The sequence below is a fragment of the Streptomyces prunicolor NBRC 13075 genome (assembly GCF_000367365.1).
GTDB lineage: Bacteria > Actinomycetota > Actinomycetes > Streptomycetales > Streptomycetaceae > Streptomyces > Streptomyces prunicolor.
The window spans coordinates 114,030-158,618 of sequence record NZ_BARF01000029.1 but is presented as its reverse complement, the minus strand read 5'-3'; the positions used below and the strand labels follow the sequence as shown (position 1 = coordinate 158,618).

The window sequence follows — 44,589 nt, the reverse complement described above, 5'->3', positions numbered from 1 at the left end:
TAGGTCGGCTGCCGGGTGCGGGTGCGCTGCGGCTGGTCGCGCAGTTCCCCACGCCCCTAAGGGCAATCGTGCTGGCCGTGTTGGTCAGTGGGCCCGGCCCTCGCACTGCGGTGACGGCTCACCGTGCCGATTCGAAGATTCCCGCCCCCTCGTGCGCCGGGCCCCGGCCTGAGTCGGCCGGGGCCCGACGGACCCGTCGGTCAGTGCGAGTCGTTGCCGGGGTGGCAGGGGTGGCAGGGGCCGCATTCGGCGGCGTCCGTCCACAACGGCAGGTCTACGTCCCAGCCGTCCGACGCGATGACGGTCGCCGTCCTCATCGCCGAGCCGTCGTTCTTCGTCTCGGCCTTGGGCACGTGGGGCAGGGAGTGTCCGCCGTTGAAGCGGGCGCAGAGGTCGGCGTACGCCACGGTGTCGCGGATGATCGTGTGGACGCCGATGTCGACGAGTTCGCTCGGGGCGAGCCCCAGGGACTCGCCCCGGTGCCTCATCGCGGTGAGCAGATAGGCGTACCCCTGCCCGAGGATCCGGCCGGCCATGGTCGAGTCGTACGGGTAGTCCCGCACGAGGAGTCCGACCTGCTTCTCCCACAGATCGACCGGCACGACCTCCCGTACGGAACGGGCCGGGCCGGTTATCGGGTGCACAAGAGCGGCTGTCATGGTGCCTCCGTCGGACGGTGCCCCGCGTTTGGGGGCGCTGAGCCCAGCACACCGCGCCGAACGGGCCGGGTGCGATCAACTCGCCTTCCGCGCAAGGGTTTTGCACGTTGTGCAAGCGGCCTCGACGGCCCCGCTCCGCGCCCGTAGCGTGAAAGGCCCCGGTCGTGCGGTGTGGGAGGGGCCCGTGCCCGTTGACCCGCTCTGGAACAGCACGCGAGTACGCGAGTTGGCCGCGCAACGGCGCCCCGGCGCGCTCATTCGGCTCGGCCGGGAACACCGCGCCTGGACCCTCGCCGCCCTCGGCGACCGGCTCGGCTGCTCACCGGCCACGGTCTCCCGGCTGGAACGCAGCACCAGGGTCGTCGACCTGACCCTGGTGCACCGCGCCGCCCTCGAAGTCGGCGTTCCGCGACACGTCCTGGTGAGTTCTCTCGCGCCACCCACCCCGACGGTATCGACGGCCACTAGAGTGACGGCCAGTCCGCACGCCGAGGAGGACCCGATGCGCCGCCGTACGCTGCTCACCGCAACGGCAGCCGCCGGACCGGCCGCCCTGCTGCTCGGGGTGGACGAGGCCCTGGCCGACACCCCCGCACCGACCGGCACCGGACCGCTGGACGCCCGGCTGGCCGCCGCCCGCGACCTGTACGACAAGGGCACGCACGCGCCGCTGCTCGCCGCCCTGCCCGGCCTCATCGCGGACGGGCACGCCGCCGCCTCCTCCCGCCGGGAACTCGATCAGGCCCGGCTCTCCTCCGTCTACAGCCTCGCCGCCGCCGTACTGAGCAAGCTCGGCTCCTACGAGCAGGCCCGCCTCACCGCGGACCGCGCCCGCACCTGGGCCGAGGTCTCCGGCTCCCCGCTCGCATCAGCCGCCGCGGTCCGGGAGTTGGCGATCGTGCTACGCCACCAGGACCGCGGCGAGGAGGCCCAGCGCCTCATGTCGACGGCGGCTTCCGGGGTACAGGCGACGGGACTGAGGACCGACGCGTCGGCGTCCGCGTACGCGCAGATGCTCTGCACACTCGCCTACACCGCAGCCCGGGGCGGCCACCGCGCCGAGGCCCTGGCGATGACCGAGGAAGCCCGCCGCGCCGCCAGCCGGCTGCCTCAGACCGCCCCTCCAGGACGCCTGTTCCCCATCAGCCCGGCCGCCGTCGACCTGTACGCGGTCGGAGTCCACTGGGCGCTCGGCGATGCGGGCGCGGCCCTGGAGGCGGGGAAGAACCTGCGCCCCGCCCAGTTCCCGACCGCCGAGCGCAAGGCCCGCCTGGGCACCGACATGGCGCGGGCCTGGTGGGCATGGAAACGCCCCGAACAGACCACCCAGGCACTGCTCTCCGCGTACCGCGCCAGCCCTGCCGAGGTCCGGGACCGCCCCGCGATCCGCAGCATCGTCCACGAACTGGCGGAACGGCACCCGCGTACCACCGGCGTCCGCGAGTTGCGGGCGGCTGTACGTCAGCGGTCGAGCTGACACACGGCGAGCCCTGGCCTCCGGCCGCGTTCCTGGCCCTAGGCCACGCCCAGTTCGCACCATACGTACTTGCCGCGCCGCCCGTTCCTCGACAGCGGCTGCCAGCCCCAGACGTCGGCGCAGGCCCGCACCAGGGCGAGGCCTCTCCCCGCCTCGGCGTCCAACAGATCCGCCAACTGGCCTGGCGGCTCCGGGGGTTCGGGGTCCGCGTCCCACGCACCGACCCGCAGCACCCCCGCCGACCACCGCACCCGGAGCATCACCGGCCCCTCGGTGTGCAGTACGGCGTTGGCCACCAGCTCCGTCGCGAGGAGTTCGGCGGTGTCCACGACCCGGATGAGGCCGTGCGCGGTGAGGACCAGGCGGAGAGTGCGGCGACAGACGGTGACGGCACGGCGGTCGTGCGGGACGGAGAGGGAATACTCCCAGGGTTCGGGCTCGGTTTCGGGCATGCGTGAACTCCGTTGGTGGTGTGGGGAGTTGATGCGGTTCACGGGCGGTGGCCTGTCACGCCGTCATGGCAGGACGGGGTGGTGCGCTTCCGGGGTCCCGGGGTTCCGCACGGTGTGCGTCGCATCACTGACGGTACGGGTAAAATTTGGAACAGTGCAAGTCGTTGTCGTAATCTGCCCCCGAACGAGTCACCACCCCACGGCAGTTGGGGCGAGAGAGGAAGCCATGCCACGCAGACGGCAAGTCACCGCGCGCCAGGAACGCCTGGGCATTGAACTGCGGAAGCTGCGTGAGACAGCAGGGCTCAAAGCACGGGAAGCCGCCACGTTGGTCGGGTCCGACTCCGCCCAGATGAGTCAGATGGAGTCCGGAACCGCAGGAGTGAGCGAGGAACGCCTACGCAGCCTCGCCGCTCATTACTCCTGCGCGGACGGGGAGTTGATCGATGCGCTGATCGCAATGGCCACCGATCGGACACGCGGTTGGTGGGAGGAGTACCGGGGGCTGCTGCCCACGCCGTTCCTGGACCTGTCCGAGCTGGAGCACCACGCCACCTACCGCTTGGACGTGGATTTCCTCCATGTCCCCGGCCTGCTCCAGACAAAGGACTACGCTCGCGCAGTCTTCTCGCACAGAGTGCCCGCGCTTCCCCCGAGAGACCTCGAACTGCGGGCCGAACACCGGATGAAGCGACACCGCATCATCGAGGGTGCCCAACCGACTCCGTACGAAGCCGTAGTGCACGAGGGGGCCCTGCGCATCCGGGTCGGCGGCCGTCCCGCGGCACGAACTCAGCTCACCCGCATCCTGGAACTCTCGGAAGCGGACCACGTGACCGTACGTGTCATCCCGTTCGACCTGGATGGATTCATCGATGCCGGAAGCGCCATGATGTATGTGGGTGGCACCATGCCCAAGCTGGACACGGTCGTGCGGGACGCACCCCATGGTTCTGCCTTCGTCGACTCCGAGGCGCAACTCGGGAGCTTTCGAACGCTTTTCCGTAGAGTGGAGGGCGTGTCACTCGACCCCGAACGCTCGCGTGACTTCATCCACAGGCTGACGAAGGAACTGTGAGGCGCACCATGACACCCCCGGCCAACTGGCAGAAGTCGTCCTTCTCCGGCGGCGGCGACGGAAACAACTGCATCGAACTCACCACCACCCCCACCGCCTTCCACCTCCGCGAAAGCGAAACCCCCGCCACCCTCCTCACCACCACCCCCACGGCCCTCGCCGCCCTCCTCGACGGCATACGGTCCGGCACCCCGGTCGCCGGCCGCCCCCACTGCTGATCCGACACCGGAACTCGCCTACAGGTCCGGCCCCGTCGAGTTGTGCACCGGCCCCGCCCTGTCGAGCAGCCCCGTCCGCGCCGCCAGCGCCGCCGCCTCCAGCCGCGACCCCACCCCCAGCTTCATCAGGACTCGCTGCACATGCGTGCGGGCCGTCGACGGAGCGATGCCCATGCCGGCCGCGATCAGGCGGGTGTCCTCGCCGTCCGCCACCCGGACCAGGACTTCCACCTCCCTCGGCGTCAGCATCTGGAGCAACCGCTGACCCTCGTCGTCGGGTTGGGCCGCTGGGTTCAACAGCTCGCTGAAGGCGCCCTGGAGCAACTGCGGTGCTACGGCCGCCTCGCCCGCCCTCGCCTTCATGATCGCCCGCTCCACGCCCTCGATGCGCTCGTCGTGCCGGACATAGCCGGACGCGCCCGCGGCGAAGGCCGCCGCTATGCCTCGGGGGCTCGGGACCGGGCCCAGGACCAGGACCGCGACCTGTGGACGCTCACGTTTGATCTTCACCACCGGGTCGAAGATGCCCGGTTCGGCCGGTGTGGCCGTGCCGATCAGGCACACCTCGGGGGCGCGCGTGATCACCAGCTCCGCCGCGCCCGCCGCCGGTGCCGCCGCTGCCAGCACCCGGTGTCCCCGCAGCTTCAGTGCCGAGGCCAGCGCCTCGGCAAGCAAACGGTGGTCGTCGACCACCATCAGCCGCACTCCCATCGAGCAACCCCCCAGTCCCCCCAATGGATGCCCACTATGGATGCCCACCGGTCCCCAAGAACAGAGGGCCCCCCAGCACCCCCGCTCTTCATGCCCCCGGAAGCTACACGCTTGTTCGACGTTGCGCTGCCCCTACTGGAGAGAAGTGCCCCAGATCGACGGACTTTTTCGCATTCCTGGCATTCGGGAGTGATGGGGGTGATGGGGATGAGGTCAACTGGTTGTGCCGAAGGCGATCGCCAAGTCCTTGTCTGCTGTTGACGACGACGTTGCCTTGTCCGCGTAGACCGCCGACATGTAGAGGTGGCCCTCCCCGTAGAGGATCTCCGCGTAGTCCGGGAGGAAGGTCGTCTCCGCGCTCCGTACCGTCTCCGTGCTCGGGTTCTCCAGCAGCTTGGTCTCCTTGAAGGAGGTGCCGTCGATGCTGACCACCTGGCCGCCCTTGTTGTACGGCGGGGACTTGTAGGCGAGGAGGTTGCTGCCGTCCATGCGGAGCGGGGTGATCGTGTAGCCGTCGCCCGCGTCGGCGCGCTGGCCGGTCTGCTTGCCGGTGGCGAGGTCGAAGGCGACGATCTCGTTGGTCTGGCTGTAGGAGTCGCCGGAACCGTCGTGCTCTTCGGTCGGCACGTACAACCGGTCGTTCCCTACGGCCAGTTCGGCGCAGTACTCGACACGCGTGATGCCGTCGCAGCGGGCCGCGTACTGCTTGCCCGGCGCCGGGATGTGCGAGCGCAGGGCGCCCGTCTTGTTGTCGATCGAGAAGAAGTCCGAGACGCCGCTGCCGTCGCCCGCGCTGTCGCCGACGTCGGCCGCGACCACCAGCGGGTCGGTCGACACGATGCTCGCGTACTCGATGCCCTGGGCCATCTTGTAGTCCGAGAGCACCTTCCCGGAGACCGGGTCGATGGTCTGGATGTGCAGGGTGGGCGAGTCGTACGTGCCGCACCTGCGCACCGCCACCAGCTTGGCGCCGCCGCCGTAACCGGCGTCGTAGCAGTCGGTGGCCTTCGGGCTCCACAGGACCTTGCCGGTGGCGATGTCGAAGGCGGCGCCGCCGTCGCTGCTGCCCACGGCGACCGTGTTCGCGCTGACGGTGACGTTCTCGAAACTGATCGGCTGGTCACCGGAGTTGGCGGTCTTCGTCCACAGCTTGGTGCCCGCGTTGAGGTCGATCGCGGCGATCTGGCTGCAGCCGTGCGAGGGCTTGTCCTCGGTCGGCATGGCGGGCTCGTAGAGGATCGCCGTCTTGCCGTCGGTCGTGGTGTGCTTCGTCGCCTGGCAGACCGGGCCGGGGAGTTTGATCGTCCACTGCTTGGCGCCGGTGTCGCGGTTGTAGCCGACCACCTCGGCGCTGCCGCTCTTGGCGTACACCTTGTCGGTGAGCCAGGAGCCGGCGGTCACCATGGTGTCGCTGACTTTGGGCATCGGGACCTCGAAGAGGACCTTGGACGCGGCGCTGGCGGGGACCTTCTCCTTGCCGCCGGACGTCGTACCACCCTTGTCGTTCGTGCCGCCCGTGGTGCCGCCGGCGGTCGCGGTCTTCTTCGTGTCGTCGTCCTTTCCGGAGGAGGACGAGTACCAGATCCCGCCGCCGACGATCAGCGCGATCGCGACCACGGCAGCCGTGATGATCACCGCGGACGCCCCGAACTTCCGCCCGCCGCCGCCCGGTTGGCCCGGCTGCGGGTGCAGCGGCATGGTCGGCTGCTGGCCCGGATATCCGTAACCCGGCTGCTGGCCATAGGAGTTGGGCTGCTGCGGCTGGGCGTACGGGTTCGGCTGCTGGCCCGGGTAGCCGTAGCCGGGCGGCGGGGCGGCCTGCGGAGGTCCCTGGGGCGGCTGGGGCTGCTGGGGTGCCTGGGGGTAGCCGTAGACCGGCTGTTGGGGCGGAGGGGCCTGTGGGTAGCCGTAGCCGGGTGGCGGCGGAGGCTGCTGTGGGGGCTGGTCCTGGGGTGGGCCGAAGCCGCCCTGCTGCGGGGGCTGGTTCGGCGGGGGCGGGGGCGGCTGGGTCATGACGAGTACCTCGGGGAGGACGGCGGGGTGGGGAGAAGTCGGGGTCTCACTTGCCGTACGCGAGCATCAACTTCTCCTTCGTGTCGTCATTGCCGTTCAGCCGGGTCGACGAGATGTAGAAGCGGCCGTCCACGTAGTCGATGTCCCGGGAGAAGAAGCTCGACTCGATCTGCGCGGTGCCGGACGGCATCTGGAGCAGCTTCGTCGTGGTGTGCGCGGAGCCTGTCGTCGGGATGGACACGACCTGGCCGCCCGCGCTGTAGGACGCCTCGACGTAGGCGAGGAGCTTGCCGCCCTGGACCTTGATCGGGACCGTCGACACGGACGCGGGTGACTTGACGCGCCACTTCTCCTTGCCGGTGGCGAGGTCGATCGCCACGATCTGGTTGGCGCCGGTCGTCGCGTCCGTCGGGAGGTAGAGGGTGCTCGCGTCGACCGCCAGGCCTTGGCAGTTCTGGAGGTCGTTGTCGATGAACGACGAACCGCAGGAGGGCGCGAAGGTGGCCTTGGAGTCCACCTGCGAGCGGACCGAACCGTCGGCCTTCAGCGTCGAGATGTTCCAGTGCTTGTCGTCCTCGTCGGTCATGTAGAGGACGACCGGGTTCACGGAGTAGACATGGCCGACCGTCCAGCCCTTGGGGATCGCCTTGGTCCACTTGACCTTGCCGGTCGCCGGGTCCAGTTCCTGCACCTCGTCGTGCTCGGTGGAGGAGCCCGCCCCGCAGGACGCGACCGAGATCAGCTTGGCGCCGCCCGCGAACCCGCCCGGGAAGCAGGCCGCGCCGTACTTCTTCTTCTCGTAGAGCTTCTTGCCGGTGTCGAGGTTGTAGGCGATACCGGACTGCGAGCGGCCCACCATCAGCGTCTTGCCGGTGATGGACAGCCCGATGCTGAGCGCGCTGTCGAAGAGGGCGCCGTCCGGGACGACCGCCGTCCAGCCCTTCGCCCCGGTGTTCAGGTCGAGTTGCTGGAGCTGGTTGCACTTGGCGTTGTCGCTGACACCGCTCTCGTACGCCACGACGATCTTGCCGTCGGCCGACTGCTGCGAGGTGACGGCGCAGATCTTCTGCGGGAAGGTGATCGTGGGCCAGGTCGGGTTGCCGTTGCCGACGTTGTAGGCGACGAGTTCCTTGTACGCCGCCTTCACTGCGGTCTTGCCGGTGATCCACATGCCGGGGGCGTCGGCGCCGGAACCGGGCGCGTCCGGCGCCTCCTTGTACCAGAGCACCTTCGCCTCGCCGGACTTGCGGCCCTCGTTGAGGTTCTGCGGGTCCTTGCCGCCGTCGCCGCTGCCGTCGCCGGGGTTGGCGGGGTCGTCGTCGACAGTGCTGCTGCCGGAGGGCGCGGGGCTGTCGCTCTGCTCCGCCACCGGCTTCTTGTCGTCACCGCCACTGGTGACCGCCCACACCGTGCCGCCGACGACCAGGAGTCCGGCGACCGCTGCCGCGATCACGAGCGCGGGCTTGCCCTTGAAGGGGCCGCGGCCGGAGGGGGGCGAGGACGGGGGCGGGGTGAACTGCGGTGGGGGCGGCGGGTATCCGTAGCCGGGTTGCTGACCGTACGGCCCCGGCTGCTGCGGCTGGCCGTAAGGGCCGGGTTGCGGCTGCGGCTGGCCGTACGGACCCGGCTGTTGCGGATAGCCGTAGGGGCCGGGCTGTTGGGGTTGCTGTTGCGGATAGCCGTAGCCGGGTTGGGGCTGCGGCGGAACGGGAGCGCCGAAGCCGCCCGATGGTGGCTGTGGCGGTTGGTTCGGCGGCGCTCCGTAACCGCCGGACGGCGGCTGTTCGGGCGGCTGAGTCATCAGCGGCTCCCCCTCGTTCACTGATTTTTAGCCACGCCCCGAGATCCGCGAAGGATCCGGAGGCGCGTTCAAGCAGGTCTCAGACAGTTCTCAGACGGCTCTTTCTATCACCCGGCTGTCCATGAAGAACGGGCCGGTTCACCCCTGTTCCCAAGGGAGGACCGGCCCGTGATGCCGCCGTTATGCGTGGGAGGTCCGGGGCGCGTCCCCCCGGAAAGCACAGCACGCAACCTTCACGCGTCCTCCGCGAGTTCCAGCCACCGCATCTCCAGCTCGTCGCGCTCGCCGCCCAAGTCCCGGAGTTTCGCGTCCAGTTCGGCCACCTTCGCGAAGTCCGTGGCGTTGTCGGCGATCTGGGCGTGCAGCTTGGCCTCCTTCTCGGAGACCTTGTCCAACTGCCGCTCGATCTTCTGGAGTTCCTTCTTCGCGGCCCGCTGGTCGGCGGCGCTCACGGCGGGTGCGGCCTTCTCCACCACGGGGGCGGCAGCCGCGGCCACTTCCTCCATACGGTGGCGTCGCTCCAGGTACTCGTCGATCCCGCGCGGCAGCATCCGCAGGGTCGCGTCGCCGAGGAGGGCGTACACCTTGTCGGTGGTGCGCTCGACGAAGAACCGGTCGTGGGAGATCACGATCATCGAACCGGGCCAGCCGTCGAGGACGTCCTCCAGCTGGGTCAGCGTCTCGATGTCGAGGTCGTTCGTGGGCTCGTCGAGGAAGAGGACGTTGGGCTCGTCCATGAGGAGACGGAGGAGCTGGAGCCTGCGGCGCTCACCGCCGGACAGGTCCCCGACCGGCGTCCACTGCTTCTCCTTGTTGAAGCCGAACGTCTCGCACAGCTGCCCGGCGGTCATCTCCCGCCCCTTGCCGAGATCGACGCGCTCGCGCACCTGCTGCACGGCCTCCAACACCCGCAGCGTGGGCTTGAGTTCGGCCACCTCCTGGGAGAGGTAGGCGAGCTTCACCGTCTTTCCTACGACGACCTTGCCGGCCGCGGGCTGGGTCTCGCCGTCGCTGCGGGCGGCCTCGGCCAGGGCGCGCAGCAGGGAGGTCTTTCCGGCGCCGTTGACGCCGACCAGGCCGATGCGGTCGCCGGGGCCGAGGTGCCAGGTGATGTGCTTGAGGAGGACCTTCGGTCCGGCCTGGACGGTCACGTCCTCCAGGTCGAAGACCGTACGGCCCAGCCGCGTCGACGCGAACTTCATCAGCTCGCTGGTGTCGCGCGGCGGCGGTACGTCCGCGATCAGTTCGTTGGCGGCCTCTACGCGGAAGCGCGGCTTGGACGTACGGGCGGGGGCGCCGCGGCGCAGCCAGGCCAGCTCCTTGCGGACCAGGTTCTGCCGCTTGGTCTCCTCGGTGGCGGCGATGCGCTCGCGCTCGGCGCGGGCGAAGACGTAGTCGGTGTAGCCGCCCTCGTACTCGAAGACGTCGCCCTTCTGCACGTCCCACATCTGCGTGCAGACCTGGTCCAGGAACCACCGGTCGTGGGTCACGCAGACGAGCGCGGAGCGCCGCTCGCGCAGGTGCTGGGCGAGCCAGGCGATGCCCTCGACGTCGAGGTGGTTCGTCGGCTCGTCGAGGACGACCAGGTCCTGGTCCTCGATGAGCAGCTTGGCGAGGGCGATACGGCGGCGCTCACCGCCGGAGAGCGGGCCGATGACGGTGTCGAGTCCCTGCGGGAAGCCCGGCATGTCCAGGCCGCCGAAGAGTCCGGTGAGTACGTCGCGGATCTTGGCGTTGCCCGCCCACTCGTGGTCGGCCATGTCCCGGATGACCTCGTGGCGGACGGTCGCCTCCGGGTCGAGGGAGTCGTGCTGGGTGAGGACACCGAGGCGGAGTCCTCCGGAGTGGGTGACGCGGCCGGTGTCGGACTCCTCCAGCTTGGCGAGCATCCGGATCAGGGTGGTCTTGCCGTCTCCGTTGCGGCCCACGACCCCGATCCGGTCCCCTTCGGAGACACCGAGCGAGACGCCGTCGAGCAGGGCACGGGTGCCGTACACCTTGCTGACGTTCTCGACATTGACCAGGTTGACGGCCATTTCTCTCCTGACAGGGGGGACGGTCAGCCTCCCAGAGTAATGCGCGGGGGGAGGCTGACGATCCGGGCAGGTCAGGAGGGTGCCGTTGTTTGTCTGCGGCGCCGTGGGGGCTGGGCGCGCCCGCGCGGCAAATGACGCCGAAGGGGGATGACGAAGATCCGTAGGCGGTGGTCAGGCTGTGCGCAGGTCGTCGAACGCGGCCCCCACGCGGGAAGGTCCGTATGCGGCGAGTGCCCAGAGGGCTGTGATCCTCGCGGCTCCGGTCCACAGGTTCTCGGCGGCCGTGGGCGGGCGGAAGGCGTGGACGTTGAGCTGTCGCTCCGCGAAGGGGCGGTGGTCGAGGTAGCGCAGGCCGCCGGTGCCACAGAGATAGGTGTCGGCGCCGACGGCGGTGGTGAGGTCGGCCAGACGTACCGAGCGGTCCGAGGAAGCGGCGAGGTCGCTGCTGCGCACGATGGTGCCGCGCCAGTCCAGGAGGTTCAGCAGGGCGCGGGTGGTGGCCTCGGCGACGGCCGCTGTGCCGACGCCCTCGGTGAGGGAACGGACAACGGGTTCGAGTGAGGCATGCAGCAACTGCCAGTGGGGGCTGGCGTGGTAGTGCTGCGCGGGCAGCTGGCCGAGACGGCGGGCACTGCGCTGCGGGTCGGCGAGTCGGGCATCGCGGATCAACGTTGCGCGGCCGTGTGGGAGATGGGTTTCGACAGACAGCCACTGCTGCCGTTGTGGGTCGTCGAGTGCGGCGAGGCGAGCGCGGTGTTGGTAGTCGCGGCGGACGAACTGGACGTCGTCGAGGACCACCCAGACATCGGCCGTGTAGAGCTTCGCCAGAGTGGAAAGACGGGGCAGGAGGTTGGGCTGATGGATCGCGCACGAGCCCACCGGCCGCGTACTCGGGCGCGCGGCACTGTCAGGCAGGCAGGAGCCAGCTGTCGTAGCCTCGGACGCGGAGACGGTCGAAGGCATCGCGGACCCTTTCCGGAACGTGCTGCTCGATGGCGAAACCACGCTTGGGGTACTCCATCACCCTCTCCATGTCGCCCATGAGCATGTCGATGAACTGCTTCTCGTCGGCGTGGGTCGTGACGTACTCGTCGAACGACAGCGACTGGGAGACGCAGACAGGCTCAACCTCGGGCCACAGCTTGCGGCATGTCGCGTAGGCGCGGCGCTGCATGTAGGGCATGGAGATCAGCAGCACGGTGGTCACCGCGATACCCGCGTTCTCCAGCACCTCGCGGGAGAAGCCGATGTTCTGGCCGGTGTTGGTGGCCTTCGGCTCCAGAAGGATCGCCTCGTCCGGCACACCGAGGCAGAGCGCGTGCTCGCGGTAGTGGACGGCCTCGCCGCGGGGAAACCGCTCCCTGGTGGCGCCGCTGGTGTCACCGGTGAAGGCCACGACCGGGAACATACCGGCGTGGTACAGGTCGGCGGCGGTACCGGCCACACCGAGATCGAGGCTGCCGAGGGCGATCGCGGCGGAGCAGGGCCGCAGCTCGTGACCCATCTGGTGGAAATCCCAGAGCGCGCGGGCGTCTGCCCGGTCCGCGTCACTGATCGTGGCCTCCTGACGGTCGGTCACGTGTACTCCTCGCTGGTGCGAACGGTGTTGATGCTGCGCAGTTGGTGTTTCAGTCCGTATCGGGTGGCGATGTCCGAGGCCCGGTCGAGCACGGCGTGCCCCCCGCTGCGGGTGACCGGGTCGGTGAGCAGGATGTGGGCGTGCGCGGTTTCGATCTGGACGCGCTGGAGCGGGGTCTCGAAGCGGCCGTTGCTGCGGGCGGCATCGATGTAGGTCAGGGCCCGGGTGAGATCGCCGGCACCGCGGTGTGCCAGTGCGAGCTTCTGCTGCGCGGTTGCCCAGTCCTCCGGTTCGTCCAGTTCCTCGAACCACTTGACCGCCTGGCGCATGATGTGGATGGCGAACTCGTTACGGCCGTCCTTGGACAGGGCTGTGCCGATCCACAGCATGGCTCGGGCGCGGTCGGCCGGGACGAGCCTCTCGTCATCGGCGGGTTGCTGGTAACGGGTGGCCGCGGCGGTGAGGCGTCCGGCCATTTCGGTGACCACGGCGAGGGAGAGTTCGACCTGCGCGGCTCGACGGGGGATGCCGAGTTCGGTGAACACGTCGTGTGCGTCCAAGTAGAGCCGTTTGGCGGTCATCAGGTCCTGAAAGGTGCCCTGAAGGCGCCGCAGGTCGCCGGACAGGACCAACGAGCGCCCGTACAGGTACAGGCCCCGATCGTCGAGATCGCTGGGCTGGGCCCGACCGAGTCGGCGTTCCAGCAGGGTGGCGGCGAAGGCGAAGTCCTGACGATCGAGGCACACCACGATCCGCTCCAGATCCTCCGTCCAGGTCTCGTGGTCCGGGTTCGTGGGGGACGGTGTTCCGCTCGGCCGTCGGCCCAGCGGGCTCGGGGCGAGAAGTTGCTCGAAGCGGACCCGGGCGGCGGCATCGGCGCGGGTGAGGGCTGTGTCGAGGATGGCCTGTGTGTCGGGCCAGGGACAGGTAGCCGTGCCGAACTTCTCCCACTTGGAGACGGTGCGGATGCCGACGCCGAGGTGCGCCGCATAGGTACGCACGCTCATGCGCAGCGCCTGCCGCAGCAAGCCGGCCTCGCGGCCGGTCCATCGACTCACGCTCACCTTGGGGCGCCTCCCTCCTGCCGCCATGGAAGCACGGACGGCGGGCGAGGGGCCACGGAAGTGCCACAAGGGTGCAACGGCCGTTCATTCCCGGCGGACTGGGGGTGCGTCAGGCTCGGATGGTTCCGTCCGCGCACCCCTTTGTGGAGGCATGTCCGCGTGGTCCCCCTCACCGAGAGCCACTACAGCTTCCTGCAGCTGACCCGCACCAACGAAAAGGAATGGGGCATGCCCCCTCGCACCTTCATGATTCGGCTCCGCCGCGCCCCAGGGTTCGGCGGAAGGCAGAGGCGGCGATGACCATGACTGCGGCACCAGTAGGGCCGCAGCGTTACCACAAGCGCTATCCGGCAAAGGAAGAGTCCATTCCCCGCGCGCGCCATGACGTCGCCCTCGCTCTGGAGACGTGGGGCCTGTCCCGTCTGGTGGATATGGCCGGACTGGTCGTCAGCGAGTTGGTCACCAACGCCGTGGAGCACACCGACGTCACCACGGTCGGCGCCTCGGTCACCAGGACCGGCCCGCACTCGGTGCGGATCACCGTCACCGACACCTCCCGCGTACGGCCCACTGCCGAGACGCCGAACGGCGACGAGGAGCGCGGGCGCGGCCTGCAACTGGTCGAAGCTATCGCCGACGATTGGGGAGCCGAGGTGGTGCACGGCGGGAAACGCGTGTGGGCCCACCTGACCGCAGAGGCATCCCCGTGACCGGCTATCAGTCAACGGCCGCCGCCCCGCCCGGCAGTCTGCCCACTCTGCTCGACGTGACCAGCCTCCGGCCCCGTCAGCAGATGGCCATGGACTGCGTCCTGTGCAACACCCGCTTGGGGATCACCGGCCGCGTCCTGGGCGACGTACGCCACCGCGGGAGGCCCTTCCGACTGTGTGCCTGCAACCCGGCCTGTGGGGGCCTGCGTTGAACGGCCGTCAGGGCCCCTGGCCCGTGCACCGTGGCGGGTCGCCCCGGGTTGAGGCCGTCGCCCTGGTGCTCGTCGTGCTCGTCCTCGGCGGCGTGCTGCTCACCGTGGCCCTGTAGTTCCCGGCGGTTCGCGGCCTGCACCCGCCGCCACGCCGGGCGGCCAGCCACCGAACCACAAGTGCACGCTTCGGAAGGAGTACCAGGTCATGACCGTTCCACTCCCGATTGCCGACTTGGACTGGACGGCGCTGCGGAACTTCGCCGCACTGCGCGGACAGCTCAGAGTCTCGCTGACACCCATCTGCAACGTGAAGTGCTGGTTCTGCCACAACGAGGGCGATGTCCCGCCGCCCTTCACGCACCTGCACCGGGACGCCAAGCCCCGCGCCCGTGAACTGACCGCCGACGACTATGTGAACGTCCTACGCGAGCTGATCGGCGCCGGATTGAAGCGGGTGTACTTCACCGGCGGCGAACCGCTGGCATCGAAGCTGGCGCAACCGGTTCTCACCCAGCTTCCCGTTCGCGGTCCGGACGTGTCCTACACGCTGATCACGAACGGGCTGCTGGTGCGCACGCATCAGGACTGGCTCGCCACGACCGGACTGGACAAGGTGAAGGTCTCCCTGCACTACTTCTCCGACGAGTCGTTCCGGGCCATCGCCCAGACCCGCTACGGCGTCGCGGCCGTCCTGGACGGCATCGAGGCCGCCCGCGAGATGTTCGAGCGGGTGGAGCTGAACACGCTCATCCAGCGCGAGAACGAACACGAGCTGCGCGACATCCTCGCCTTCGCCCTCGACCGCAGGCTGCCGGTGCAGTTCATCGAGCTGGTCGACACCGACTTCAACACTGGCCGGAAGTCCTCGGCCATCGGGGCCCAGGGCCTCATCGACCACCTGCGCACACTGACCAGCGAGGAGGAGGTAGAGGTCTCCGGCGTCGGCCAGGGGCGGCGGATCTTCCGCATCGACGGCATCGAGATCGACGTCCTCCACCGCGAGTTGGGCCGCCACCACGTCGGCCAGTGCGGCACCTGCCCGGTGAGGGCCAAGTGCGTGGAGGGCTTCTGGGCCCTGCGCATGGACCACGCCGGCGGAGTCCAGCCCTGCCTTCTGCGCGACGACCTGCGCATGGACATCCGATCGCTGCTGGACCAGCCGGAGCAAGTCCCCGCGGCCGTGGCCCGGCACGTCTCCGCCTTCACCGAGGGCACTCTGTGAACCCCCTGCGCGCCCCATACACACCTGGGGCAGACCGAGGACGCCAGGGGCCGTTCGTGGTCCTGGAAGGAGTCTCCGGAGTCGGCAAGTCGACGCTGAGCCGCCTGCTGGCCAAGCGACTCGGCGCCGCGGCGATCCACACCCTCACCAATCCGCACACCTGCTGGTCCGACCTGGTCAACCGGGAGATCCGGCCACTGCCGCAGTTCGCCTTCTACCTCTCCGGTCTCCTGCACGCCTCCGATGCCATACGGCAGCACCTCGGCACTGGGCCGGTGGTCGCGGACCGGTACGCCTCCTCGGTCACGGCCTGCCACGCCGCCGTCAACGGCGTCGGCCTGGACCAGGTGAAGGAGCTGATAGCCCCGTTCCGGCCGTACCTCGTGGCGCCGGACGCCACCTTCTACCTCATCGGCTCCGATCATTCGCTGAAAGAGCGGATGGGGACCAAGACGGACGTGAAGCAGGACGACACCGACCTGTTCGGCGTCCCCGGCCGCCTTGCCCGGCTCCGGGAGAACTTCCAGGCCGCGGCCGACGAGGACCCCAGCGCCATCACGCTCCCCACCGACGGCCACAGCCCGGACGACCTCGCCGACCTGATCATCAAGTACCTGGAGGACAGGCGTGCTTAACCCCATCGACGCCGACACCGTCATCCGCGACGGCCGCGTCTCCGGCGCATTCCCGGACGAGATCCACGAGGGCGTGGCCTGGTGGGTCGCCGCCTGCTTCGTTGTGGTGAGTCAGGCCCGGCAGATGGCCGTGGCACACGACGGGCACCCCACCACGGCCGAGTTCCACCAGCGGTTCTGCCGCGGAGCCATCAACGCCCAGCACTTCGGCTGCCAGGTCGCCAGCCTCGGCACGGCCGGCGAAGCCCAACTCCTGCACGCGATGAAGGCACTCGGCTCCGTCCCCGGCGCGAGGCTGTCCACGACCGACGACGGCGGTCGGCAGACCGTCACCATCCGTCTCTACGACGCGGACGGCCGACCGGTCACCGAAGGCACCGGTATGGCCAAACTGCGGAAGATGATCGCCTCCGACCGGGTTCCCATCCCGGTCAACGACCAAGCCAGGGGCAGCATCACCGAGCGCCGCGACTTGGTGGAGGCGCTGTGATCGACGCGGCAGAGGTCATCCGGAGCGAGACCAGCATCCTGTTCGTCACCCTCGATTCCCTGCGCTACGACGTCGCCCGCGCCGCCCTGCACGCCGGTCAGACACCGCGACTGGCGAAGATCCTGCCGGGCGGCCAGTGGGAGGAACGCCGCACCCCCGGCACCTTCACCCTCCCCGCGCACATCGCGTTCTTCTCCGGCTTCCTGCCCAAACTGCCCCAGCCCGTACAACCGCCCAGGCTGTGGGAGTGCCGTCCGCCCGCCTTCAAGGACATCGATACGAGCACGTTCGTCTTCGACGCGCCGAACCTTCTCACCGGGCTCGCCCGGCACGGCTATCGCACCGTGTGCATCGGCGGCGTGACGTACTTCTCGCGGGAGACACCGCTCGGATCGGTGCTGCCCGACATGTTCCACGAGGACCACTGGCGGCCGGAGTTCTGCTCTCCGGAGCCCGACTCCACACGCCACCAGGTCGACCAAGCCCTGACCGTCGCCGAGCAGCACGCCAGCCGTCCGCTGTTCCTGTTCGTCAACGTCTCCGCCACCCACGTCCCCCACGGCCACTACACCGGCGACAGCGGCGACTCCTGGCACTCCCAGGCCGCCGCGCTCGCGTACGCGGACGAACACCTGGGCCGCCTGGTCGAGGGGCTCACCAGCGAGAAGAGGTGGCTGATCATCATGTGCGCCGACCACGGCGACGCCTTCGGTGAGGACGGCTACCACGGTCGTGGCATCGCTCACCCCACCGTGCTGAACGCGCCGTTCGCCGCCACGCTCGCGCCGTAGAAGCTACGCTCCCGGGCCATGAGCGACTCATCCCAGCGGGGGGCGATGCGCGACGCCTCCGTCATCGTGGCCCGAGACGCGGACGGCATGGTCGCCGTCCTGACCGCAGAATTCCCCCAGCACGGCGGCGAGTACGTGTTCCTGCCCGGGGGACGCCGGGAAGGTAACGAGACACCGCAAGAGTGCGCGGCGCGCGAGCTGCGCGAGGAAGCTGGCGTCACGGCCGAAACCTGGCGCCCCCTCGGCTCGTACGCCATCACCCTGAACTCCACCGCCCGCATCCACCTCTTCCTGGCCGAAGGCCTCACCTTGGGACCGCAGCAACTCATGCCGAGCGAAGCGGACTTCAAGCTGATGTGGTGGCCGATGGACGATGCGATCCAGGCTGCCGCCCAGGGCCGTTTCCTGCTCCAGGGCGGACCCCTGGCGCTGCTGCTCGCCCAGCAGGTCACCGCGGTCTGAGGAGACCCCGGGGTGCAACAGCAGCCTTCCCGCGCAGGTCAGCGTGCGGCCGCTGCCCGTATCTCGGCCAGCAAGTCGTACATCGTCTGGCCGGGGCAGTCCGTCTGGAGCCAGTCCCTGTGGCCGCTGATCGTCTCGTTGTCCTTCTTCACGCCGTTCACCGGGTTGGTGTAGGTGATCTTCGCCTGGGGATCCAGGCCCTTGAAGCGGGTGATCACCTTGATCAGGCGGATCACGGAGGCCTTGGCCGCAGCCGTCGGGGGCTGGGCCACGAGGTTGCCGATGAGGGCGATGCCGAGGTTGCCGGAGTTGAAGCCCGCCGTGTGGAAGGCGGTGACCAGGTTGCCGTCCTTGTCGAAGGCCGGGATCAGGTCGTCGCCGGAGTAGCGGCCCTCGTAGACCACGCCTGCCTCGTCGATCAGGAAGTGGTAGCCGATGTCTCCCCAGTCGAGGGTGATCGCGTGGTACTCGTAGATCCCGCGGACGGTCGAGGCCGGGTCCGGGTCGGCGTTCGGGGTGTCCGTGTGGTGGACCGTGATCGACTGCAACGGGTAGTACGCCTCAGGCGTGTTGACCTTGCCGTCCTTGTACCGCTTCGACTCGTCGGCGCCCCAGGCCGGGCGCGAGAGGTAGCGGACACCGCGGACTCGGGTCGCCTCGGACGGCACGTGGAAGGTGCGGTCGGGGCCTCGGGTGCAGTCGATCGCGATGGAGCGTACGTCCGTCGCGCCTGCCGGTGTCCGCACCTCGTAGCTGGTGGCCTCGTCGGCCGCGATCAGGGCCGTACCGCCGCCGTCGATCGTCGCGCAACCGGTGCCCGTCTGCTGCCAGTTGCCGTCCGCTAGGCGGATGCCGGCGCCGTCCTGGTCGCCGGTCCAGCGCAGGCCGACGTAGGACGCGGCGAAGGTCGTGGTGGCCGGGGCGGTGCCGGTGGCGGTCGCCGTGCGGGTGGCCGGGAAGGTCTCCGGCTTGGTGCCCGAGGGGGCCGCGTCGGTGTCGGACGTGGAGCCGGACGTGGAGCCCGAGTCGGTGGCCGCGAAGACCACCGGGGTCAGGGCGGCCCCGGCGGCTACGGCTCCGGCGGCCCCTATCGCGCCGCGACGCGAGAGGGACCGCTTCCTGCGGTGGGACGGTGTGGGGGACGACGGCGTGGGGGTTTCGGACACGGAACTGACCCTTCCGGCAGTGCACTTGGAGTATCAAACAAACCTATCCGTCCCATCCGCCCCACCTGTACCTCGATTGCGGTACATCTGTGTGGAGATGGTGCGAAGAGTGCGGTCTCAGGCGCCCGCCCCGCGCAGTCGCTGCCGCGGGACCAGCGCCGACGCGGGTGCCAACCCCCGCCCGCCGGGCGCCTGTTGCTGCTCCCCCACCGGCATGTCGTCGCGCATCAGGCCCTCGGGGATGAGCACCGCGGCCGTGACCCCGCCGCTCTGCGAGTGCCGTATCTCCACGCGCAGGCCCTGCCTCTCGCGCAGCCGGTTGACCACGAAGAGGCCGATCTGCTTGGCGTCGAGGAGGTCGACCTTCTCGGACTGGATCTTGCGGTTGGCGTCGGCCAGCGCGTCGTCCTTCATGCCGAAGCCGCTGTCCTCGATCTCAATGAGGACGCCCTCGCGCATCCGGGCCGCGCGCAGCTGCACTTGAGTGCTGGGCGGTGAGAACGCCGTCGCGTTCTCGACGAGTTCGGCGAGCAGATGGATCACGTCGGCGACCGAACCGCCGGTCAGCGACACCTTCGGTACGGCCCAGATCTGCACCCGGGCCGAGTTCTCGATCTCGGCGACGGCCGCGCGCAGGATGTCGGACAGCGGGATCGGGTCCCGCCAGCCCCGGCCGGGCGCGATGCCGGAGAGGATCAGCAGGCTCTCGGAGTGGCGGCGCATGCGCGTGGCCAGGTAGTCGACGCGGTACAGCTCGTGCAGCTCGGCCGGGTCGCGCTGTCTGCGCACCATCGCGTCGAGGAGGTCGAGTTGGCGGTGCAGCAGCACCTGGCTGCGGCGGGCGAGGCTGACGTAGACGCCGGAGATGCCGCTGAGGAGTTCGGCGCGTTCGGAGGCGGCCTTGAGGGCGGCGCGCTGGACGGCGGTCAACGCCGTGCTGACCTGGGCGAGTTCGTCACCGGCGAGGCGGCGCAGGGGGGCTTCGGCGTCGATGTCGACGCCCTGGCCGGCGTGCAGTCGGCGCATGGCCTGCGGGAGGCGGCGGCCGGCCACTTCCAGGGCGGAGTTGCGCAGGTCGAGGAGTTCGACGATGAGGCCGCGGCCGACGAGCACGGAGACGAGGAGTGACAGCAGCACGCCGACCAGGCCGAGCACGACGGCGATCCCGGAGGCACCGAGCGTGTCCCAGCCGAACGGGTCGGCGGCGGCCGTGGCTCCCGTACCGGCCTTCGTCTCGGCCGCGTCGAGTCCGGTGAGGACTCCGCTCGCGGTGGAGTCCCAGTCGCCGAGGAAGCGGGCGGACGCGGCGGAGGTGCCGGGGCCCGCGCTGCGGACCCGGTTCTCGACCGCCTGGAGCTGGGTGTAGCCGCTGCTGTCGAGGAGCGTGCGGTACGCCGCCCGGTGCTCGGGCCTGAGGTCGGCGACCGCGGGTGCGAGCAGCGCGCGCTGGGTGGCGACGGCGCCGACGAACAGCGCGTACTGCTCCTTCGTCAACTCGCCCCCGGTACGGGCCGCGCCGAGCACTGCCTGTTCCTGGGCGACGGCCTCGCGGGCCCGGGACAGTTCGAGCACCACGCGCGCCTCGGAGGCGTCGGCGGCGGTCTTGTCGCCGGTGAGCGCACCGGTGACGGCGAAGCCGTGCTCGACGATCGCCGAGTAACTGGCGTACGTGGCCGTCGACTTGGCGCCCTTGGTGGTGGCTTCGGCGCGCAGTGCCGCCAGGCCCTTGGCATCCGTCTCCAGCTTGTCGATACGGCCCGGCAGCGTGGAGTCGATGAGCGCCGCGTCCGAACTGGAGTCGTTGACACCGTCGCGCAGGGCGACGGCTGCCTTGTCGGTGACCGCGGTGGCGGTCTTGAAGGCGCCCGGGGCGTCCGCCCGGCGCAGGGCGGCGGTCCGCTCACCCTGCACCGCCGTCACGAACTCGGCTACGGGGGTGAGGAGTTCGGAGTTGACGTCCTTGGCGGTCTCGGTGTCGGCGATGCTCGACGCGGTCGTCACCGCGGCGAAGCCCCACAGGGCCATCAGGGACACGATGGGCAGCATCAGCAGGGCGACGATCTTCGCGCGGACCGATCTGGGGCGCAGTCGGGCCGACGCGCGGAGGACACGCATGAGGGACCTCGTTCGGAGGATGGGGAAAGTGCGGGGTGGCTCGTGCGGCGGCCGCGACCTGGACGGCCGAAGTCCGTTCAGACCGTGGCGAGTTCGACCTCGCGGAGCAGCTCCGCGGCGATGGCCGACTCGTGGTGCTTGCCGGTCGGGGAGAGGGCTACGTAGGCGGAGGCCAGGAAGAGGAAGGAGCCGAGGACGACGGCGAGCGGGAAGATGAACTCCGTGGCGGTGGCGCCGGAGAGGGTCGCACTGCTGGGGGCGAGGGTGACGCTCACGGCGTACATGCCGGTGTAGTGCATGGTGCTGACCGCGAGGCCCATGACGAGGGCGGCGAGCGTGGCGAGGACCGGGCCGCGGACGACGAGGGTGAGGGTGAGCGCGGCGGTCGCGGCGACGACGGCGATCACGACGGAGGCGATGACGAGCCCGGGGTCGTAGTCGATCTCGCCGTGCAGGTCGAGGGCGGCCATGCCGGTGTAGTGCATGGCGGCGACGCCGAGGCCGGTGCCGATGCCGCCGAAGGCGACCGAGGTGACGCGGGAGCGGCCGTATCCGGCGGTGAAGACACCGGCGGCGACCACGCCGATCGACATCAGCAGGCTCAGGACGGTGAGCGGGACGTCGTAGCGGATGGGGGTGCCTTCGACGCTGAAGCCGAGCATGGCCACGAAGTGCATGGTCCAGATGCCGGAGCCGATGGCGACGGAGGCGAGGGTCAGCCAGTTCCGTTTGGAGGCGCCGTCGGCCTCAAGTGCCCTTACGGTGCAGCGCAGTCCGAGCGCGGCGCCGACGCAGGCCATCGCGTAGGACAGGACCGGGGTGACCCAGCCCGCGCTGAAGTGATCCATGTGGCCCATGGGGAGGTTCCTCTCGGGCGTGGCGCGGCGAGACCGCGCGCGCAGGGAGTACCGCCGGTAACGAGGACCGGGGTTGGCTGATCATGACAGCCCTTTCCCTGTGACATAGGGCGCGAAAGGGACCTTGAGGTCGATTGGCGAACAATAAATCCATGTGGTTTGGATAACACCGAACATGCGCATTTTTGCAGGTCAGGCGGGTGTTCCGTGGACCTCGTGTGAAGGTCGGTCGATCACGGTCGCCCCGGCCGCCGGACCCGCCGCCGTACGTACCGTTCGGCATGTTCCGGAGGCCGTCAGCGCCGCCGCCACCTTCGCCGCCGAACCGGGGTCGCGGACGAGGAACGCCGTCGTCGGGCCCGAGCCGGAGACCAGCGCGGCGAGGGCGCCCGCGGTGCGGCCCGCGGCGAGGGTGTCGGCCAGCTCGGGAAAGAGCGAAAGGGCCGCGGGCTCAAGGTCGTTGGAGACGGCGGCGGCGAGCGCGTCCGGGTCGCCCTTCGCGAGCGCGTCGAGGAGCAGCTGGGAGGCGACCGGCTCGGGGATGTCGGTGCCCTCGCCCAGCCGGTCGAACTCCCGGAAGACGGCAGGGGTCGACAGCCCGCGCTCGGCCATCGCGAACACCCAGTTGAAGGTCCCGCCGGTCTCCAGGACGGTCAGCTTCTCCCCCCGCCCGATACCGAGCGCCGCCCCGCCCACCAGGCTGAACGGCACATCGCTGCCCAACTCCGCGCAGATGTCCAGCAGTTCGGCCCGCGATGCACCGGTGCCCCACAGTGCGTCGCACGCCACCAGCGCGCCCGCGCCGTCCGCACTGCCGCCCGCCATACCGCCGGCGACGGGGATGTCCTTGGCGATGTGGATGTGCACGGCGGGGTTGCGGCCGTACCGCGCCGCGAGCGCTACGGCCGCCCGGGCCGCCAAGTTCGTGCCGTCCAGGGGGACTTGGGCCGCGTCCGGGCCCGTGCAGGTGACGCGGAGTTCGTCGGCGGGGGTCACGGTGACCTCGTCGTAGAGGCCGACCGCGAGGAAGACGTTGGCCAGGTCATGGAAGCCGTCGGGGCGCGCGGCGCCGACCGCGAGCTGGACGTTGACCTTGGCGGGGACGCGGACGGTGACGCTCACTTGCCGGGCTCCTTGTGCTGTCCCTCTTGAACCGCTTCGGCGTCCACCTTGGTCTCGGCGCCCACCTTGTTCTCCGCGATGCGTGTGAACTCCTCGACCGTGAGCGACTCGCCGCGCGCCTGCGGGGACACCCCGGCGGCCACCAGTGCCACCTCCGCCGCCGCAGCCGATCCCGCCCAGCCCGCGAGCGCCGCCCGCAGGGTCTTACGGCGTTGCGCGAACGCCGCGTCCACCACGGCGAACACCTCGCGCCGGGTGGCGGTGGTCTTCAGCGGCTCGGGCCTCCGCGTGAGTGCGACGAGGCCGCTGTCCACGTTCGGGGCGGGCCAGAAGACGGTACGGCCGATGGAACCGGCCCGCTTGACCTCGGCGTACCAGTTCGCCTTCACGGACGGGACGCCGTACACCTTCGAACCGGGCGGCGCGGCCAGGCGGTCGGCGACCTCCGCCTGGACCATGACCAGGGTGCGTTCGATGCTCGGGAAGTGCTCCAGCATGTGCAGCAGGACCGGTACGGCCACGTTGTACGGGAGGTTGGCGACCAGTGCGGTGGGGGGCGGGCCCGGCAGCTCCGTCACCTGCATCGCGTCCGAGTGCACCAGCGCGAAACGGTCGGCGCGGTCGGGCATGCGGGCCGCGATCGTCGCCGGGAGCGCGCTCGCGAGGGTGTCGTCGATCTCCACGGCGGTGACTCGGTCGGCGACTTCGAGCAGCGCGAGGGTGAGTGAGCCGAGGCCTGGGCCTACCTCCACGACCACGTCGTCGGGGCGGACGTCTGCGGTGCGGACGATGCGGCGGACCGTGTTCGCGTCGATCACGAAGTTCTGGCCGCGCTGTTTTGTGGGGCGGACGTTTAGGGCGGCTGCCAGTTCGCGGATTTCGGCTGGGCCCAGGAGGGCGTCGGGGTTGCTGCTCACGTTCCTAGGTTACGGGGCCGATTTCGTCTGCTGCGCCGTCGTGGCTGGTCGCGCCCACGCGGCGGAGCCGCAAATAGATACAGCCCCGCGCCCCTAGGGGATGGGGGCTGCGCCCCCTATCCCCTATTCGCCATCCCTCAGCCGTGCAGGCGCGTCCCGCAATGCGGCCACGGGCTCGAACCCCGTCGCACGTACAGCCTCTTCGCTCGGAACGTCTGTTCCTCCGCGCTCGCGTCCTGGGGGCGACCGCTGCCGCCCAGGCTGTGCCAGGTGTGGGTGTCGAACTGGTAGAGGCCGCCGTAGGTGCCCGACGGGTCCACCGCGCCGGGGCGGCCGCCGGACTCGCACGTCGCCAGGCCGTGCCAGTTCAGCTGATCCGCGCCCTGGACCGACGTGGGCATCGGCTTCGTGCCGACCTTGACCAGCTGCGAGCGCGGCTCCCGCACCAGTTCGTCGTCCACTCGCCGCGGCTTCTCCTTGACGCCGTTGACCGTGCGGAGGGCGTAGGTGACGCGGCGCAGGCCGGGGTGGCCGGCTCGTTCGACGACCTCCGTGCCCTTGAAGAGGGTCGGGTCGTCGGTGCGTTCCACCTTGAAGGGGATCGCCTCCTCGCGGACCTCGCGCGTCCCCGTCACCCGCAGGACCGTGATCGTCTGGCCGTCGCGCGGGAAGCTGTCCGGCGGGACCGACGTGGTGTCCTCGCCGTGCAGGCCTACGCCGGCTTCCTGGACCGCCTCGCCGACCGTCGCCGCGTTGGTGCGGATCGTGCGGGCGCGGCCGTCGGCCATGATCGTGACGGTGCGTTCGGTACGCACGTCGAGGGCGAGTCCGGCGCGGCCGATGGGCTGGGAGCGCGAGGTCGAGACGTAGGCGCCCTCGGCCCGTACGCCGAGTTGTTCGAGGGCTCCGTCGACCGTGCGTGCCGTCGTCCACACCTCGCGCCGCTGCCCGTCGATGGTGAGGCGCACGGGGCGGCCGTAGCGGACCGCGACCTCGTCGCCGCTGGCGAGGGGCGCGTCGCGGCCGGGGGCCACCACGTCGTGGGCGCCGACGTCGACGCCCTGCTGGGCGAGGAGTTCGGTGACGTCGTCGGCGAAGGTGTGCAGGGTGCGCGGCTTGCCGTCGACGTTCAGCTCGATCGCCTTGTCCTTGGCGACGAACGCGGTGGTGCCGCCGGCGAGGAACGCGACGACCAGCGCCTGCGGGACCAGCCGCCGCATCGCCGAGCCGGAGTCCGGGCGGTCGGCTCTTCGGCGCCGCCCGTGCCGTGCCGGTGTCTCGCTCGCCGGCTCCGCGGTGCCCGCCTGGCGCGGGAACACGGGTTCGTGCGCCTCGTAGGCAGGCCGGTACGTGTCCTCGTACACCTCGGTGTGCCCGTCGGTGTACACATCGGCGCGTACACCGCGGTCGTACGTCTCGTAGGTCTCGTAGGTCTCGTATTTGCTCACGCCGACACGCTCCAGAAGGCCAGAAGGGTCCGGATCGGGCCAACAGAACCTAGCGGAGCGACCGTCACTCTCCAAAGCGACGCGGCTACCCAGAGTTGTGTTCGATGCGTTCTGGAAGGCTCAATAGGCGAACGCCCGGGCCGTGTTGGCGGCCAGCGCCGTCGCCAGCGCGTCCTCCTCGATGCCCCGTACGGCCGCCATCGCGCGCACCGTGACCGGAATGAGATAGGGGGCGTTGGGCCGTCCGCGGTACGGGGCGGGAGTGAGGAAGGGCGCGTCGGTCTCCACCAGGACCAGCTCCAGGGGGGCCACGGCGAGCGCGTCCCGCAGGTTCTGGGCGTTCTTGAAGGTGACGGTGCCGGCGAAGGACATGAAGTACCCGGCGCGGGCGCAGAGTTCGGCCATCTCGGCGTCGCCTGAGTAGCAGTGGAAGACGGTCCTCTCGGGGGCGCCTTCCTCCTTGAGGACGCGCAGGACGTCGGCGTGGGCGTCGCGGTCGTGGATGACCAGGGCCTTGCCGTGCCGCTTGGCGATCTCGATGTGCGCGCGGAACGACTGCTCCTGCGCCGCCTTGCCCTCGGGCCCGGTGCGGAAGTAGTCGAGGCCGGTCTCACCGACGCCCTTGACCTGCGGGAGTCCGGCGAGGCGGTCGATCTCCGCGAGGGCTTCCTCCAGGGCCGCCTCACCACCGGGTACGCGCGCTCCCTGCCGGGACCAGCCGTCGGGGTCGCCGTGGACTATGCGCGGGGCCTCGTTCGGGTGCAGGGCGACCGTCGCGTGGACGGAGTCGTGGCGGGCGGCCGTCTCGGCGGCCCAGCGCGAGCCCTTCACATCGCATCCGACCTGGACGAGCGTCGTCACACCGACCGACGCGGCCTTGGCGAGCGCCTCGTCCACCGTGCCGGACTGCATGTCGAGGTGGGTGTGGGAGTCGGCGACGGCCACCCGGAGGGGTTCCGGGAGCGGCGGCGCCGCGTTCTTCTCGCGGCCGCTACTGCTACCACTGCCGCTACGGCTGTCGTTGGAGGAAGGCATGCCCCGATCCTACGAAAGGGGCATGCCGCCCGGTCGTCGGAGCCGCTCGGTCAGCTCGCCTTGCGGTGGAACGGGTGCAGGAGGTCGGACAGGTGCCAGTGGTGGTCCGTGCGCTCCGGCAGCGGTGTCACGGCGGCGTCATCGCCCGCGCCGTTCTCCGCACCCTCGACCGGCGCCGCGGTGGCCGCCCGGGGCCGCGGCGCCTGGTACTGCCGCTGCGCGGCCTCCCGTACCGACGACACCTGGCCCGCGCGCATGATGCGCACGACATGCCCGTCGCAGTTGAGGCAGGCGGGCCGGCTGAGCGGTGACGGCACGACCTGACCCTCCGCCACGTACATCACGAACTGGTGGCCGTCGGTGTCGACGTGGTGCTCTATCTCGTACGACTGCTCCCAGCCGTGCCCGCACCGCATGCAGGCGAAGGAGTACGACTCGTTGACCACGGCCGTGGCAGCGCCACGGACGCCGGTCTGCCCTGCGATCTCACTCATGCCAGCTCCTGCTTGCTTTCCGCTGGACCAGGTCCTGTCGTCACATTCCCGTCGTCCGCCCGGAGGGCGGGCCCGGAGGGCGGGCCCGGAGGGCGGGCCCGGAGACGTCAGGTGCGTGCTCTCGGCGTGCCGGGCCCTGACCCGCGTACTGGACGTACTCGGGTCTGGGCCCGGTGCGGCGAGTGGGGGCACCTCCCACGCCCTTAAGGCAGTGGGGGAGCGTGCATGGCGTCTCCGGGCAGACGGGAATGTGACGACAGGGCCTGGGCGCCCCGGCGAGGGGATTCCCCCCGGAATCCCGTTGGAGGCGAGGGACGGGTGCGTCCCTTCATCCAGTGGACGCCTCCGGCAGGGCGAATGCATCAGTCCTGTCGACTGTTGGAGGCGATTTGGACTTTCCTTGTCGAATCGCCCCGTCAAGCCGGTCCGGGCTTTGCATTTCGTGACCGCGCTTTGCCCCGCCATGGGGCGCGCGCTCATCGGAACAGCGCCCCGCTCAGAGGAAGCTTTCCCGCAGGTCAGAGGGTTTTTTGCGCAAGCTCAGAGGGGTTTTTGCGCAGACTTCGCCGCCACCACGGCATCGAACACCTCGCGCTTGGGAACGCCTGCCTCGACGGCCACGGCGGCGATCGCCTCTTTACGTCGCTCCCCCGCCTCCTCGCGCACCCGCACCCGCCGTACCAGCTCGTCGGCGCTCAGTTCCTCGGCCTTCTCCGGGGCGCCTTCGACGACGACGGTGATCTCCCCGCGCACACCCTCCGCCGCCCATTCCGCCAGCTCGCCAACCGGGCCGCGCTTGATCTCCTCGTACGTCTTCGTCAGCTCCCGGCAGACGGCGGCCCGCCGCTCGGCGCCGAACACCTCGGCCATCGCGGCGAGGGTGTCGTCGAGCCGGTGCGGGGCCTCGAAGTAGACGAGGGTGCGCCGTTCCCCGGCCACCTCCCGCAGCCGCGACAACCGCTCACCGGCCTTCCTCGGCAGGAACCCCTCGAAGCAGAACCGGTCCACCGGCAGCCCGGACAGCGCGAGCGCGGTGAGCACGGCGGACGGTCCCGGTACGGCGGTGACCTTGATGTCCTTCTCCACGGCGGCGGCGACCAGCCGGTACCCCGGGTCGGACACGGACGGCATCCCGGCATCGGTCACCAGCAGCACGCGCGAGCCGCCGAGCAGCGCCTCGACCAACTCCGGTGTCCGCGCGGCCTCGTTGCCCTCGAAGTACGACACGACCCGCCCCTTGGGCTGCACCCCCAGCGCCTGCGTGAGCCGCCGGAGCCGTCGCGTGTCCTCGGCGGCGACCACATCGGCACCCGCCAACTCCTCGGCGAGCCGCGGCGGAGCGTCCGCGATGTCGCCGATGGGGGTGCCGGCAAGGACCAGAGTTCCGGGAGCAACTGTCACGTTTCCATCCTCTCAGGGGAGAGAGGCGGGACTCACACAGCCCTGTTCCCTACGATGGCGCGGTGACCAGTACAGCGTCGTCCATGGACTCCACGGACACCCGGCAAGGGCAGGCCCCGCAAGACCAGCGGCCGTCGTGGCAGCAGCGGCTGCGCCGATTCGGCTACTCGGCGGGGCCCAGAAGCGACGTACGCGACCGGCTGGTGCCGCCGTACGCGGAGCCCAGCCCGCGGCTGTGGGCGGCGCTGGGCTTCTCGCCTGGGCTCGTCGACCGCATCACCCGCTGGTCGGGCTGGGGCGGTCCGCTGCTGGTCACGCTCATGGCGGGCGTGATGCGCTTCTACCACCTGGGCAGCCCGAAGGCGGTGATATTCGACGAGACGTACTACGCGAAGGACGCGTGGGCGCTGGTCCACCGCGGCTTCGAGGTCAATTGGGACAAGAACGCCAACGACCTGATCCTCCAGCACAACGGTCACATCCCCATCCCGACGGACGCTGCCTATGTCGTGCACCCGCCGGTCGGCAAGTACGTCATCGGCCTCGGCGAGCTGATCTTCGGCTTCAACCCCTTCGGCTGGCGCTTCATGACGGCGCTGCTGGGCACGCTCGCGATCCTGATGCTGTGCCGCATCGGCCGCCGCCTGTTCCGCTCCACGTTCCTGGGCTGTGTCGCGGGCGTCATGATGTCGCTCGACGGCCTGGCCTTCGTGATGGCCCGCACCTCGCTGCTCGACGGCGTGCTGATGTTCTTCGTGGTGGCCGCGTTCGGCTGCCTGCTCCTGGACCGGGACAGGGCCCGGGCGAAACTCGCGGCAGCGCTACCGATCGACGCCGACGGCCGGGTCCGCCCCGACGCCCACATCGCCGACACCCTCTCCCTCGGCTGGCGCCCCTGGCGCTGGATGGCCGGTCTGACGCTCGGCCTCGCGATGGCCACCAAGTGGAACGGCATGTTCTACGCCGCCGCCTTCGTGGTGATGGCCGTGCTCTGGGACGTCGGCTCCCGCAAGGTCGCGGGCGCGAGCAAGCCGTATGCCGCGGTCCTCAAGCACGACGTGGGCCTCGCCTTCATCTCCACCGCCCCGGTCGCGATCTCGGTCTACGTCCTGTCCTGGCTCGGCTGGATCCTCTCCCCCGCCAACGGCACCGGCGGCTACTTCCGCAACTGGGCGGCCACCGACGGCAAGGGCGGCTTCTGGAGCCAGTACATGCCGGACTGGGCGCGCAGCCTGTGGCACTACGAGCACGAGGTCTACGAGTTCAACGTCGGCCTGCACTCCCCGCACACGTACATGTCCAACCCCTGGAGCTGGCTGGTCGACGGCCGCCCGGTCTCGTACTTCTACGAGTCCCCCTCCCCCGGCGCGGACGGCTGCCCGGCGAGCGCGGGCGAGAAGTGCGCCCGCGAGGTCCTCGCGATCGGCACCCCGCTCCTCTGGTGGGCGGCCTGCTTCGCGCTCCTGTACGTCCTGTGGCGCTGGGCGTTCCGCCGCGACTGGCGCGCGGGCGCGATCGCCTGCGGCGTCGCGGCCGGCTACCTCCCCTGGTTCATGTACCAGGACCGCACGATCTTCTTCTTCTACTCCATCGTCTTCCTCCCGTTCCTCTGCCTCGCGGTCGCGATGCTGATCGGCGCGGTCATCGGCCCCCCGAACTCCAGCGAGACCCGCCGGGTCGCGGGCGCGGTGGGCGCGGGCGTCCTGGTCCTGCTGATCACGTGGAACTTCATCTACTTCTGGCCGCTGTACACGGGGACGGCGATTCCCATCGACCAGTGGCGGTCGCGAATGTGGCTGGATACGTGGGTCTAGCTGGGCAGACGCAGCAAGGGGGCGTGGCGATCCGCCGCGTCCCCTTGGTCGTTGCCGGCCGTTGGCAGTTCGGGGTCAGGAACGGTTCCACTGCATATACGTGGCGTCGCTGATGCAGGTGTACTGCATCATCTGGGCGCGGTCGACCGAGCTGAAGTTGTACGGAGTCAGGCACTTGCCGCTGTGCCGGGCGACGAGCAGCGGCCAGTTGGAGCGCGTGCTCGACCGCGTGGTCCACTGCTGGTTGTACCCGCCGTTGCAGTCGTTGATCTGAAGGACCGCGTAGTTGTCCTGGCTCGAATTCACGACCTCCATGCATCGGCCGCTGCTCGCGACGACCATCTGGAAATAGCCGCTGTCGGTCGCCCGCGGCGACCACTGCTGGTTGACGGTTCCGTTGCAGGTGTACTGCTGGACTATGGAGCCGTTGGCCTGGCCTGCTACGTCCAGGCACTTGCTGTAATAGAAGAGCTGGTACTGGTAGTAGGTCACGGACTGAGGGCTGACGGTCGAGGTGTCCGCGCTTGCCGGGGAGGTAAAGGTCAGGACGGAGAGGGACGCCGCAGCTAACGCCGCGAGTCTGGTAGCCGTCTTCCGGAGGGCGTGTCTTCTCATGCCGGTGATCTCCTCTTCGTTGACTCCGATGCCGTGCGGTGGCGACGCTTCCTTCGAAACACGTCGAACGATCGGTGAACAGCGTGGTGCGCCAGGGGTTGCCTGTCGCCCTCTGTTCCGCTCAGCGGACCAGGACACGTGGATCCAGGAAGCGGTCTCTGTTAGGACAACAAAAGGCAACACCCCTCACAGCTTTCCCCCACGCCACTTACAGTCGGAGGACTGACAACGGGGAGGGAACAGCGTCATGCGCAAGGGGGTAAAGGCCACCGTCATCGGCAGTGTGTTCGCCGTGATGGTCGGCGGGGCGGGGTACGGGGCGTTCAACGTCGTATCCGCGTTGGATGGTTCGGACGGGATCGGCGGGGTCAGTGGTTCCACGGCCAAGAAGACCGGACCGCCCAGCAGCAGTGAGGTCGAGGAGACGACGAAGAAGTTCTTCGCGGCCTGGGAGGGCGGGGAGTCGGTGACCGCCGCGTCGTACACGAACAACGACGCCGCCGCCGACCTCGTGCTGGAGTCCTACAGCGGGGCCGGTCACATCACCAAGGTGAAGATCACGCCCGGTACGGCGACCGGGGCCACCGTGCCGTTCACGGTGAAGGCAACGGTGTCGTACGACGGGAAGTCCAAGCCGCTCAGTTACCAGAGCCAACTGACCGTCGTACGCGGCAAGACCACCGGGCGGGCCCTGGTCGACTGGCAACCGACAGTCGTCCACCCGGAGTTGAAGACCGGCGACACCTTCGTCACCGGGGAGTCCGCGAGCCCGGCGATCGAGGCCGTGGACCGGAACGGGACCGTGCTGACGAAGGAGAAGTATCCGTCGCTCGGGCCGATACTCGACGAGTTGCGCGACAAGTACGGTGACAAGGCGGGCGGTACGCCCGGTATCGAGCTGTCGATCAAGCACGAGGCCGCGGACTCGGCCGACACCACGCTGCTGACCCTGGAGAAGGGCAAGGCCGGCAAGGTGCGCACCACGCTCAACGCCACCGCGCAGGCCGCCGCCGAGAAGGCCGTGACGAAGTACTCGGAGTCGTCGATCGTGGCTCTACAGCCCAGCACCGGGCAGGTGCTGGCGATCGCCAACAACCGCAACGACGGCTTCAACGCCGCGTTCCTGGGGCAGTTGGCGCCCGGCTCGACGATGAAGATCATCAGCGCCGCCACACTCATCGACACCGGGCTGACCTCGATGAACGGCTCGGCGCCCTGCCCGCCCACCGCGACCTGGCAGAGCCAGACCTTCCACAACCTGACGGGCCTGTCCCCGGACGAGGGCGCGACCCTCTCCGACAGCTTCGCCCGCTCCTGCAACACGGCCTTCGTGAAGTTCGCCGACGACGTCAAGGTGGACTCCCTCACCACGGAGGCCCAGGACCGGTTCGGGCTCGGCCGGGACAACTGGAAGACCGGCATCCCGTCCTTCGACGGCTCGGTCCCCGCGTCCGGCGGCCCGGACACCGCGGCCAACCTGATCGGCCAGGGCCAGGTGCAGATGAGCCCGCTGAACATGGCATCGGTGACGGCGACCGCGAAGACGGGCACGTTCCGCCAGCCGATCCTCGTCGCGCAGAGCCTCGACGGCCGCCCCCTGGCCACCGCCAAGGGCCTGTCGGCGAGTACGTCGGCCCAGCTGCGGGCGATGATGAACCGCACCGCGACCAGCGGCACCGCGGCCGGCATCATGTCCGGGCTCGGCGGCAGCATCGGCGCGAAGACGGGGTCCGCCGAGGTGGACGGGCAGTCCAAGTCCAACAGTTGGTTCACCGGTTACCGCAACGACGTCGCGGCGGCGGCCATGACCCAGGACGGCGGCCACGGCATCGACGCGGCCGGCCCGATCGTCCGGGCCGTACTGGCGGCAGGTGGCTGATCTCACTCCGCGGGGAAACGAACTCACCCGCACAGGACGGGACTCTAGGGTGGGCCTCGTCGTTGGGGTGTGAGAGGGCCGAGGGCGGCGGGGGCCCAAAGGGATTCGCGGAGGATCGGGAACTGTGGGCACGAGGGGCAAGAAAAAGGTCGTCGGCGAGCGGCGCAAGGCCAGACCCGCCGTCGTCGGCGGGGTGATCGCCGCGGCCGTCGTCGGCGCGGGCGTCGGCGCCTACGCGCTGTACGACGGCGGGGCGTCGGCCGAGGCACGCACGTCGACCACCGCCGACCACAAGGCCATCAAGACGGGCCCGTTGTCGGCGACCGAGGTGCAGACGACCGCGAAGCGCTTCCTCACCGACTGGCAGTCGGGCAAGGTCGCCCAGGCCGCCGCCACGACCGACAAGTCGACGGCGGCCACCGCCCTGCTCACCGGCTACACGAAGAACGCCCACATGAAGGGCATCACCGTCACCGAGGGCGCCCGCACCGGCGCCAAGGTGCCCTTCTCCGTGAAGTGCACGGTGTCGTACAAGGGCATCAACAAGCCCATGACGTACGCCACTTCACTCACCGTCGTGCGCAGCGCGAAGGACGGCAAGCCGTACGTCCAGTGGCACGCCTCCGTCGTCCACCCCGACCTCGCGGACGGCGACACTCTGGTGACCGGCGAGTCCGGCACCCCGCCGATCAAGGCCTACGACCGTGACGGCGGCGAGCTGACGACCGCCAAGTACCCGTCCCTGGGGCCGGTGTTGGACGGGCTGCGGGAGAAGTTCGGCAAGAAGGCCGGCGGCAAGGCGGGCATCGAACTCCAGGTCGTCCGGGGCAAGAAGTCCAAGCAGTCCGACAAGACCCTCGTCGAGCTGAGCAAGGGCACGCCGGGCAAGGTGAAGACGACGCTCAGCCCGACCCTCCAGGCGGCGGCCGAAACACAGGTCGGCAAGCAGAAGAACTCCTCGGTCGTGATGATGCGCCCGTCGACCGGCGAGATCCTGGCCGTCGCGAACGCCTCGCACGGCTTCAACGTGGCCTTCCAGGGCTCCCTCGCCCCCGGTTCCACGATGAAGGTCGTGACGTCGACGATGCTCTTCGAGAAGAACCTGATCACCCCGGACGCGTCGCACCCCTGCCCCAAGACGTACAAGCTCGCGGGCTGGACCTTCCACAACGACGACGACTCGGAGATCAAGAAGGGCACGTTCAAGATGGCCTTCGGGGCCTCCTGCAACAACGCCTTCATCAACTTCGCGCCCAAGTTGTCCAACAGCGACCTGACGACAGAGGCCCAGCAGGTCTACGGCCTCGGCATGAACAACTGGGCCATCGGCGTCCCCACCTTCGACGGCTCGGTCCCGGTGCAGAGCGGCGCGCAGATGGGCGCCTCGCTGATCGGCCAGGGCGGGGTCCGCATGAACCCGCTGAACATGGCGTCGGTCGCCTCGACGGTCGACACGGGCACCTTCCACCAGCCGTACCTGGTCTCCGCGACGGTCGACGGCCGCACGCTGGCGAAGGCCTCGCGCACGATGTCGTCGACGACGCAGTCCGAGCTGAAGGAGGTCATGAAGTACACGGCCGACTACGGCACGGCGGCCGAGGCGATGTCCGGGCTCGGTCCGGACTACGGCGCGAAGACCGGCTCGGCGGAGGTCGACGGCCAGAAGAAGCCCAACGGCTGGTTCACCGCGTACAAGGGCGACCTGGCCGCCGCCGGTGTGGTCCAGGCGGGCGGCCACGGCGGCGACACGGCGGGCCCGATCGTGGCGGCGCTGCTCAAGCTGGGCAGCAGCCTCGGCGGCTGAACCTCCGTGCCCCTACGGGGAGTTCAGGTCCCGACGGGGAGTTCAGGTCCCGACGGGCGTGGTGGCGGCCGTATAGGTGCGCCGCAGGAACCGCATGATCGTCTTCGTCTCGAACTGGACGACGGAGACGCCCTGTTCGGAGTGGAACTCCACCACGGCCTGCACCCGCCCGCACGGCCACACCCGCACCTCGCCGCTGCCGGCCGGGGCCCGCAGCCCCTGCTCCAGCAGCTCCCGGTCGAAGGTCCATTCATGCGGTCCGGGCAGGCCGATACGGACGGCTCGGGGATCGGATTCGGGGTCGTACCGCAGGACGACGGGGACCGCGTCAGCATCCAGCCGGTCCACGTCCTCGTCGGTGACGATATGGGCTCGCGCGTACTGTTCGACTACGGACATCGGGCGGCCCCTTACGCTGAGTGACCTGCGTGAAAGCTATGCATCCGCTTCCACTACCCAAATGTCGCACATTTTCTCGGGAGCGCCCTCCGGGGCGATAGATCTCACATATCGGCAAGAGACTCCCTCGCTCTTGCAAAGGACTCGCAACAAGCATCTAAAATCATCCCGTGCATGTGCCTGACGGATTCATCGACGCCCCCATATCCGCCGCGACCGCCGTGGTCGCCGCCGGCGCCATCGCCGTGAGCCTGCGCGGCGCCCGCCGCGAACTCGACGAGCGGACCGCGCCGCTGGCGGGCCTGGTCGCCGCGTTCATCTTCGCCGTGCAGATGCTCAACTTCCCGGTCGCGGCCGGCACCAGCGGCCACCTGCTGGGCGGCGCGCTGGCAGCGATCCTGGTCGGCCCCTACACAGGCGTCCTCTGCGTCTCGGTCGTCCTCCTCATGCAGGGCATCCTGTTCGCGGACGGCGGCCTGACCGCGCTCGGCGTGAACATCACCGACATGGCGATCACGACGACGGTCGTGGCGTACGCCGTCTTCCGCGGCCTGGTGAAGGTCCTGCCCCGCACCCGCCGCTCGATCACCGCCGCGTCCTTCACCGCGGCCCTGCTCTCGGTCCCCGCGGCCGCCCTCGTCTTCACCCTCCTCTACTCGCTCGGCGGCACCACCGACGTCTCCCTCGCCAAGGTCGCCACCGCGATGATCGGCGTGCACCTCCTCATCGGCATCGGGGAGGCCGCGATCACCGCGCTGACGGTGGGCGCGGTGATCGCCGTACGCCCGGATCTGGTCTACGGCGCACGCGGCCTGGAGCAACGCCTCAAGCTGCGCGTGAACGGCGAACTCGTGGACGCGCCAGCGCAGTTGGAGCCGGTTTCCGCTGGGGGCGTCTCCCGCCGCAAGCTGTGGATCACCGGCCTGGTGGCCTCCCTCCTCCTCGCCGGTTTCGTGAGCTTCTACGCCTCCTCGAACCCCGACGGCCTGGAGAAGGTGGCCGCCGACCAGGGCATCGACCAGAAGGCGAAGGAGCACGCCTCGGCGGACTCCCCGCTGGCCGACTACGGCGTACGGGACGTCGACGACGCCCGGCTCTCCGGCGGCCTCGCGGGCGTGATCGGCGTGGGCGTCACGGTCGTGGCGGGCACCGGTGTCTTCTGGGCGGTCCGCAAGCGCCGTGGCACCACCTCGCAGGCGGCCTGACATGGGCGCGGGCCACGCCCACCGCCTCTACCGGCACGGCCACTCCCCCGTCCACACGCTCCCCCCGCACACCAAACTGGCCGCCGTCTTCGCCTTCGTGGTGATCGTGGTGTCGACCCCGCGCGAGGCGATGTGGGCGTTCGGCCTCTACGCCGCGCTGCTCGCCCTGGTCGCGTACGCGGCCCGCGTGCCCGCAGCCTTCCTCCTCCGCCGCCTGCTGATCGAGATCCCGTTCGTGGCGTTCGCGGTGTTGATGCCCTTCGTGGCGGAGGGCGACCAAGTCACCGTCCTGGGCGTGCAGTTGAGCGTGAACGGCCTCTGGGGCGCGTGGAACGTCCTCGCGAAGGGCACCCTGGGCGTAGCCGCCTCGGTCCTCCTCGCCGCGACCACGGAACTACGCGAACTCCTCCTGGGCCTCCAGCGATTGAAGCTCCCGCCCCTCCTCGTCCAGATCGCGTCCTTCATGATCCGCTACGGCGATGTCATCACGGACGAGATGCGGCGAATGCGGATCGCCCGCGAGTCACGGGGTTTCGAGGCCCGGGGCATCCGCCACTGGGGCGTGCTCGCGAAGTCGGCGGGCGCGTTGTTCATCCGCTCCTACGAGCGCGGGGAGCGGGTCCATCTGGCCATGGTGAGCCGGGGTTACGCGGGTTCCATGCCGGTGATCGACGAGGTGACCGCGGACCGGGCGCAGTGGTCGTACGCCCTCGCACTCCCGTCAGCCGCCCTTGTCGTATGCCTGTTGGGATGGACGCTGTGACCGATTCCCTTTCACTGGAGGTCTCTGGCCTCGCCTTCGCCTACCCCGACGGCCAACAGGCCCTGTTCGGCGTCGACTTCACCGTCGCACGCGGCGAACGGGTCGCCCTGCTCGGCCCGAACGGCGCCGGCAAGACCACCCTCGTGCTGCACCTCAACGGCATCCTCACGGCCGGCGCCGGGACGGTGACGGTGGCCGGACTCCCGGTCGGCAAGCGGCACATGGCGGAGATCAGGCGCCGGGTCGGGATCGTCTTCCAGGACCCCGACGACCAGCTCTTCATGCCAACGGTCCGCGAGGACGTGGCGTTCGGCCCGGCGGCGGCCGGGATGAAGGGCGCCGAGCTGGAGCAACGGGTGCGTACGGCACTGGAGTCGGTGGGGATGGCGGAGTTCGCGGACCGTCCCCCGCACCACCTGTCGTTCGGCCAGCGTCGCCGAGTAGCGGTGGCAACGGTCCTGGCGATGGAACCGGAGATCCTCGTCCTGGACGAGCCCTCCTCCAACCTCGACCCCGCCTCACGCCGCGAACTGGCCGACATCCTGCGGTCGTTGGACGTGACGGTCCTCATGGTCACGCACGACCTGCCGTACGCACTGGAGTTGTGCCCGCGCGCACTGATCCTCAGCGAGGGCGTGATCGCGGCGGACGGCAAGACCGCCGAACTCCTCTCCGACGACGCGTTGATGCGCGCCCATCGCCTGGAGCTGCCCTTCGGGTTCGACCCGCGGTCCGTGACAATGGGCGCGTGACGTTACCGGCGGTCATTACCCCCGGGTAGATACGGCTGTGCTACCGGTCAGTATCTTGGGCACGAAGGAGCCGCGCGCGCTCGTGCTTTCCGTCCCCGGGGGAGGTCCCGCCATGACCGACGACACCGCTGCCACCACTGACACCGCTGTCGACACCCGCCCGACGAAGATCATGTACGTCGCCGAGGCCACCGCCCACGGCGGCCGGGACGGCTTCGTCAGCAGCCTGGACGGCCAGCTCGCCCTCCAGGTCGCGATGCCTCCGGCGCTGGGCGGCGACGGCAACGGCACCAACCCCGAGCAGCTCTTCGCGGCCGGCTACAGCTCCTGCTTCCACAACGCGCTCGTCCTGGTCGGCCGTCGAGCGGGCTTCGACCTGACCGGTTCCACGGTCGCCGCGAAGGTGGGCATCGGCCCCAACAAGCAGAAGGGCTACGGCCTCGCGGTCGCCCTGAGCGTGTCCCTGCCGATCCTCGACCAGGGCATCGCGGCGAAGCTGGTGGACGCGGCGCACGAGGTCTGCCCGTACTCGAACGCGACCCGCGGGAACATCGACGTCACGATCCTGCTTGGTTGAGAGAGAGGCCGGACGGCAGAACCAGGAGCGCGGACGTGGACGTGAACGGCGTGGTGGCCGAGGGCTTCGAGCCGGTCAGGGATGCGTTCGTACGGAACTTCGAGGCGCGCGGGGACCGGGGCGCGGCGGTGACGGTGTACCGGCACGGACACCGGGTCGTAGATCTCTGGGCGGGCACGAAGGACGTCGACGGCACCGCACCCTGGAAACAGGACACGGCTCAGATCGTCCGCTCGGCGACGAAGGGCGTGGCGGCCGCCGTACTGCTCCTGCTGGCGCAGCGCGGGGAACTGGACCTGGACGCTCCGGTGGGCGAGTACTGGCCGGAGTACAAGACGGCCGGCAAGGAGCACACCCGGGTGTGGCACCTGCTGGCCCACCGCGCGGGCGTACCGGTACTGGACCACCCGCTGACCCCGGCGCAGGCCGCCGACCCGGTGCTGAGCGCTACGGCGGTGGCGGCGCAGGCGCCGGTGTGGGAGCCGGGCACGGACCACGGGTACCACGCGCAGACGTACAGCTGGCTGACCGGTGAGCTGGTGCGGCGGGTGACGGGCCGGTCGATCGGCGAGTTGATCGCGGACGAGATCGCGGGTCCGGTCGGGGCGGAGCTGTGGGTGGGACTGCCGGCGTCCTCGGCGGAACGGGTGGGCCGAGTCGCACAGCTGGAAGCCCCGACAAGGGACGCGAGCGCGCTCCGTATGCGCCCCAAGCGGTCGGTCTCCGAGGCGTACGCGAACCCCGATTCCCTCACCCGGCGCGCGTTCGGGGCGATCACCCCGATGCCGGACGAGAACGACCCGGCGTACCGGGCCGCCGAACTCCCCGCGTCGAACGGCATCGCGACGGCGGACGGACTGGCCCGCTGCTACGCGTCACTGATCGGTGAAGTGGACGGCGGGGTACGGCTGTTCACCCCCGAGACGGCCGAGCTGGCCCGCACGGAACGCTCCTCGGGCCCGGACCGCGTCCTCGTGATCAACACCCGTTTCGGCCTCGGCTACATGCTGCACGGCGGCGCGTCCCCGCTCTTCTCGGACGGCTCCTTCGGCCACCCGGGCCGGGGCGGCGCACTGGGCTTCGCCGACCCGGAGTCGGGCATCGCGTTCGGGTATGTGACGAATTCGTTCCGCAAGAGCGTTACGGCTGATCCACGGGCGCAGGCGCTGGTCAGGGCGGTGCGCACCGCCCTGTCGTAGCGCACTGGTACGGCTGCGGCCGTCGGCGACACGGCCGGCGTTCACGGCACTGGGGCAACAATGGGGTATGCGCTGCTGCATCTCGGCTCCCCTCGCGGCCCTCGCCGCGCTGCCCACTCCGTACGACGTCCTGCGCTCCGGAACGCTGCTCGCCCCGGCCCTGCTGCGTGCCGCCCACGCCGGTCTCCCGCGCGGCAGGTACCGCCAACCAGCCGCCGTCCACCTGGAGTTGGTGACACTCACCGAGGACAGCGCCATCATCACCTGGCACACCCGAACGCCGGGCACCGACGACGGCTTCGGCCACCCGCTCCCCGCGGTCACCGAGGGCGAGGTCGTCTACGGCACCCACCCGGCCCGGCTCAACCGCACCGCGGCCGAGGACCGGCCCACCGCGCACCACCAGGTGGAGCTGACCGGCCTGGAGCCCGGGCAGACGTACTACTACCGGGCGCGTTCCCGGGGCGTGACCGCCGTACCGACGCCGTTGCAGCACGTGCGCGGGAACGCCGTCGGCACCTCGCGGCACGGCCTCGCCTCCCTGACCGGCACGTACTCCTTCACCACGCCCCAGCCCCCGCCCGGCAGGCACCTGTTGTCCATCGCCCTCTGCAACGACCTGCACCTCGGCGAGACCACCGCGGGCCGCATGGCGGGCTTCCCCCTGCTGCGCGGGGTGTCGCAGGCGGCGGGCCTCGCCGCCTATCCGGAGATCATGACCCGGGCCCTGGTCGAGGAGGCCAAGCGGCGCGGGGCGGACGTCCTGCTCGCCGCCGGGGACATCTCGGCGGGCGGGTCGCCGCGGGACCTGGCCGAAGCCAGACGCATCCTGGACGGCTTCGGCACGCTCGGCCGGGACTACCTCGTCGTACGCGGCAACCACGACCGTGCGGGGAGCTCCGCCGACACGTTCCGCGAGGGGTTCCGCGAAGGCTTCGGCGGCGGTGACGGGCCCGGGTACTTCGCCCACGATCTCGGCGGGCTGCGGATCATCGGGCTCGACACGTATGCCAAGGCCGGCAACGGGGGTGACGCGGGTGGGCTCGGTGAGGAGCAGCTGTCCTGGTTCCGGGGCCGGCTCAGGGCCGAACCGGACCGGCCGACCGTCGTCTTCGGTCACCATCCGCTGACGGTACGGGACTCTGTGTTTCCGGTGACTCGGGGGCAGCAGCTGGATCGGCGGCAGGCGCGCGCGATCGTCGACGCGTATGCCTCGGCGCCGGGGGTTTTCCTGCACCACGCGGGCCATACCCACCGGAACAAGCGGACGCCGCTGGTGCGGGCGCCGCATGTCGTGCAGCAGGAGGTCACCGCCGCGAAGGACTATCCCGGGGGTTTTCTGCTGCTGCGGGTTCACTCCGGGGGTTACGCCCTCAACCACTACAAGGCCGGTGGGATCGAGGCGCGGGAGTGGGGGGAGCGGTCGCGGCGGGTGGCCGGGGGGTTGTGGCCGCATCATGCGCTGGGGCGGTCGGCGACGGATCGCAACAGCGTCAGGGCGCACGACTTGTCCGGAGTCGGCTCGCTGGGGGTGTCTGTCGGCTGAGGACGGAATGGGCGGAGTGTTCGGGAGGTTGCCCGTCCATGACCCTCACGAACGACGCCGCTGACGGGCGCACGATCACCAACCCGCCCGCGCTTCACGACCCCACCCCCTTCGGGTACAGCCATGCCGTGTCGGCACCCGGTGAACTCGTCTTCATCGCCGGCCAGTACGCGTCCGACGAGACGGGCGCACCGGTACCGGGCGACTTCGCCGCGCAGGTGGACGTGGCCTTCGCGCGACTCCGGTCGGCCCTGGCCGGAGTGGGCCTCGGCTTCGAGCACGTGGTCCGGCTGGGCACGTTCATCGTCGACCACGACCTCACGAAGCTGGAGACCCTGGGCAAGGCGCTGCACGCCCACTTCGGGGACCGTCTGCCGGCCCAGACGCTGAGCGGGGTCGCGTCGCTCGCGCTGCCCGGGATGCTGTTCGAGGTGGACGCGGTGGCCGTACGCCCCTGACCGGCGGTGGCGCCGGTCAGGGACCGTTGACGCGTGGGGGCTCCGGTCAGCCGTCGGACTCCGGCGACGGGAGGTAGGCGCCCGGTACGTCGTCCGGTGCGTAGATCTTGCTGTCGCCGGGGTACGGCTTGGTCCAGTTGTGGGTCTGGTACCAGGTGTAGCGGTTCATTTGGGTGGGGTTGGCGTAGTCGGGGACCGCGTTGGGGCCGGTGAGGCGTTGGTGGGACGCCCAGGTCTTCCACTGGGCCGCGAGTGCCTTCTCGGCCGCCGGTACCGAGACCGTCGTCGGTGCTGCTGCCGCCTTGGTGTCCTGGGGTGCCGGGGTGTCCGAGCCGCAGGAGGGCTGGGGGCTCACGCCGAGGGTCAGGGAGGTGCGGTTGGGGACCGCCGTGAACGGAGTGGTGTCGGCCTTCTTCGTGAACGCCCCGTACATCGGGGTGGCCGCGCTGTCGAGCTGGTTCATCGGGTGGATGCCGAGGATCTGCTCGATCGTGCGGACCATGGTGATCTGCGAGTAGTAGTGGTCGTCGACCGTGCTGTGGTTGGCGTACGGGCTGATGACCTGGACCGGGGCGCGGTGGCCGTCGACGTGGTCGAGGCCGGCCTGGGAGTCGTCCTCGACGACGAAGATCGCCGAGTCCTTCCAATACTTGCTGTGGGTGATCTTGTCGACCATGCGGCCGACCGCGAGGTCGTTGTCGGCGACCTCCGCGGCGGCGTTCGCCGGGCCGCCGGTGTGGTCGTTGGAGAACCAGAACATGTTCAGGTTCGCCGGGCCGCTCTTCTCGAAGTCCTGCTGCCAGATCTGCTCTTTGTAGATGTCCGGGACGTCGAGGTCGAACAGCGGGAAGCCCTGCACCGACACGTCGTTGAGGGAGGGGATCGCCGAACCCGTCTTGATGGGGTAGGCGGTCTCGGCCCCCGTCGCGGCCATGTTCTTGCTGTCGCAGTACAGGTTCTGCCAGGTCGCGCCGGCCGGCTTGGTCTCCAGCGACTGGAACTCGCCGAAGTCCTTGACGGACTTCCCGGCCGCCTGCGCGCCGGTCCAGATGAAGCCGGACTTCTGGTGGCCGAGGACGTCGTTCTCGGTGTCGTAGCTGCGCGTGTACTCGCCGGCCGAGGACTCGGTGTACTCCGGGTTGTCCGACTGCATCAGCCAGTTGTGGCCCTCGGCGGAGTTGGTGCCGATGTCGTAGAAGTTGTCGTAGAGCCCGAACTGCTGCGCCAGCGCGTGCTGGTTGGGCGTCACGTTCGCGCCGAACTGGGTGAGCGAGGCGTTGCCGTTGCCCTGCGGGATGTCTCCGAAGACCTGGTCGTAGGTGCGGTTCTCCTTGACGAGCAGGAAGACGTGTTTGATCGTCGAGGGGTCGCCGAGGCGCGCCGGGACCGGGACGGCCTTCGTGTGGCTCTTGCCCTTGGCCGTGGTGACCGAGCCGGGCGTCCAGCCGTTCTGCTTGAAGACCTTGGCCGTCTGGGACCTGATGGTGAGGTCGCTGGGCAGCGTGAACTGGGTCAGGCTCGACGTGGTGTCGTGCGTGTTGTGGCCGGCGGCGTCGGGGCGGAGCGCGTCCACGCCACGGGTGTTGGAGACGACGACCTTCTTGCCGACGGTGGTGATCTCCGAGGGGAAGTAGTCCGTGGGGAGCAGGCCGACGTAGCGGGCGGGCTGCTGCGGGGAGTTGTAGCGGTAGACGGCGACAGCGTTGGCGCGGCCGAGCGTCACCAGCAGCCGGCCGTCGTCGGTGAGCGTCACCGCGTTCGGCTCGTAGCCGACCGATGCCTCGGGCCACGGCTGGGTGGCGATGGTCTGGACGACCTTGCCCTTGCGGGTGTCGATGACCGACACGCTGTTGTCGGCGGTGTTGGTGACGAACACCGCGCCCTTCTTGGCGTACACGGCGGTCGGGTGCAGTCCTACGGCGATGGTGCCGACGGCGGCGGACGGGTCGGCGGTGTCGATGACGCTGACCGTGCCGGTGGTGCTGGCGCCCGTCTTGGGGTTGGCCGGCACGTCGGTGCCGTAGGAGTTGATGGTGGTGTCGCCGGCCTTCGCCGGGCGCCCGCCCTCGTTGCTGACGTACAACGTGCCGCCGACCAGGGCGATTCCGCGCGGTGCGGTGCCAACTGTCCAGCTCTGCTTGATGGTTCCGGTCGCCGCGTCGATGGCGACCACCTTGTTCTGGCCGTTGACCGCCGAGTACACGGTGGAGCCGTCGGCGGAGAACACGGCCGCGCCCACCAGCGCCTGCTTGGCACCGTCGGCCGCGATCGGGACGGCGGTGGGGCTCGCGAGGGTGCCGTCGGCGTTGACGGTGAACTTGGTGTAGCCGTTGGCCTGGCCGAGCCACAGCTGCTTGCCGTCGGGCGAGTAGGTCGGGCCCTCCTGGCCGACGGCACCGGTGCTGATGCGCAGGTCGTCCGCCGTGCTGGTGCCGATCTTCTGCTTGATCTGACCGGTAGTCAGGTCCATGACCACCAGAGAGGCGTCGCCGTCGGTGACCGAGGCCGCGAGACGGGTGCCGTCCGGGCTGACCGTCGACGACATGATCTTGCCGTCGTTGATGACGGTGCGGCTGCCGTACGGCTTGATGTACTGGTCGCTGGAGATGACCTGGCCGTTGGCGGTGGTCTGGCCGACCTGCTGGGTGCCGAACTGATAGGTCGAGGCGACCGCCGTGCCCGTGACACCGAGGGCGACGGCGATACCCGTCGTCACCAGCAGTGCCCGGCGGCCGACGTGTCTGCCGAAGAGGTTGACCTGTTGTTTCTCGCTGATCCGACGCTGGCGAATTACCTGCACGGAACTGTTCCCTTCAGTGGGTGTCGAGCAGGTCGACGTTGCCGTCGAACTGCCACAGCGGATTCGGGGCGTCACCGGTCGAAGTCCGCACCAGGAAGTAGCCGTTGACTTCCTTGGGACCGTCGCCGTCCGCCACGAACCGCCCGTCCGAGGTGATGTCGAGCTGGTAGATCGCCGTCCCCGTGACCGCGACCCCGGGAAGATGCCAGCTCACGACGCAGCGCCAGTCGTTGCCCGCGCCCTCCTGGGCGGCCTGGCCGTCGCTCTTGGTGCACGCCGCCGAGGTCCGCAACTGGGCCTCGGTGACGGCGGGGCGGTGCAGCTGTTCGGTCTGCATGCGGTAGAGGTGGGCGAAGGCCGTCGCGAGGGACTTCTGCACTTTCCCCTGCTCGATCCCGGAGCCCGTCGACGGCGTCGCCACGGCGACCGCCCCCACGGTGACGGCGGTCAGCGCGGCCAGCGGCAGCACCCCTACGGTGATCGCTCGACGCCCGGAGCCGTCGTAGGCCGGGTTGGTGAAGTCCCGCCGTACGAACAGGAGATAGGCCAGCGCGGTCGCGAGTGCGGCCCACGCCAGGCTGACCGCGACGCCGATCAGGAGCGGGGTGAGCTG

The 44,589-nt window shown here is 69.9% G+C and carries 41 protein-coding genes (1 of these 41 cut by a window edge); 19 read left to right on the top strand and 22 right to left on the bottom strand.

Translation table 11 applies throughout. The features are described from left to right. Window positions 1-200 precede the first annotated feature (200 nt). Entirely contained in the window at window positions 201-659 is a 459-nt protein-coding gene (locus SPR02S_RS13715) for a hypothetical protein (RefSeq protein WP_043258258.1), read from the bottom strand. Between the two features lie 184 nt (window positions 660-843). On the opposite strand from SPR02S_RS13715, the gene SPR02S_RS13710 reads away from it, so the two are divergent. Continuing rightward, window positions 844-2,136 carry a helix-turn-helix domain-containing protein gene (locus SPR02S_RS13710; protein ID WP_019057539.1) on the top strand — a complete coding sequence of 431 codons (1,293 nt, stop codon included), beginning with the start codon at window positions 844-846 and terminating at the stop codon, window positions 2,134-2,136. Between the two features lie 38 nt (window positions 2,137-2,174). Here the strand turns inward: SPR02S_RS13710 and SPR02S_RS13705 are convergent, their stop codons facing one another. Beyond that, window positions 2,175-2,588, bottom strand: coding sequence for an ATP-binding protein (locus SPR02S_RS13705; RefSeq protein ID WP_019057538.1), 414 nt, complete (start codon window positions 2,586-2,588; stop codon window positions 2,175-2,177). 226 nt (window positions 2,589-2,814) lie between these two features. Between SPR02S_RS13705 and SPR02S_RS13700 the strand changes: the two genes are divergently transcribed. Together SPR02S_RS13700 and SPR02S_RS13695 are read left to right on the top strand one after the other, a co-directional pair. Continuing rightward, window positions 2,815-3,666 (top strand): helix-turn-helix domain-containing protein, encoded by an 852-nt coding sequence (locus tag SPR02S_RS13700; RefSeq protein ID WP_019057537.1) that lies wholly within the window; start codon window positions 2,815-2,817, stop codon window positions 3,664-3,666. An 8-nt stretch (window positions 3,667-3,674) separates the two neighbouring features. Beyond that, a complete protein-coding gene (locus tag SPR02S_RS13695; protein WP_019057536.1) occupies window positions 3,675-3,884 on the top strand; it encodes a DUF397 domain-containing protein in 210 nt (69 codons plus the stop codon). An 18-nt stretch (window positions 3,885-3,902) separates the two neighbouring features. Here the strand turns inward: SPR02S_RS13695 and SPR02S_RS13690 are convergent, their stop codons facing one another. The 7 genes from SPR02S_RS13690 to SPR02S_RS13660 all read right to left on the bottom strand — a co-directional run bounded on the left by SPR02S_RS13690 (window position 3,903) and on the right by SPR02S_RS13660 (window position 13,088). Beyond that, window positions 3,903-4,595: a helix-turn-helix transcriptional regulator gene (locus SPR02S_RS13690; protein WP_026150509.1), complete on the bottom strand. Its 693-nt coding sequence runs from the start codon at window positions 4,593-4,595 to the stop codon at window positions 3,903-3,905. A 213-nt stretch (window positions 4,596-4,808) separates the two neighbouring features. Next, window positions 4,809-6,608, bottom strand: coding sequence for an outer membrane protein assembly factor BamB family protein (locus tag SPR02S_RS13685; protein WP_078622883.1), 1,800 nt, complete (start codon window positions 6,606-6,608; stop codon window positions 4,809-4,811). A 46-nt stretch (window positions 6,609-6,654) separates the two neighbouring features. Next, window positions 6,655-8,409 (bottom strand): outer membrane protein assembly factor BamB family protein, encoded by a 1,755-nt coding sequence (locus tag SPR02S_RS13680; RefSeq protein ID WP_020684175.1) that lies wholly within the window; start codon window positions 8,407-8,409, stop codon window positions 6,655-6,657. Window positions 8,410-8,642: 233 nt separating this feature from the next. Continuing rightward, on the bottom strand, window positions 8,643-10,445 hold the full coding sequence (locus SPR02S_RS13675; protein ID WP_019057532.1) for an ABC-F family ATP-binding cassette domain-containing protein: 1,803 nt from the start codon (window positions 10,443-10,445) through the stop codon (window positions 8,643-8,645). Between the two features lie 171 nt (window positions 10,446-10,616). Further along, a complete protein-coding gene (locus SPR02S_RS13670) occupies window positions 10,617-11,324 on the bottom strand; it encodes a WbqC family protein (RefSeq protein ID WP_019057531.1) in 708 nt (235 codons plus the stop codon). A gap of 28 nt (window positions 11,325-11,352) precedes the next feature. Continuing rightward, window positions 11,353-12,024: a YdcF family protein gene (locus SPR02S_RS13665; RefSeq protein WP_019057530.1), complete on the bottom strand. Its 672-nt coding sequence runs from the start codon at window positions 12,022-12,024 to the stop codon at window positions 11,353-11,355. Next, window positions 12,021-13,088: a helix-turn-helix domain-containing protein gene (locus SPR02S_RS13660; protein ID WP_019057529.1), complete on the bottom strand. Its 1,068-nt coding sequence runs from the start codon at window positions 13,086-13,088 to the stop codon at window positions 12,021-12,023. Before SPR02S_RS13660 ends, SPR02S_RS13665 begins: the two co-directional genes overlap by 4 nt. A gap of 302 nt (window positions 13,089-13,390) precedes the next feature. Here SPR02S_RS13660 and SPR02S_RS55685 point away from each other — a divergent pair, with 302 nt between their 5' ends. The 6 genes from SPR02S_RS55685 (at window position 13,391) to SPR02S_RS13620 (ending at window position 17,610) form a co-directional block, all read left to right on the top strand. Further along, complete coding sequence (locus SPR02S_RS55685; protein ID WP_078622885.1) at window positions 13,391-13,798, top strand: ATP-binding protein; 408 nt, start codon at window positions 13,391-13,393, stop codon at window positions 13,796-13,798. A gap of 417 nt (window positions 13,799-14,215) precedes the next feature. After that, window positions 14,216-15,232 carry a radical SAM protein gene (locus SPR02S_RS13640; RefSeq protein ID WP_019057526.1) on the top strand — a complete coding sequence of 339 codons (1,017 nt, stop codon included), beginning with the start codon at window positions 14,216-14,218 and terminating at the stop codon, window positions 15,230-15,232. A 56-nt stretch (window positions 15,233-15,288) separates the two neighbouring features. Beyond that, on the top strand, window positions 15,289-15,867 hold the full coding sequence (locus SPR02S_RS13635) for a dTMP kinase (RefSeq protein WP_019057525.1): 579 nt from the start codon (window positions 15,289-15,291) through the stop codon (window positions 15,865-15,867). Beyond that, window positions 15,860-16,357, top strand: coding sequence for a hypothetical protein (locus SPR02S_RS13630; RefSeq protein ID WP_019057524.1), 498 nt, complete (start codon window positions 15,860-15,862; stop codon window positions 16,355-16,357). The genes SPR02S_RS13635 and SPR02S_RS13630 overlap by 8 nt, the downstream gene beginning before the upstream one ends. Continuing rightward, complete coding sequence (locus SPR02S_RS13625; protein ID WP_019057523.1) at window positions 16,354-17,148, top strand: STM4013/SEN3800 family hydrolase; 795 nt, start codon at window positions 16,354-16,356, stop codon at window positions 17,146-17,148. Before SPR02S_RS13630 ends, SPR02S_RS13625 begins: the two co-directional genes overlap by 4 nt. Window positions 17,149-17,166: 18 nt before the next feature. After that, window positions 17,167-17,610 carry an NUDIX hydrolase gene (locus SPR02S_RS13620; protein WP_043258257.1) on the top strand — a complete coding sequence of 148 codons (444 nt, stop codon included), beginning with the start codon at window positions 17,167-17,169 and terminating at the stop codon, window positions 17,608-17,610. A 38-nt stretch (window positions 17,611-17,648) separates the two neighbouring features. Here the strand turns inward: SPR02S_RS13620 and SPR02S_RS13615 are convergent, their stop codons facing one another. The 9 genes from SPR02S_RS13615 to rsmI all read right to left on the bottom strand — a co-directional run bounded on the left by SPR02S_RS13615 (window position 17,649) and on the right by rsmI (window position 28,165). Next, entirely contained in the window at window positions 17,649-18,656 is a 1,008-nt protein-coding gene (locus tag SPR02S_RS13615; protein WP_019057521.1) for a peptidoglycan recognition protein family protein, read from the bottom strand. A 237-nt stretch (window positions 18,657-18,893) separates the two neighbouring features. Continuing rightward, on the bottom strand, window positions 18,894-20,891 hold the full coding sequence (locus SPR02S_RS13610) for a sensor histidine kinase (RefSeq protein WP_019057520.1): 1,998 nt from the start codon (window positions 20,889-20,891) through the stop codon (window positions 18,894-18,896). Between the two features lie 77 nt (window positions 20,892-20,968). Beyond that, window positions 20,969-21,748 carry an MHYT domain-containing protein gene (locus SPR02S_RS13605; RefSeq protein ID WP_019057519.1) on the bottom strand — a complete coding sequence of 260 codons (780 nt, stop codon included), beginning with the start codon at window positions 21,746-21,748 and terminating at the stop codon, window positions 20,969-20,971. Window positions 21,749-21,940: 192 nt separating this feature from the next. Further along, a complete protein-coding gene (locus SPR02S_RS13600; protein ID WP_019057518.1) occupies window positions 21,941-22,870 on the bottom strand; it encodes a 4-(cytidine 5'-diphospho)-2-C-methyl-D-erythritol kinase in 930 nt (309 codons plus the stop codon). Beyond that, window positions 22,867-23,787: a 16S rRNA (adenine(1518)-N(6)/adenine(1519)-N(6))-dimethyltransferase RsmA gene (rsmA, locus tag SPR02S_RS55680; RefSeq protein ID WP_019057517.1), complete on the bottom strand. Its 921-nt coding sequence runs from the start codon at window positions 23,785-23,787 to the stop codon at window positions 22,867-22,869. The genes SPR02S_RS13600 and rsmA overlap by 4 nt, the downstream gene beginning before the upstream one ends. 137 nt (window positions 23,788-23,924) lie before the next feature. Further along, window positions 23,925-25,235: a resuscitation-promoting factor gene (locus SPR02S_RS13590; protein WP_019057516.1), complete on the bottom strand. Its 1,311-nt coding sequence runs from the start codon at window positions 25,233-25,235 to the stop codon at window positions 23,925-23,927. Between the two features lie 120 nt (window positions 25,236-25,355). Next, a complete protein-coding gene (locus SPR02S_RS13585) occupies window positions 25,356-26,270 on the bottom strand; it encodes a TatD family hydrolase (RefSeq protein WP_026150505.1) in 915 nt (304 codons plus the stop codon). Between the two features lie 50 nt (window positions 26,271-26,320). Continuing rightward, a complete protein-coding gene (locus SPR02S_RS13580) occupies window positions 26,321-26,764 on the bottom strand; it encodes a hypothetical protein (protein ID WP_019057514.1) in 444 nt (147 codons plus the stop codon). A 540-nt stretch (window positions 26,765-27,304) separates the two neighbouring features. After that, window positions 27,305-28,165, bottom strand: coding sequence for a 16S rRNA (cytidine(1402)-2'-O)-methyltransferase (rsmI, locus tag SPR02S_RS13575; protein ID WP_019057513.1), 861 nt, complete (start codon window positions 28,163-28,165; stop codon window positions 27,305-27,307). 62 nt (window positions 28,166-28,227) lie between these two features. Between rsmI and SPR02S_RS13570 the strand changes: the two genes are divergently transcribed. Further along, window positions 28,228-29,979 (top strand): dolichyl-phosphate-mannose--protein mannosyltransferase, encoded by a 1,752-nt coding sequence (locus tag SPR02S_RS13570; protein ID WP_026150504.1) that lies wholly within the window; start codon window positions 28,228-28,230, stop codon window positions 29,977-29,979. Window positions 29,980-30,054: 75 nt separating this feature from the next. On the opposite strand, the gene SPR02S_RS55675 is transcribed toward SPR02S_RS13570, so the two are convergent. Then, a complete protein-coding gene (locus SPR02S_RS55675) occupies window positions 30,055-30,471 on the bottom strand; it encodes an RICIN domain-containing protein (protein ID WP_019057511.1) in 417 nt (138 codons plus the stop codon). A 370-nt stretch (window positions 30,472-30,841) separates the two neighbouring features. On the opposite strand from SPR02S_RS55675, the gene SPR02S_RS13560 reads away from it, so the two are divergent. Together SPR02S_RS13560 and SPR02S_RS13555 are read left to right on the top strand one after the other, a co-directional pair. Further along, window positions 30,842-32,473 (top strand): penicillin-binding transpeptidase domain-containing protein, encoded by a 1,632-nt coding sequence (locus tag SPR02S_RS13560; protein ID WP_019057510.1) that lies wholly within the window; start codon window positions 30,842-30,844, stop codon window positions 32,471-32,473. A gap of 124 nt (window positions 32,474-32,597) precedes the next feature. Continuing rightward, window positions 32,598-34,277, top strand: coding sequence for a penicillin-binding transpeptidase domain-containing protein (locus tag SPR02S_RS13555; RefSeq protein WP_019057509.1), 1,680 nt, complete (start codon window positions 32,598-32,600; stop codon window positions 34,275-34,277). Between the two features lie 42 nt (window positions 34,278-34,319). Here SPR02S_RS13555 and SPR02S_RS13550 read toward each other — a convergent pair whose 3' ends face one another. Then, window positions 34,320-34,676: an SsgA family sporulation/cell division regulator gene (locus tag SPR02S_RS13550; protein WP_019057508.1), complete on the bottom strand. Its 357-nt coding sequence runs from the start codon at window positions 34,674-34,676 to the stop codon at window positions 34,320-34,322. Between the two features lie 170 nt (window positions 34,677-34,846). On the opposite strand from SPR02S_RS13550, the gene SPR02S_RS13545 reads away from it, so the two are divergent. The 7 genes from SPR02S_RS13545 (at window position 34,847) to SPR02S_RS13515 (ending at window position 41,176) form a co-directional block, all read left to right on the top strand. After that, window positions 34,847-35,881, top strand: coding sequence for an energy-coupling factor ABC transporter permease (locus tag SPR02S_RS13545; protein ID WP_026150502.1), 1,035 nt, complete (start codon window positions 34,847-34,849; stop codon window positions 35,879-35,881). A 1-nt stretch (window position 35,882) separates the two neighbouring features. Next, a complete protein-coding gene (cbiQ, locus tag SPR02S_RS13540; protein ID WP_019057506.1) occupies window positions 35,883-36,644 on the top strand; it encodes a cobalt ECF transporter T component CbiQ in 762 nt (253 codons plus the stop codon). Further along, window positions 36,632-37,396: an energy-coupling factor ABC transporter ATP-binding protein gene (locus tag SPR02S_RS13535; RefSeq protein WP_026150501.1), complete on the top strand. Its 765-nt coding sequence runs from the start codon at window positions 36,632-36,634 to the stop codon at window positions 37,394-37,396. Before cbiQ ends, SPR02S_RS13535 begins: the two co-directional genes overlap by 13 nt. A 112-nt stretch (window positions 37,397-37,508) precedes the next feature. After that, window positions 37,509-37,973, top strand: coding sequence for an organic hydroperoxide resistance protein (locus SPR02S_RS13530; protein ID WP_019057504.1), 465 nt, complete (start codon window positions 37,509-37,511; stop codon window positions 37,971-37,973). Between the two features lie 35 nt (window positions 37,974-38,008). Next, the gene (locus tag SPR02S_RS13525) at window positions 38,009-39,172 is read left to right on the top strand and encodes a serine hydrolase domain-containing protein (RefSeq protein ID WP_019057503.1); all 1,164 of its coding nucleotides are present in this window, start codon (window positions 38,009-38,011) and stop codon (window positions 39,170-39,172) included. Between the two features lie 67 nt (window positions 39,173-39,239). Further along, window positions 39,240-40,718: a purple acid phosphatase family protein gene (locus SPR02S_RS13520; protein ID WP_019057502.1), complete on the top strand. Its 1,479-nt coding sequence runs from the start codon at window positions 39,240-39,242 to the stop codon at window positions 40,716-40,718. A 38-nt stretch (window positions 40,719-40,756) separates the two neighbouring features. Next, window positions 40,757-41,176, top strand: coding sequence for a RidA family protein (locus SPR02S_RS13515; RefSeq protein WP_019057501.1), 420 nt, complete (start codon window positions 40,757-40,759; stop codon window positions 41,174-41,176). A 46-nt stretch (window positions 41,177-41,222) separates the two neighbouring features. Here SPR02S_RS13515 and SPR02S_RS13510 read toward each other — a convergent pair whose 3' ends face one another. Together SPR02S_RS13510 and SPR02S_RS13505 are read right to left on the bottom strand one after the other, a co-directional pair. Continuing rightward, window positions 41,223-43,976: an alkaline phosphatase family protein gene (locus SPR02S_RS13510; protein WP_019057500.1), complete on the bottom strand. Its 2,754-nt coding sequence runs from the start codon at window positions 43,974-43,976 to the stop codon at window positions 41,223-41,225. Between the two features lie 13 nt (window positions 43,977-43,989). Continuing rightward, window positions 43,990-44,589 carry the final stretch of an ABC transporter permease gene (locus tag SPR02S_RS13505; protein ID WP_019057499.1) on the bottom strand. Its footprint extends 750 nt past the window's final position, so 600 of the gene's 1,350 nt are visible here — the last part of the coding sequence; the start codon falls outside the window, past its right edge; it ends in the stop codon at window positions 43,990-43,992.

What these genes read in the sequence shown, in the direction of transcription:
- SPR02S_RS13680 (WP_020684175.1), bottom strand. Translation starts at nt 8,409, where the DNA reads ATGACTCAGCCGCCCGAACAGCCGCCGTCCGGCGGTTACGGAGCGCCG.
- SPR02S_RS13685 (WP_078622883.1), bottom strand. Translation starts at nt 6,608, where the DNA reads ATGACCCAGCCGCCCCCGCCCCCGCCGAACCAGCCCCCGCAGCAGGGC.
- SPR02S_RS13605 (WP_019057519.1), bottom strand. Translation starts at nt 21,748, where the DNA reads ATGGGCCACATGGATCACTTCAGCGCGGGCTGGGTCACCCCGGTCCTG.
- SPR02S_RS13585 (WP_026150505.1), bottom strand. Translation starts at nt 26,270, where the DNA reads ATGCCTTCCTCCAACGACAGCCGTAGCGGCAGTGGTAGCAGTAGCGGC.
- SPR02S_RS13690 (WP_026150509.1), bottom strand. Translation starts at nt 4,595, where the DNA reads ATGGGAGTGCGGCTGATGGTGGTCGACGACCACCGTTTGCTTGCCGAG.
- SPR02S_RS13610 (WP_019057520.1), bottom strand. Translation starts at nt 20,891, where the DNA reads ATGCGTGTCCTCCGCGCGTCGGCCCGACTGCGCCCCAGATCGGTCCGC.
- SPR02S_RS55685 (WP_078622885.1), top strand. Translation starts at nt 13,391, where the DNA reads ATGACTGCGGCACCAGTAGGGCCGCAGCGTTACCACAAGCGCTATCCG.
- SPR02S_RS13640 (WP_019057526.1), top strand. Translation starts at nt 14,216, where the DNA reads ATGACCGTTCCACTCCCGATTGCCGACTTGGACTGGACGGCGCTGCGG.
- SPR02S_RS13675 (WP_019057532.1), bottom strand. Translation starts at nt 10,445, where the DNA reads ATGGCCGTCAACCTGGTCAATGTCGAGAACGTCAGCAAGGTGTACGGC.
- SPR02S_RS13695 (WP_019057536.1), top strand. Translation starts at nt 3,675, where the DNA reads ATGACACCCCCGGCCAACTGGCAGAAGTCGTCCTTCTCCGGCGGCGGC.
- SPR02S_RS13550 (WP_019057508.1), bottom strand. Translation starts at nt 34,676, where the DNA reads ATGTCCGTAGTCGAACAGTACGCGCGAGCCCATATCGTCACCGACGAG.
- SPR02S_RS13560 (WP_019057510.1), top strand. Translation starts at nt 30,842, where the DNA reads ATGCGCAAGGGGGTAAAGGCCACCGTCATCGGCAGTGTGTTCGCCGTG.
- SPR02S_RS13620 (WP_043258257.1), top strand. Translation starts at nt 17,167, where the DNA reads ATGAGCGACTCATCCCAGCGGGGGGCGATGCGCGACGCCTCCGTCATC.
- SPR02S_RS13520 (WP_019057502.1), top strand. Translation starts at nt 39,240, where the DNA reads ATGCGCTGCTGCATCTCGGCTCCCCTCGCGGCCCTCGCCGCGCTGCCC.
- cbiQ (WP_019057506.1), top strand. Translation starts at nt 35,883, where the DNA reads ATGGGCGCGGGCCACGCCCACCGCCTCTACCGGCACGGCCACTCCCCC.
- SPR02S_RS13580 (WP_019057514.1), bottom strand. Translation starts at nt 26,764, where the DNA reads ATGAGTGAGATCGCAGGGCAGACCGGCGTCCGTGGCGCTGCCACGGCC.
- SPR02S_RS13705 (WP_019057538.1), bottom strand. Translation starts at nt 2,588, where the DNA reads ATGCCCGAAACCGAGCCCGAACCCTGGGAGTATTCCCTCTCCGTCCCG.
- SPR02S_RS13530 (WP_019057504.1), top strand. Translation starts at nt 37,509, where the DNA reads ATGACCGACGACACCGCTGCCACCACTGACACCGCTGTCGACACCCGC.
- SPR02S_RS13700 (WP_019057537.1), top strand. Translation starts at nt 2,815, where the DNA reads ATGCCACGCAGACGGCAAGTCACCGCGCGCCAGGAACGCCTGGGCATT.
- SPR02S_RS13515 (WP_019057501.1), top strand. Translation starts at nt 40,757, where the DNA reads ATGACCCTCACGAACGACGCCGCTGACGGGCGCACGATCACCAACCCG.
- SPR02S_RS13715 (WP_043258258.1), bottom strand. Translation starts at nt 659, where the DNA reads ATGACAGCCGCTCTTGTGCACCCGATAACCGGCCCGGCCCGTTCCGTA.
- SPR02S_RS13535 (WP_026150501.1), top strand. Translation starts at nt 36,632, where the DNA reads ATGGACGCTGTGACCGATTCCCTTTCACTGGAGGTCTCTGGCCTCGCC.